A 57,671-nucleotide genomic window follows, 5' to 3' on the forward strand; every position below is an offset into this window, starting at 1 on the left:
CAAGCAGAAGACGGAAGAGTAGATCAGCCTCGGTAGCGTAGGCGGGGAGAAGTGGATAAGAGACAGGGCGAGGAGGTAGCGGGCCCAATAGACACGTGCGACTCAGCGTCCGAGTCGCACGTGTCAATGGGGCCAGCAACCTCCACGACCGGACCCCGCTGCACGGCGGCGGGTAAGGCGGCACGGCTGGCGAACTGGTGCGGCGCGACCGTCCGAGCCCTCCATTGCCGGTGGCGCGCACAGCGTTGTCTTGGACGACGTCCAGGGAAGTTTCTGCCCGGTTCCCATTGTGTCGGTTGCTGCCCACTCCATCGCTCTCATAAGCGGATTGGCCGTCGGTCCCGGAATGAGGGGCGGGCCCCGGACGCGGAGCGGACGTCAGCTCAACCGCGGTCCGGCTTCGAAAGCGGAGAGCTGACCGTGCCGATCGACCTCCCCGCGCTACAGGCCCGTCGGCGCGGTGACGATGCACGGTTTCCCGTCGTCGCTCACGCGGTCTGCCGGAGTCATCGCCGCGTATCGGCGGCACCCTCATCGCGATGGTGCATCGCGCGATAGCGACCAGGGGCGTGCCCGACGACCCGCTTGAAAGCGCGGGCAAACGCGAATTCCGAGTCGTAACCCACCTTCCGCGCGATCTGACGCAGGGGGGCTTGGCCTTCGCGCAGCAGGCGGGCGGCCACGGTCATCCGCCAGATGCCGAGGTACTCCATGGGGGTGTGACCGGTCGTCGACGTGAATCGGCGGCTGAACCGGGCACGCGGGACGCCGACGGCATGCGCGAGTGCCTCCACGGTCCAGGGTTTGCCGGGGTCGTCGTGCAAGAGCGCGAGAGCGGGGCCGACAGCCGGGTCGTGGAGCGCGTGGGCCCACCCGACCAGCTGGTCTGGCTGGCCGAGAAACCAGGACCTCAGGGTGTAGGTGAACAGCAGGTCGAGCAGCGAGGCCACCACGGCGGGTGTGCCGCGGCCGGCGTGGTCGACCTCTGTGGTGAGCAGGTCGACGGCGGCGGCAAGGCAGGTGCCGCGCATCTGGCTCGCCGTGACGTGCACGACGTCGGGCAAGGAGGCGATGAACGGGTGCCGCGGCGCCGGTTCGAACAGGTACGCGCCGCAGACCAGAACGGTCTCGGGACCATCGCCCTCGATGACGAGGTCGGTGGCCGACAGCTCCTCCAGGTCGGCACCGAACAGCTCGCGCACGGTGGGGGCCGGCCGGCCTGGGGCGTCGGAGACAACGTGCCCGGCACCGGACGGCAGCAACGCGACATCCCCCTTGGCGAGCTGCAGAGCCTCTCCGCCGTCGGGGGCGAGCACGCAGGAACCGGCGATCACGACGTAAATCGTGGCGATCGACCGCGATTCGAACGCCATGCCCCAGGGAGCGCGCAGCAGCGCCCTGCCGTAGACAACGCCACCGCGCCGCAGGGCGGCGACGATGTCGCCCACGACGTCGGCCACATGGTCGCGCTCACGACCGACCGCTTTCACCGCCACGCCCGATTCGCCCCGGCATAGCGGCGATCGGATATGAACCTGTCGAGAACTGTCATGGCGCGCGTCGATAACCCATTCATACGGTGATGTCGTTACCGATTCGACCTTACCTTGCGAGGAACGCGTGCCTGCCACAGTTCTTGTTCTCGGCGCGACCGGCCGCACCGGACGCCGGGTGGTGTCCTTGCTGGCCGAGCAGGGACACACGATCCGGGCGGCGAGCCGAACCCCGGGCAACCCGGCGGGTTCGGTGACGCCGGTCCGCCTCGACTGGGACGACCCGACGACCTACCTGCCCGCGCTGGAAGGCGTGGACGCGATCTACCAGTGGTTCCCGATAAGCCCCGACCCTACGACAGAGGTCGCGGCGCTGCTGGACGACGCCAAGACCGCTGGGGTTCGCCGGGTGGTGCACCTGTCCAACACGACGGCGCAACTGTCCGGTAGCGGCTTCCCGACGCACGGGGTCGAACGGTTCCTCGAAACAGGGCCGGTGCCCGCGACAATTCTGCGTCCCAACGTCTTCGCCGAAAACTTCTCCGAGCACCCCGCGATCCTCCAGGGCATTCGTACCGGTGTCGTCACGATTCCCGCGGGCGAGGGCCGGGTGGCACCGATCTCCGTCGAGGACATCGCCGCCGCAGCCGCGGTCGCGCTAACCCAGGACGGGCATCAGCGCAAGACCTACTCCCTGACCGGACCCGATTCACTGTCCTTTTCGGACATGACCGCGATCGTCGGCGAGGCTGCGGGAAAGCCGGTGCGGTACCAGGCGATGGACCCGGTCGAGTTCCGCGAAGCCTTGCTCGGCGGAGGCACTCCCGGTCAGGTCGCCGACTTCTACGCCACCATGTACGAAGGCATCCGCAACGACTCGGCCGCCGAGGTGACCGACGACGTCCAGCGGCTCACCGGCCGGCCGCCGATCTCCTTCGCCGACTACGCCCGTGCCGCGGCAGCCCTGTGGCGCTGATCGGCTGGACCCGTGTGCAAACGCATCGCGGATCGTGGTCGTATCGACGTGTCCTTGCAGGCTGGGCGATCAGTCCGCAGGGAGCGGCGGTGACGAACGTGAACGGTATCGAGAAACTCCGACTGGTGGTGCGGCACCGAGGGTGACGGCCTCGACACCGCATTCCAGGTACCGCTCCGGGACAGCCGCGCCTTCATAGAGCGCAGCGGTGAAGCTTTCGCAGGTTGTCTTTGACACCGGCACGACGTGGCAAGGACAACCTGCCGCCCCGCTTCCGCGCGGCTGAAAGAGCCAAATGGTCTGGCTGACTCTGCCAGCCCGATCAGCAGACGGACATCATGCATGCATCCCAGTCCGTGTCGCGGAAGACCACTGAGCCCAGCCCGACGCGGATCGCTTGGCCCATGCGGCTGGCGGTCCATTGTTCGCTGCGCGGAGGCAGGGCCGCTCGATCAAGTTTGACATCAACCAATGTCGAGGTTTGAGAATCGCGGTCATGACACTGTGGATCTGCGACCGATGCGGCATCGAGCAGCCCGGTTCCCCGGAGCCCCCGCATTGTGTGCTGGACCGGGGTGAGGTCGGCATCGAGGAGCGCGGGGATCTGGGCCCGCATTCCGGGAGTTGGCGGACTCACGAACAGCTTGCCGCCGAACCGCACTCGGTGCGGGAGCGGGACCACGGCCGCGGGGTGCACAGCCTGCGGCGGGAACCGGTGGTGGGGATCGGGCAGTGGTCGTTCGTCGTGCGGACCGCGCGGGGGAACGTCCTGTGGGATCCGCCGACCTCCATCGAACCGGACACGCTCGCCGCGGTTCGCGCGCTCGGCGAAGTCGCTCTGGTGGCGACCAGCCACCCGCACATGTTCGCCGCCCAGGTCAGCTGGAGCCACGCGTTCGGGGAGGTTCCGGTGCTGGTGAACGTCGCGGGCCGGGAATGGCTGGGGCGCACCGACCCCGTGATCGAGTTCTGGACGGAGCATGCCGAGCCGTTGCCCGGGGTCGAGCTGATCGAAGTCGGCGGCCATATGCCGGGCAGCTCAGTGCTGCGCACGCCGGACGGCACGATCCTGTCCGGCGACACGATCAGCGGCGGCCTCGCACCGAACTGGGTGTCGTTCCAACGCAGTTTCCCGAAGCACATCCCGCTGTCCGCCGCGGTGGTCCGCCGGATCGTGGACCGGCTGGACGGCTGGCCCTACGACCGGCTGTACACCCTCGGCGGAGACACCATCGACGCGGACGCCAAGGCTGTCGTGCGGCGCTCCGCCGAGACGCACATCCGTTGGGTCAGCGGCGAATTCGACCATCTGACCTGACCGGTGCGGTGGCGGTTCGCGACCGGCCTCGACGCCACGAAACCGACGAACCTTTGCCTAGCCCCAGCGCAGGTCGAACAAATCGACGCCGTTGTCACAACTCGTGCCAACTTTCACCATCAGCACGATCGGCAGGTGTGCGACGTCGGCGGCATTCAACAAATGTCCACTTAGGATCCCACGCAGGACTGCCGGCGCAGAATCAGCACAACCAAGTGTGGGCAACGGGCACGTACGGGTACCTCGAGCACGCACTCCCCTGCGCCACGGCACGCAGGACGGACAGCCGCGCAGGTCAGGAAACCTCCGAAACGAAGGGAACCCTCACGGATTTCGCCTGCGCTGCAAGCGATTCCTCGCCATAGCTGATGAGCAATCACCGCGAAAATCGACGCCCGGCCAGCGAATGGCGTCGGGGGGCTGGTCCGGACGGACCGCGCCGTTCGGAGCTATCGCGTCCGGGAGCCCGGCTGGATACTACGACACCAGGGAGTCGCTTACTAGCGACCAGGAGTGATACCTCATGAACAGGAATTGTCTCCGCACGGTGTTCGCGATCGCGGTCGTGGTCCTGGGTGCCAGTCCGCCGGCATCGGCCGCGGCGACGGCCGGTCATTTCCGGCAGCCGCTCGCCGCGGGCGATTGGCCGACCTATCACCACGACAACGCCCGCACCGGCGAAGCGGCCGATCTCGCTCCGCTGGGCACCCTCGGCACGGCCTGGCAGGCCACTTTGGACGGTGCGGTGTACGGGCAGCCGCTGGTGGTCGGCGGTCAGATCCTGGCTGCCACGGAGAATGACACCGTCTACGCACTGGACCCGGCCACCGGCGCGGTCCGCTGGTCTGCGCATGTCGGCGAACCGGCGAAAAGATCGGAGTTGCCGTGCGGGAACATCGACCCGCTCGGCATCACCGGCACCATGGCCTACGACCAGGCCACGTCCCGGGTTTTCGCGATGGCCGAACTCACCGGCGGGCAGCACGTGCTGGTCGGGGTGAACGTCAACACCGGCGCGGTGGAGGTGCGCACGGAGCTGGAACCACCCAAAGGGGACCGGCTGGCACACCAGCAGCGAGCGGCGCTGACCGTGCTCGGCGACCGGGTGTACGCGGCGTACGGCGGGCTGGCCGGGGACTGCGCGAACTACATCGGTTCGGTGGTGTCGGCGACCACCGCGGGGTCCGACCCGCTCAGTTACAGCGTGCCGACCACCAGGGAAGCCGGGATCTGGGCGCCAGGCGGCGGTGTCGTCGACGGCCAGCGACTGCTTTACGCGGTGGGCAACGGCGAGTCCACCACGGCCTACGACGACAGCGATTCCGTGCTGGCCTTGTCGCCCGCGCTGCAGCGGGTGGACCTGTTCGCCCCGGACACCTGGGCCGACGACAACGCGCAAGACCTCGATCTCGGTTCGTCCAGCCCCACCCTGCTCGGCGAGCACGTCCTCGCGGTCGGCAAACGAGGAACCGGATATGTGCTGCACCACGACAATCTCGGCGGAATCGGCGGGCAGCAGGCCAAGGCAGAGATCTGCCAGTCCTTCGGCGGCAGCTCGACCAGCGGCGACACCGCGTACCTGCCCTGCAACGACGGTCCGCGCGCGGTCCGCATCGCGGCGGACGGCACGCCTACCGTGGCGTGGCATGCCGACGGGACCGCGAACGGCTCGCCGACCATAGGCGGCGGCGCAGTGTGGGTGACGGACTGGAACAGTGGCGTGTTGTACGCGCTGTCACCGGCTGACGGGACCGTACTGGCTCAGCTGGACCTCGGCGCTCTTCCGCATTTCGCCTCTCCCACTTTGTCCGGCGACCACGCCTACGTCGGCACGATGACGGGCGTGGTGGCGGTCTCCGGCGCCTGACTGAACTGCGTGCAGGGTTGCGGAAGAATCCAGTCCAGACAACACAAATCCCCGGGTTCCGGTGGCCCGGGGATTTGTGTGCCGTCAAGGACTCGCACCGATTGATGATTCTGAACCACTGGGGCTCCCCTCCCGGACTTGGTGCAGGGCACTATGAAGGGAACCTTGATCACCGAGGTCCGACCGCTGGGGCAGCGCCCGTTTCGCCGTCGCTGCCCGCGCAGCAGGGGCGGTACGGCGCAACGGAAAGACGCTTCGGCGCACTCTCGCGACGGCGCTGACGCTCTCAGCCCGATACGGACGCGGGTGCTCGAAGCGTTAGCCCCGGGATACGGACTCGGCAGCACGCTGGCAAAAGCGCCGAAGTTCGGCGCTGTTCCGGTTCAACCATGGCCGACGCAGGGCGCGACGCGACCGTGCGGGTCGTGCCGCGCCCTGGCGTTCTCAGCGGGTGATCGGTGTCCAGCCTTGGGCGTAGACGTTGCCGGTGTGGCTGCTGGTGACCTCGCCGACCGCCTGGAAGGTGTAGCTCCCGGACATGCCGTCCAGTGTTCCGGTCCAGCACCGGGTCTCGCCCGGCTTGACGATGCCGTTGCCGCTGCCGCAGTCGATCTTGCTCACCTGGACGCCGTCGCGGTACCGGTAGAGGTAGGCGTCCCCCCACGAGCTGGCGTTGAGGGGCGAGTAGAAGCGCACGAACGCCCAGTAGTGGTACGCGGCGTCGCGGCAGAGCTGGATCTTCCCGATCGCGGTCCCGTCCGCGAGTCCCTTCACTGGCGCCGACGACACGACGACGCCGTAGCCGGTCGTGGTCTGGCAGTCCGGTGCGGCGGCGCTCGCCGACCCGCCCGCCACGACCAGTCCGGCCGTGACCGCGAGCGCGCTCATTGCTGCTGCCAGGATCTTCTTGACCACCATCTGTCCTCCCTTTCGCCTTGCACGAGAGTCCGGGTTCGCCCGGGAAGACCACGGTGCTGCGTCGATCGTGTATATCGCTTGCGCGGTTTCTGCATTCCGCTGGCGGGTTGTGCCACGCTGAGGCCGGGTTGAGCGGTTTGGGGGGATTCGGGTGGCCGTCCTCGTGCGCGTGCTGGGAGAGCTGTCCGTGGTGGCGGACGGGCGGCCAGTGGAGCTGGGACCGGCCAGGCAGCGGTGCGCGCTGGCGGCCCTCGCGGTCGACGCGGGCCAGGTGGTGCCCGCCGACCGTCTTGTCCACCGGGTGTGGGGCGCCCAGATTCCTCGGCGGGGGCGCGCCACTCTGCACAGCTACCTCTCGCGGCTGCGCCAGGCCTTGCGCGGCGTGCCCGGGGTGGCGATCGTGCGAAGACCCGGCGGCTACCTGCTCGACACGGCGGGAACGGTGGTCGACCTGCACCGTTTCCGCGACCTGCGCGGCCGGGCGCACGCCGAGCCCCGCGACGAGCCAGCGGCGCGGCTGCTGGCCGAGGCGCTGGAACTGTGGTGCGGGGAACCGCTCACGGGAATCGACGGCGAGTGGGCCCGCGCCCAGCGTGAGCTGTTCGCGCGCGAACGACTGGCTGCCGAGCACGAACTGACCGAGGCCCGGCTCAACCTCGGCCATGGCCGGGACCTGCTGGCGGACCTGGCCGCGCGTGCCGAGGAACACCCGCTGGACGAGGGCGTGGCCAGCCAGTACCTGCGGGCACTGCACCAGGCAGGACGCACTGCGGAAGCGTTGGAGCACTACGGCCGGACCCGGCTCCGGCTCGTCGAGGAGCTGGGCATCGACCCCGGCGCGGCCCTGGTCGAGGAGCATCGGCGGCTCCTCGCGACCGCACCCGTTACGGCCCCCGGCGCTGGCACGACGGCGTACCAGGTCGTCCCTCGGCAACTCCCTGCCGCACCGGGGGTGTTCGCCGGGCGCTGCGCCGAACTGGACCGGCTGGACGACGTGCTCGGCCCCGCCGGTGATGGCGGCGCGGTCGCCGTCGCGGCCATCACCGGCGCGGGCGGTATCGGCAAGACGTGGCTGGCGCTGCGGTGGGCGCATCGGCACGCCCACCGGTTCCCCGACGGTCAGCTGTTCGTCGACCTGCGCGGCTTCGGTCCGGACGGCACGCCGATGGACCCGTCGGTCGCGGTCCGCGGCTTCCTCGACGCTCTCCGCGCCGAGCCCGGCCGCGTCCCCCTCGACCCGAACGCCAGGGCCGCGCTGTTCCGCAGCACGATCGCCGGGAAGCGGATGCTGCTCGTGCTGGACAACGCGGCCGACAGCGCCCAGGTCGCGGAGCTGCTGCCCGGCGGCGGAGGTTGCGCCGTCCTGGTGACCAGCCGCAACCAGCTCTCCGGCCTGGTCACCAGGCACGGCGCGCATCCGCTGCGCCTCGACCCGCTGTCCGCGGCCGAAGCCCGCGCCGTGTTCGTCGGCCGGTTCGGTGAGGCCAGGATGATCGGGCAAGCGCCCGCTGCCGAGGAACTCGCCGCCCTGTGCGGCGGATACCCGCTGGCGCTGGGGATCGTCGCCGGTCACGCGCAGGCACGTCCCCAGCTCCCGCTGAGGGCGCTGGTCGACGAGTTGCGGGGGCAGGGGCTGCGGGCGTTCGACGACGGAGACCCGTCCGCCAGCCTCCCCGCGGTGCTGTCGTGGTCGCACCGGGCCCTCGCTGCCGAGGAGGTCACCGCGTTCGCGCTGCTCGGTGTGGCCCCGGGACCGGACACCGGTCTGCCGGCGGCCGCGAGCCTGCTCGGCCTGCCCCGCAACGAAACCGCGACGCTGCTGCGCCGGCTGGAACGGTCTTCGCTGCTCGACCGCGGCGCCGACGGGCGCTACCGGATGCACGACCTGGTCCGCCAACACGCTCGCGACACCGCCGACGCGATTCCCGAAAGGGTCCGCGCCGCCGCCCTGAGCCGCGTGACCGACTTCTACCTGCACACCGCTCACGCCGCCGACCGCCGCCTCAACCCGCACCGCGACCCGGTCCTGCTCGACGAGCCCGCGCACGGCGCCCAGCTCGACCCGCCGGCGAGCGACGAGGTCGCGATGGCGTGGTTCGACAGCGAACACCGGTGTCTGCTGGCCGTCCAAGAACAGGCAGCCGCTCGCGACCAGCACCGGGTCGTGTGGAACCTCGCGTGGGCGCTGGAGCCGTTCCACCGCCGACGCGGGCACCTGCACAGCAGGCTCGCCGTGTGGCAGGCGGCCCTGGCCTCGGCCGCGCACTTGCCCGACCCGGCCGCGCACATCCTCACCCACCGGCTGATCGGCCGCGCCCACTCCGACCTCACGCAGCACGACAAGGCGATCGACCACCTGCACCAGTCGCTCACGCTGGCCGAACACCAGCACGACCGCGTCAACCAGGCCCACGCCCACCGCACCCTCGCCGCCGCCTGGGCGCAGCTGGGCAACGACCGCAAGGCCCGCGACCACGCCGAACGAGCGCTGCGAATGTGCCGCGCACTCGACGACCCAGTGTGGGAAGCACGCGCCCACAACGCCGTGGGCTGGTACGCCGCCCAACTCGGCGAGCACGACCAAGCCCGCGCCCACTGCGAACAGGCCCTCGCCCTGTTCGACCGCAACGAAGACCCCGAAGGCAAAGCGACCACTTTGGACAGTCTCGGCTACCTCGAGCACGCGGCCGGCCACCACCCCCGCGCCATCACCCACTACCGCAACGCGCTCACGATCTTCCGCGACCTCGGCGCCACCTATCAACTGGCCGACACGCTCGACCGCCTCGGCCAGCTCCACACCACCCTCAGCCAGCACGACCTCGCCCACGCCGCCTGGCGGGAAGCCCTCACCCTCTACCGCCGCCAATCCCGCCACGACGACGCTGCCCGCACCGAACGCAACCTCAACGGCCGCCAGCGGAATCGGCCGGACTGACGCGCGAAGACGGTCACCGGTCATTGCCGCCCGACAGGGCATGACCGTCGAAGCGCCCGGCATCCGGATTTGAGGGGCTGCAGCACTTCGCCCTGCGCGACCAGGACGGGGCGCTCAACGGTCCCTTCGGCGTGACGCTGTGCGCCCCAGCCGTCGGCAGCCCGCTGCAGGCATTGGGTGAGGCGATCAGATATCGGACCCGGATGTCCGCGCGCATGCGCGAGATCGCGATCCTGGCTGTCGCTTCGGCAAGCGGGAGCGAGTTCGAAACCTATGCCCACCAACGGGCAGGCCGCGCAGCCGGGCTCTCCGACGACGAACTGTCCACTCTGGCCTCCGGTACGTTCACGGCACAAGTCGCCGCGTACCGGCTGTGCCTGCGCTTGCTTGCCGCGCCGGGGCTTGGGAAGACGCCGACATCGAGGCATTGGTCTGCGTGCTAGAGCGCGCAACCGTGGTGGAGCTGACCATCCTGGTCGCTACTGCCGCCATTGCGGCTGGCAACCCCGAGGTGTCGCAATAGGACACTCGAGGAGTGGCCTCGACAGCCGCGCCGAAGCGGGAGTCGAGGTCCGTCGCCACGCACCGGAACCGGTGCGGGTGATCCGGCAGCCGACGCGGGCGACCCCCGGCCTGCCTGACGATCGCCGAAGCTACACTAGCTGATCGAAGATGACGTAAATCGTCTACTTCACGCACAAACGATCGTCTACACTGAGGCCCGCGCTCACTTTGCTGCTCACGGACCGAAGGGCCTTCATGTCAGAGCCGTCTTCTCCCGAGTCGTCTTCTTCCGTGTCCTCCGTGTCTTCTGTTTCTTCCGGGGCCGGTGAGCCCGCCGCACCGGGGTCTGGTTCCTTTGTGGCCGCCGAATTGGCCTCTCAGCCGCAGACGTGGCGCGTCGCGGCGGGCTGTGCCGCGCGAGCCGCCGCTTCGCTGCCGCAGCCTGGCGAGCGGGTGGCCGTGGTCGGCTGCGGCACCAGCTGGTTCGTCGCGATGAGCTACGCCGCCGCGCGGGAGCAGCGGGGTCTCGGCGTCACTGACGCGTTCGCCGGGTCCGAGTTTCCGGCTGGCCGCGAGTACGACCGGGTGGTCGCGATCTCCCGGTCCGCCACCACGACCGAGATCATCGAACTGCTGTCCTCGATGGCCGGGCAGCGGACCACGCTGATCACCGCGGTGGGCGACGGGCCTGCGGCCGCGGTCGCGGGCGAGGTCGTCGAGCTGCCGTTCGCCGACGAACGCTCGGTCGTGCAGACCCGCTTCGCCACGAGCACGCTCGCGCTGCTGCGCGCGGGCCTCGGCGACGACGTCGACGAGCTGGCGCGGCAGGCGGAGCGCGCGCTGCTGGAACCGGTCGACGACCTGCTCGACGCCGAGCAGGTCACGTTCATCGGACGCGGGGCGGCGGTCGGCGTCAGTCACGAGGCCGCGCTGAAAACCCGCGAAGCGGCGCAGTTCTGGGCCGAGGCCTATCCCGCGATGGACTACCGGCACGGGCCGATCGCCATCGCGCAGCCCGGCCGTCTGGTGTGGTCGTTCGGCGAAACCCCGGACGGCCTCGCCGCCGAGATCGCCCGCACCGGGGCCCGGTTCGTGCACCACGACCTCGACCCGCTCGCCGGGCTCGTCGTCGCGCAGCGGTTCGCGATCGCGCTCGCGCACCGACGCGGGCTCGACCCCGATCGCCCGCGGTCGCTGACCCGTTCGGTCATCCTCGCCTGATGGCCGTCCTGGGCATCGATGTCGGCGGCACGTCGGTCAAGATGCGCGTGACCGACGGCCGTTCCGTTTTCGCGGAATGGCGCGAGCCGACCCCGTTCGGGAACCCCGAGGCGCTGGCCGAACTAGTGGCCCGCGCCGCCGCGCGCCATCCGGTCGACGCGGTGGGACTGGTCGTCCCGGGCATCGTCGACGAGCGCTCCGGGCGGTGCGTCAAGGCGGTCAACCTCGGCTGGGACGACGTCCCCGTCCGCGACCTCGTCTCCGCTCGCCTCGGCCTCCCGCTCGCGTTCGGGCAGGACGTCCGCGCGGGCGCGCTCGCCGAGGCCCGCACCGGCGCGGCGGCGGGAGCTTCCGGACCGGTGTTGTTCGCTCCGGTCGGCACCGGTTTCGCGACCGCGCTCGTGGTGCGCGGCGAGGTGCTCGACGCGGGCCCGTGGGCCGGCGAGGTCGGTCAGGTCCGGCTGCCCGACGGCCGCCGCGTCGAAGAAGTCGCGTCGGCGGCCGGGGTCGCTCGACGGGCCGGGGCTCCGGACGCGGCCGCTGTCGCCGCGCGGGTTCGCGACGGAGATCCCGCCGCCGTCGAGGCGTGGGACGAGTGCGTTCGGGCGCTCGCGGAGCCGATCGCGTGGGCCACCGCCGTGGCCGGGTGCACCACAGTGGTCGTCGGCGGCGGCCTCGCCGAGTCGGGCGCGCTGCTGCTCGACCCGCTCGGCGTCGAGGTCGCACACCGGCTCGGGGCGCTGCGGGCGCCCGCGATTGTCCAGGCGCACCATGGGGATCGGGCTGCTGTAGTAGGTGCGACGCTGCTGGCGCTGCGATGATCGTCGTCGCCACGCCCAACCCCGCGGTCGACATCACCTACCGCGTCGGCACCCACACGCCAGGCGGCACGAACCGGGTGCTCGACGTACAGCGACGGCCCGCGGCAAAGGCGTGAATGTCGCCCATGTCCTCGCGGCGCTGGACGTCCCGGTGCACGCCGTGCTTCCGCTCGGCGGTGACGCGGGCCGCTGGCTCGGCTTCGCGTTGACGGTTCCGTTCGACGCGACGCCCTGCGCGGGCGAGACTCGGTCGACGGTCACCGTCACCGGCGACGGCCACCCGACGGTGTACGCCGAGCCCGGCCCTCGACTGTCCACAGGGGAATGGGACGGCTTCTCGGCCGCGCTCGCCGCCCGGCTCCGGGAGGCGGATCTGCTCGTGATTTCCGGTTCCCTGCCGCAAGGAGCAGCACCGGAACTGGTCGGCGACTGGGTTCGGCTGGCGCGGGCGGCCGGGGTCCGGACGCTGGTCGACGCGTCGGGGCCGCCTGGGTGTGCACAGCGTGATGTACGACGGTTCGCGACTGTCCTATGCGGACAATGTGCGCAGCACCCGCGAGGTGGCGGAACTCTGCCACGAAGCGGGCATCGCCGTGGAAGCCGAGTTAGGCGAAATCGGCGGCAAGGACGGCGTGCACGCACCAGGCGCCCGCACTGATCCGGCCGAGGCCGCGGAGTTCGTGGCTGCTACCGGTGTCGATGCGCTGGCCGTGGCGGTCGGTACGTCACACGCGATGCTTTCGCGCACCGCTCGGGTCGACCGCGATCTGGTGACACGGCTGCGGGAAGCCGTCCCGGTTCCCTTGGTGCTGCACGGATCCTCCGGCCTTTCCGAGGACGAACTGTGCGGCGCGGTGGTCAGCGTGATGGCGAAGATCAACATCGCGACGCATCTCAACGGGCTGTTCACCGGCGCGGTGCGGCAGTTCCTCGAGGAACAGCCCGACGCGGTCGACCCGCGCAAGTACGTGCGGCTCGGGCGATCCGCAGTGGCCGCCGAGGCCGCGCGGCTGCTCCGGCTGCTCGCCGGATGAGGCGACCGGGAGCTTCCGGGCTCGGGCGAGGCGCTGCGTCCACCGGCCGGCCGACGGAAGACCACCTCTAGCGGATTTTCCCACCACTAAACAGGTCCGGCGCGACCGAATGCGCGCTGCGGGGCGAGTCGGAGAGCCCCGCGCGCCCTGTCACAGGCCGAATGGGCTCGCCTCGACAACCGCGCGCGAGTCCGGCACGCCAGCACCGGGGCTGGACACCGACGGAAGTCTGCTCCACCGGTTCAGCCGGTGACTTCGCTGCCCGAGTGCGCTATACAAGACCGCACTGTGCATTTTAATGCGCGAGGAAGGTGCATAATGGTCAGATATATGCAACCCTGGCGATGCCTGGCCGCAGTACTGGTCTTGCTGGCCGTCGCCGCTCCCGCCACCGCCCAAGCCGCCCAAGCCGCCGCAGCCCCCGCCGGGCAGCTCGGGGACCTGACCCAGATCTCCGGCGACGGTCCGGTGACCACCCTGACCGCGGGAACGGCGGCCGTCCGGGTCAGCTTTCCCACGGCGGCCGCGGTCCGCGTCTGGCTCGCACCGGACGGGACGTTCACCGATCCGGCGGGGAGCAAGATCGTGCTGCCGAACGGCTCCGCCCCCGTGGTGCCGAAGCGGACCGACCGAGGCGGCTACTGGGCGATCAGCACCGGCAAGGCCACGCTCCGCGCCTACAAGAACCCGTTGAAGTTCGCCCTCTACGACGGCGCGGACCGCAAGCAGCTCTGGGCCGAGTCCGCCCCGCTGTCCTGGACCGGGGACACCACCACGCAGACGCTCGCGCGCGGCGCGAACGAGCAGTACGTCGGCGGCGGCGAGCAGAACGGCCGCTTCAGCCATCGCGACCAGACCATCAAGATCTTCGCCGACGACAACTGGAACGACGGCGGCGCACCGAACTCCCAGCCGTTCTACGCCTCGACAGCCGGGTACGGCGTGCTGCGCAACACCTTCGCACCCGGCAGCTACTCGTTCGCCGATCCGGTCCGCACGACGCACGACGAGCGGCGCTTCGACGCCACCTACGTCGTCGGCGACGGGCTCAAGGACGTCATCTCCGGCTACACCGACCTGGTCGGCAAACCCTTCCTCCCGCCCATTTACGGCCTGGAGACCGGCGATTCCGACTGCTATCTGCACAACGCCAACCGCGGCGAACGGCACACTCTCGACGCGGTGAAGGTGGCCGAGGGCTATCCCGAACACGGCATGCCCAACGGCTGGATGCTGGTCAACGACGGGTACGGCTGCGGCTACGAAAACCTCCAGCAAACCGGCGAAGGCTTGCGGGACAACAAGATGCAGCTCGGCCTGTGGACCGAGAACGGCGTGCCCAACCAGGCCGAGGAGGTCAAGGCGGGCGTCCGCGTGCGCAAACTGGACGTCGCCTGGGTCGGGCCCGGCTACCAGTTCGCCCTCGACGCCTGCGACACCGCGCACAAGGGCATCGAGGACAACAGCGACGCGCGCGGGTTCGTCTGGCAGCCGGTGAGCTGGGCCGGCGCGCAGCGGTGCGGCGTGCTGTGGAGCGGCGACCAGTCCGGGTCCTACGACTACATCAAGTGGCAGATCCCCACCTACGCGGGCTCGACGCTGTCCGGCATCGCCTACAACACCGGCGACATCGACGGCATCTTCGGCGGCAGCCCACAGACCTACGTCCGCGACCTGCAGTGGAAGTCCTTCCTGCCGGTCGCGATGACCATGGACGGCTGGGCGGCGGCGGACAAGCAGCCGTGGCGCCAAGGCGAGCCCTTCACCTCGATCAACCGCGAGTACCTGCTGCTCAAGGAACGCCTGCTGCCCTACACCTACAGCTACTCGGTGCGGGCGCACCAGACCGGGGTCGGCCAGGTCCGGCCGCTGGCCCTGGAATACCCCGACGACCCGAACGCGTGGACGGACAAGGCGAAGTACGAATTCCTGTCCGGCACGGACTTCCTGGTCGCCCCGGTGTACGACAATTCGTCCGTGCGCGACGGCGTCTACCTGCCCAAGGGCACCTGGGTGGACTACTGGAGCGGCAAAACCTACACCGGTCCGACCACTGTGGACGGTTATGACGCGCCGCTGGACAAGCTGCCGCTGTTCGTCCGGGGCGGTGCCGTGGTGCCGATGTGGGCGAAGGGCACGACGTCGTGGCAGACCCGCGACAAGGGACAGCTCGACGTCGACGTCTACCCGCAGGGCAACGGCAGCTTCACCCTCGCCGAGGACGACGGCGTCACGCGCGGCTACCAGCGCGGCGAGCAGGCCCAGCAGACGTTCACGGTGGACGCGCCGCGGTCCGGTCCGGGCACGGTGACCGTCGGGATCGGTGCGAGCGCCGGGTCCTATGCCGGGAAACCGGCGGCGCGGAACTACCAGCTGTCCGTCCACACGGGAACGAAACCCGCGGCGGTCCAGGGCGGGCGCGGAATCCTGCGGCAGTACGCGACCGAGGCCGAACTGGACAAGGCCGCGTCCGGCTGGTGGTACGACCCGTCCGCGCGAGGTGTCGTGCGGGTGAAGACGGGCTCGATCGATTCCGGTGCCGCGCAGGACATCCGGTTGCTCGGGACGAGCGCGGTCGGCGGCTTCTTCCCCGGCGACGACAACGCCTCGGTGCGGCTTTCCGTCCCCGCCACGGCCACGCCGGGCCAAGCCGTGTCGGCCACCGTCAGCTTCACCAACAGCACCCCGGTGCCCGTGCGTGACGTGGCATTGTCGGTACAGGGCAACGGTTTCCACGCGGACGTTTCGCAGGTTCCGACGCTCGTCTGGCCGGGCCAGTCGGTGCGAATCCCGGTGCGGCTGACCCCGGATCCGGGGCTGCGCCCGGCAGACTACGAGCTGACTGCCACCGCGAAGTACCAGGCCAGGCTGGGCACCCATGAAACGGCGGGGTCAGCGATGGTGACCGTGCCGTACGCGACGGTGGCCGCGGCGTACGGGAATGTCGGCGTCACTGACGCGGCACACGTCGCGAACGGGGACCTCGACGGCGGCGGCAGCAGCTTCCGCGCGGAAGGCCTCGCCGAAGCGGGCCTGAAACCGGGAGCGTCGTTCATCGCGGACGGCGCCCAGTCGACCTGGCCGGAGGCCGGTACCGGGAAGCCGGACAACGTCGTCGCCGCCGGGCAGACGGTCGCCGTGCAGGGCAGCGGTTCCAAACTGGTCCTGACCGGCACCGGAACCGGGTCCGCCGCGAGCGGCCGGGTCGTCGTCCGGTACGCCGACGGCAGTACGAGCCAGGCTGACCTGGGCTTCCCGAACTGGTGCTGCTCCGATCCGGCGAAGTACGGCGCGACTACGGTCGCCTCGGTGTCCGGGAAGAACACGAAGGCCGGTCCGGCTTATCCGACGGTGGCTTACCGGGTGTTCGCGAATTCCGTTCCGCTCACGGCGAGCAAACGGGTCGTCGCGGTCACTCTGCCGTCCAATGCGGCCCTGCACGTGTTCACCGCGGCCATCGCCTGACGCCGGGCCACGGGTTTGCGGTCCGTGAGGGGAACCCTGAGGGACTCAGAGTCCCTCAGGGTTCCCCTCACGGACGACCGCGGTGGCCGGGGCCCGGCCTCCGGTGCTTCAGCGGCGCGGGGTGAGCCGCAGGATCTGCTCGCCCGCGGTACGACCGTCGCCGACCCGGCTGCCGCTGCGATCGGTCCAGGAGCGCACCGGCACCGTCTCACTCCGCCGACCCGGTGCCGCCGAAAGCGCCAGCACCAAACCGCTGTAGCGGTTGACCAGGCGCATCCCGCCGTCCGCGGGGACCAGGAACCATTGCTGGCCAACACCGGAATCGGCGCTCAGGCTCGGCGCGGTCCCCCAGGCGCGCCCGGACGGCGTCGCCGGGACGCCCAGTGCCAGGCCGCTCGCGGCGTTGACGATGCGGTAAGAACCGTCGCCAACCGGAGAGAACCGCCAGTTCGCTCGGTCCCCGGCCTGCCCGGGCGGCACGGAGGTGGTACCGGTACGACCGGACTGCGTAAGGACCCGACCGGACCCGATCCGGTAGACGCGGCCCGGGTCGACCGGCGACGCGGCGGGGGCGGCGGACGTGACGGTCACGTCCGCGTAGACGCCGTCGCGGCCGTCCACGCACGAGATCGAGCAGTAGGACCGGAACGTCTTGCCCACGATCGTCCCGGCAGTCCGGGTGGCCGAGTCGACGAACCAGCGGTACCACGACTGGTCCCGGTAGGAGCCGGTGTCGCCGATCAGCCGCCACTTCGGGTTCGCCAGGTCCTCGGTCGCGTAGAACCGTTGCGGGACCACCGAATCGACCGCCTCCGGCTCGCCGAGGTACAGCCCGAGATGCGCGTCGTAGGCGATGTTCATGACGAACAGGTCGGATTTGCGCGGCAGCGTCCCCGCGGCGATCTGCTGGGCCGCGGTGCCGGCGCGCGCGGGGTCGTAGTCCTGCGCCGGCGGGGTGTAGCCGCGGGGATCGACGTCCGTGGGCACCAGATTGCTTTCCTTGCCGCCGACGCCCGGCTGCGCCCATCGGCCGTCGTACCACTTCTGCCACGTTCCGGTGCCCATTTTCCCGGACATCGGCGCGCGGGCCACGTGGGCCAAGCCGCTGAACCCGCCGCCGCCCGCTCCGGCCTTCGTCACGACGCGAGAGCCGTAGTAGACGTAGAAGTAGCCCGACTTCGGGTCGGCGAACAGCCGCGGATCGCCGTCGCCGTAGTCGAACGTCTGGTTCGGGAACGCCGTCGTGTCGCCGCGTTTCGTCGAGTACGGCGACGTGATCGCGTGCCCGCCGATCCGCCAGGTGTGGCCCCGGTCGGCCGATACCGCCCAGTCGATGGCGTCGTAGTGCGAAAACGAATAGGCGCCGAACGGTTCGGGGGTGAACTCGTTGTGCACCAAGCCGTACCAGTCACCGGTATCCGGATCGACCCAGGTGCCGACGAGATCGCAGAAGTTCTTCTGGGTGTAGCTCGACCCGGCGGGCGGGTCGGTCGCCTCGCGGCCGGTCGGGCTGGTGTCGCAGCGCCACGTCGTGTCGTTGTTGCGGTCTCTCGGCTCGGCCGGGTTCACCGCGTCGCTCAACCCCGCGTCGCGCCGCGCCGAGTCGAAGTCCGTGCCGGTGTAGAAGTCCCAGACCCGCGGGCCTTCCTTGCCGTAGAGGGCGGCGGACTGCTGGAAGTGGAAGGTCCCGTCCCGGTCGAGGAACGGAGCGGCCGGGGTGTCCGTCGGGAACGGGTACTCGGCGACGGCCCCGACCGACACGGAGTACCCCGGATCGGCGTGCGCGACGGTGAGCCCGGCGAAGGACCCGGCGGAGAGGGCCAGGGCCGCGCCGGCGGCGAACGTTGTGCGGAAGCGTGGCATGGCTCGGTTCCTCGCAGGCGATCGGCATCAACAATCGACAAGAACGAACATGTTCACACAGTCTTGATGCTTGATTTTGCGCTGTCAACCCGCCATTCGACCCTCTTCGAGCAGGTCACCGCACGACTCCCCCGCGCGTCACGATGCAGGCGCGAACCTCGGCCGAAATGTTGACAAGTGATTGATCAACCCTAAAAATGCGCAGCAACACGCACTCAGTGTGTGGTCTTCGACCTCGATCAGGTGGTGGCTGATGCGGTTTCACAAGCTCGTGGGCTCGACCCTAGCGGCGACGCTGCTGCTCGCCGGGTGCGGCAGCGGCGACGCGGCGGGCGACAGTGCCGGGGAGAACGCGCTTCCCGGTGCGGCCGAGTTCCTTTCTTCGCCCTGTCCGGAACCGGCCGTGAAACCGGCGAGCGGCGGACAACTCCTCTACTGGTCCATGTGGACCGCGGACGAGCCGCAGGGCAAGGTGCTGCAAAAGGCGTTGCAGTGCTTCCAGAACAAGACCGGCGTCAAGGTCGAGGTCCAGTGGCTCGGCCGCAAGGCCTACACCCAGAACCTCGTCCCGGCGCTCAACACCGGCAATGTCCCCGACCTGTTCGACCAGGACGTCAGCAAGGTCGGCGCGGCGATCATGACGCCGGGCGGCACGCAGGGCCTCGACGACGTGTTCGGCATGAAGATCGGCGAGGGCGACAAGACCGTCAAGGACGTCCTCTCCCCCACCTCGTACGACTTCCCGCAGAACAAGGACCGCGAGGGGCACAGCTTCCTGGTGCCGTACGAGATCCAGTCCAGCGCCTGGTGGTACGACAAGGCCAAGATCGGAGCGATCGCCCAGCCGAAGACCGTGGACGACCTGGTCGGCCTGTTCGACAAGGCCAAGGCGGACGGCAAGGCCGCGGTGAGCCAGGACGGCGACATCCCGTTCTACAACATGTACTACTTCACCCAGCTCGCCGAACGCTACGTCGGCGCGGGCGGGCTGGCGAAGGCGGCGCAGGACCCGACCGGCCGCGCGTGGACCGACGTGCCGGGGTTCCGCGAGGCGGCCGCGCAGACCGCGCGGATCTCGAAGTACTTCATCGACGGCTGGGACGCGGCCAAGTTCCCGCAGATCCAGCAGCGCTGGGCGGACGGCGACGCGCGCTTCCTGTACGTCGGCACCTGGGCGCCGAGCGAAACCCGCGAGTACCTGGACAAGCAGGGCGCCGGCACGAAGATCGACTACGGCTCGTTCCAGTTCCCGATGCCGCCGGGCGCCGCGCACGACACCGTGGAACAGATGTCGATCGGCTTCGCCGTGCCCAAGAAGGCCAAGAACGCCGACGCGGCCAAGGCGTTCATCGCCTACTTCCTCAACAAGGGCAACCTGGCCGGCATCCCCGCGGTGGCCGACAACCTGGTGCCCCGCCCCGATCTCGCGGTGCCCGACGATCTCAAGCCGGTCAAGACTGTGATGGACGACCAGAAGAAGGAGCACGTGCTGCAGTACGACGGCATCGACGCGATCGCCGGCGGCAAATGGCAGACCGACGTGTTCGACCCCGCCGACACCGCGCTGCTCAAGGGACAGCTGACGCCGGAGGCGTTCGTGGCGCAGCTCGCGCAGAAGTCCGCCGCCTTCTGGAAGAACCAGCACTGATGGCGGCGGTCACCGCCCCGGCGCGGCGCCCCGCGCTGGGGCCGCACCTGCGCCGCAGGCGCAAGCTGTTCTGGCCTTTCGCCGCCCCCGCGCTCGCGCTCTACCTGGCGTTCCTGGTGCTGCCCACGATCGCGACGGTCGTGCTCAGCTTCACCAGCTGGTCCGGCGCGGGCGACACGCCGCGTCCGCAGGGGGTCGGCAACTACGTGCGGATGTGGCAGAGCGATTCGTTCCGCTACGCCTTCGGCAACACGCTGATCTACGTGTTCCTCGGCGGCATCGGCACCTTCCTGCTCGCGTTCCTGTTCACCATGGTGCTGCGGGACATGCGCGGCGGGAAGGTCGTGCGGGCGATCCTGTTCTTCCCGAACATCGTCGCCCCGGTCGCGCTCGGCATGTTCCTCGGCTTCGTGTTCAAGTACCAGCCGGGCAAGCAAGGGCTCGCCAACTACGCGCTGGAGCACCTCGGCGCGGACGCGGCGAAGTTCCTGGCCCCGGAGAACGTGACCGGGGTGGTGACCGCGTCGCTGATCTGGGCCAGCTCCGGGTTCTACATCACCATCCTGATGGCCGCGGTGGACCAGATCCCGCCGTACCTCTACGAGGACGCGGACCTGGGCGGGGCGTCGCCCTGGCAGAAGTTCCGCTCCATCACGCTGCCGCTCACCTGGGACGTGGTGGGCGTGGCGGGGGTGCTGTGGACGATCAACGCGCTCAAGATCTTCGAACTCGTCTTCGTGCTCGCCGGCCCCGGCACCTACGCGCCGCCGAACCAGGCGTGGACGCTCGGCATCTACGTGTTCGACCGGACCTTCGGCTCGAACGGCACCCCGGATTTCGGGGCGGCCTGCGCCTGCGCGGTCGCGATGATCGCGCTCGTCTCGATCCTCGTCGTGCTGCTGCGCCGGCTGATGCGCCGTGACGCCATCCAGTTCTGAAGGAGACCCTGTGACCGTCACGGAAGCGCCGCCGCGCGGCAGCGCACCGGGCCGGCCCCGGCGCACGCCGCCGCGCCGGCCCCGCCCCGCCCCCGGCAGCCGCCGGCTGAGCCCGCTGCGGCTGCTCGGCTCGGCGATCGTGTGGCTGTTCACCGCGGGCAACCTGCTGGTGCTGTACTGGCTGATCACCGCGTCGTTCAAGACGCCGGTGGAGATCTTCACCAAGCCGTTCGCCCTGCCGTACCAGTGGTTCCGCGTCGGCAAGCCGTTCCGGAACTTCGTCTACGCCTGGAACAACGCCGGGTTCGGCGACGCGGTGCTGTCCACCGTGGTCCTGGTCGGGCTGGCGACGGTGGTCACGGTCGCGATTTCCGCGCCGTGCGCCTACGCGCTCACCCGGCTCGGCGTCCGCGGTTCGGGCGTGCTGACCAACGGCGTCGCGATCGGCATGGGGGTGCCGTTCCAGACCGTGATCATCCCGCTGTTCGTCGCGTTCAGCGAAATCCATCTGGACAACCAGTACGGGCTGTTCGTGCTCTACGTGGCGCTCTCGATCCCGTTCACCGTGTTCCTGCTGACCGGGTTCTTCCGCTCGCTGCCCGACGAGATCGAAGAGGCCGCGGTGCTCGACGGCGCGTCGCCGGTGCGGGTCTTCGTCTCGGTGGTCCTGCCGCTGGCCCGCGGCGGCGTGGTCACCGCGCTGACGCTCAACGCGATCGGGCTGTGGAACGAAACCCTGCTGGCGATCGTGTTCCTCAAGGACCAGGCGCACTTCACGCTGTCGCGCGCGCTGTTCACCTTCTACGGCGCGGCCAGCTACCAGTCCGAGTACGGCGGGTTGATCGCCGGGGTGGCGATCGTCGTGCTCCCGATGCTGCTGCTCTACGTCGTGCTCGCCCGCCGGATCATCACCGGCCTGACCCTCGGCGCCGGAAAGTAGGACTCTGATGGCCACCGTGAGCTTCACCGACACCACCCGCTATTACGCCGGGGTCGAGCGCCCCGCCGTGGACGGCCTCGACCTGGAGGTCGCCGACGGCGAATTCCTCGTGCTGGTCGGCCCTTCCGGCTGCGGCAAATCGACCACGCTGCGGATGCTCGCCGGGCTGGAGGGCGTGGACGGGGGCTCGATCCACATCGGCGAGCGCGACGTCACCGAGCTTCCGCCGAAGGAGCGGGACATCGCGATGGTGTTCCAGAACTACGCGCTCTACCCGCACATGACCGTCGCGGAGAACATCGGTTTCCACCTCAGGCTGGCGCGGATGCCGAAGGCCGAACGGGAACGCCGGATCCGCGAGGCCGCGGCCACCCTGGACCTCACCGGATACCTCGACCGGCGCCCGGCGAAGCTGTCCGGCGGGCAGCGGCAGCGGGTCGCGATGGGCCGGGCGATCGTGCGCGAGCCGAGCGTGTTCCTGATGGACGAGCCGCTGTCCAATCTGGACGCCAAGCTGCGGGTGCAGACCCGCACGCAGATCGCGTCGCTGCAACGGCGGCTCGGCACCACCACGCTGTACGTCACGCACGACCAGATCGAGGCGATGACGATGGGCGACCGGGTGGCCGTGCTGCGCGACGGCGTGCTCCAGCAGTGCGATACCCCGGTCGGGCTGTTCGAACGCCCGTGCAACGTGTTCGTCGCGGGCTTCATCGGTTCCCCCGCGATGAACCTCATCGAGACCACTGTGGACGGTTCCGGCGCGGCGGCGGGCGACGGCACGCTCCCGCTGACCGCGGCGCAGCGGTCCGCGCTGACCGGGCCGGGGATCGTCGTCGGCGTGCGGCCGGAAGGCTGGGACGTCGGCGGCGCCGGATACCGCGCGGTCGTCGAGGTGGTCGAGGAACTCGGCAGCGACCAGTACCTCTACTGCCGGGCCGGGGACCGGGTGCTGACCGTGCGGACGCCCGGCATGGCGCCGTGGCGGCGCGGCGAGGAGATCTCGCTGGCGCCGAAAACCGGTGCGGCGCATCTGTTCGACGCCGCCACTGGCGAACGGCTGCCGGACGCATGAGCGCCGTCACCAGCACCGAACTCGTGCTGCCCGCGGCCGCACTCGGCCCGGAGAACCCGTTGCCGCCGCTGGTCCGCGCCGAACCGGTGGCCACAGTGTCCAATGCGGACGAACTGCCCGGCGATCTGGCGGCGAACCTTTCCTACGGCCGGCTGGACACGGTTCTGCCGTACCGGCTGCAGGACGGGTACGGCCGCGACCGGACCGAACAGCGGCTGCCCGCGCTGGTGCTGGAGAACGACCTGCTGCGCGCGACCGTCCTTCCCGGACTCGGCGGGCGGCTGCATTCCTTGCTGGACAAGAAAACCGGCCGGGATCTGGTGTATCGCAACCGGGTGTTCCAGCCGGCGAACCTGGCGCTGCGCGACGCGTGGTTCGCCGGCGGGGTCGAGTGGAACCTCGGCAGCACCGGGCACACCGCGCTGACCTGCGCGCCGATGTTCGCCGCCGAGGCGGCGGGGCCCGGCGGCGAACCGGTGCTGCGGCTGTGGGAGTGGGAACGGACCCGCGACCTGCCGTACCAGCTGGATTTCTGGCTGCCCGAAGGGTCGCGGCAGCTGTTCGTCGGGGTGCGGATCCGCAATCCGCACGACCGCGACGTGCCGGTCTACTGGTGGTCCAACACCGCGGTGGCGCAGACGGCCGGGACCCGCGTGCTGGCCCCGGCCGCGCGAGCCTGGCACTACGGCTATTCCGGGCGGCTGGAACTCGTCGACGTCGGCGGCGATCTCACCTTTCCCGCGCGAGCCAGTGCGGCGGCCGACTATTTCTTCGAGGTGGACGGGCCGCCGTGGATCGCCGCGGTGGACTCGGCCGGGCGCGGGCTCGGCCAGGCGTCCACGGCGCGGCTGCGCGGACGGAAACTGTTCGTGTGGGGCGAATCCGCGGGCGGACGGCGGTGGCAGGAATGGCTCGCGCCCGGCATGGAGGGATACCTCGAAATCCAGGCCGGGCTCGCGCGGACGCAGCTCGAACACCTGAGGCTGCCCGCGGGCGCGTCGTGGGACTGGCTCGAAAGCTACGGTCCGGTCGAGGCCGACCCGGAGATCGCGCACGGACCGGACTGGCCCGCCGCGCTCGCTTCGGTCGCCGCTGGGCTGCCCACCTCGGCCGAACTGGACCGGCGGTGGCGCGAATGGCGTGCGGTCGCCGACGCCGCTCCCGGGGAACTCCTGGCCGCGGGATCCGGCTGGGGTGCGCTGGAGACCCGCCGGATGCTGGCGGACCTGCCCGGGACACCGTTCCCGGAGGACAGTCTCGGCCCGGCCCAGCAGCCGTGGCTGGACTTGCTCGACGGCGTCGCGCCCCGGGCCGAGCCCGCCGCCGAACCCCCGGACACGCTGACCAACCGCCATTGGGCCGGGCTGCTGGAAGCGGTGCCGGACGGGGGCTGGCTCACCTGGTACCACCGCGGAATCGCGCGCTGGGCGGCAGGCGACCGCGACGGCGCGGCAGCAGCGTGGCACTGGTCGGTCGAGGCCGAACCGAACGGCTGGGCGTGGCGGAACCTCGCCGTCGCCCAGGACGATCCGGTGCGCGCCGCGGAGTATTACCGCCGTGCGGCGGACCTGCTGCCGAAACTGGCGCCGCTGGCGCAGGAGGCCGTCACCGCGCACCTCGCCGCCGGAGATCCGGGCACCGCGCGGACACTGCTCGAACCGTGGCCGGTCGAGAGCCGGTTCGCGTTGCTGCGGGCGCGGACTTTGCTCGCGCTCGGCGATCTCGACGGCGCGCGCGAGGTGTACCAGCACGGGTTCACTGTCCCGGGGATCCGCGAGGGCGAGACGTCGCTGAGCGATGTGTGGCATGCGATCTCCCCCGGCCCGTTGCCCGCCGAATACGACTTCCGGATGAAAACCGGCGGCGAGGGCGGATGAGCGCAACCGGCCCGAGGGGTGAACAATGGCGCGGCGGCGGGCACGCAGGCACGGGGACCGGCTCGAAGGGAGCACAAGCCGATGGCTCGGCATGAACGGTTGAGCACACTGTTGGACCTCCTGGCGAAGCGGGAGAAACTCGACGTCGAAGAGGTGGCCGCGGAGCTGAACGTCTCCGCCGCCACGATCCGCCGCGATCTGGACCACCTCGCCGAGCAGCAGCTGCTCACCCGCACGCACGGCGGAGCCGTCGCGAACGACCTGGCCTACGACCTGCCGCTGCGGTACAAAACCGCCCGCCACGCCCCGGAAAAACAACGGATCAGCGCGGCGGCGGCGGCACTGGTGTCCAATGGAATGGTGATCGGCCTCAACGGCGGGACGACGACCGCGGGCGTGGCCCGGGCGCTGGCCATGCGCGCGGACCTCGCCGACGCCCCGGGCCTCACCATCGTGACCAACGCGCTCAACATCGCGCACGAGCTGGCCGTGCGGCCGAACATGAAGATCGTCGTCACCGGAGGGGTCGCCCGCCCGCAGTCCTTCGAGCTGAGCGGGCCGCTGGCCACCCTGGTGCTCAGCCAGCTCAGTCTGGACCTGCTGTTCCTCGGCGTGGACGCGCTGCACCCCGCGGCCGGCGCGTTCGCCTGCCACGAGGGCGAGGCCGACATCAACCGGCTCATGGTGCACAACGCCGCCCGCGTGGTGGCCGTGGCGGACAGTTCCAAGCTCGGCCGCCGCGCCTTCGCCCGCATCTGCGACATCTCCGACGTCCACGAAGTCGTGACCGACACCGACGCCGACCCCGACGTCACCGCCGCCCTCAAGGCCGCCGGGATCCCGGTGCAGATCGCCTGACCGCCCTCGGCCGTCCCGGATCGCCGTCCGCCGCTTCTCCGGCGGACGGCCGACCGAGCGCGCCCGGGTCCATTGAGGACACTCGGGTCTGGTCGCGGCGATCCGTCCCAGCTGCCGACACGAGCCTTGACAAAGCCGGTGCGCGATGTGCTTACTACTGCATGTTCGAGCGTCAGATTGAGCACAATCACGCAGAATAGGAGGCGCACGTGCCTCGACTCCTCGCGTACGCGGCGGCCGGGCTCATCCTCGCCGGAACCGTCGCCGCTCCCGCCGCCGCGGATCCGCTCTCTGCGATCTCAGTGCCGCGCGGTCCCGATTCCCCCGGCTATCAGCTGCGCATCGACACCGCTCGCCTGGGCATCAGCCTCTCGCGCGGAGGGGAGCACTTGCTGCGCACCGCGTCCGACGCGTTCACTTTCGACGGCGGCGTGGCAACGCGGGTCCGGTCGATCTCGCGCGACGGCGAGACTGTCGTCGCCCGGGCCGACAGCACCGCGAACCGCCCGGTGACCCTGCGGATCACCCCGCACTCGGACCGGTTCGACCTGAACTGGTCCGTCGACGGCCTCGCCGCCGGACAGCGGGCGACGCACTTCGACCTGACGTCGTCCGGCCACTGGTACGGCGGCGGCGAAACCAGCGAAGGGAAAGCCCAGCCGTACCCGCTTTCCGCGGGCACGGTGAACGAGCCGGAGTTCTCCCCCGCCAGCTACATGATGCAGGAACCCTATTTCTTCACTTCGAAATCGGTCGGGCTCTTCGTGCGCACCGCACAGCCGATGAAGGTCGCGCTCGCCGACGGGCGCGCCGATCTGGCCGTCACGAACTCCGCGGAGTACGCGAGCACGGTTTTCGTGGAGTCGAGCCGCCGCGCGGTGCACGACGACTACCTCGGCGAGGTCGGCAAGCCCGCCAAGAGCGACGCGTCCGACGCCGAGTACGCGAGCCCGCTGTGGAATTCCTGGGCGCAGTACTACCGAAACATCGACCAGGACAAGGTGCTTTCGTGGGCGCGTGACCTGAAAGCGGCGGGCGTCGCCGGGCACACCGTGCAACTCGACGACAAATGGGAATCCAACTACGGCAACCTGACCTTCGACCCGAAGACGTTCCCGGACCCGAAGAAACTGGCCGCCGACATCCACGCGACGGGCCAGAAGTTCGGCCTGTGGACCACGTTCTGGATCAACCTGGACTCGGCGAACTACGCCTACGCCCGCGACCACGGCTACCTGGTGCGCGCCAAGGGAAACACCGCCCAGCCGTGCACGGTGACCTGGTGGAACGGCACCGCGGGCATCATCGACCTCGGCAATCCGCAGGCGCGCGACTGGTACACCGGCAACCTGCGGAAGCTGATGGCCGACTACGGCGTCGACGGCTTCAAGTTCGACACCCGCTTCTTCGACGACCGCTGCGCCACCACCGGGAACCTGACCCCGCAGGACTACCAGAAGCTCGGCGCGGACATGACCGACGCGTTCGACCAGCAGGGCGCGGGCATCCGCACGCACTGGGGCAACCAGCGCTACGGGTTCGTCATCCGGGCGGTCGACGCGGACACGACGTGGGACGGCCTGCGCACGTCGCTGCGCCGCGCGTCGGCGATCTCGACCGACGGCTACCCGTTCGTCGAGACGGACATGATCGGCGGATCGAACAGCATGCCGCCGCCTTCGCGCGAGGTGCTGGTGCGCTGGGCGCAGGCCGCGTCGCTGATGCCGCTGATGTACGCGTCGACGTCCCCGGTGACGACGATCGACACCACGACGGGCAAGCAGGTCGTCTACCCGGCCGACACCGCGAAACTGTACGCCGACGCGGTCCGCACCCACGCGAAGCTGGCGGGCTACCTGAAAACGCAGGTACAGCAGGCGGTCGCGGACGGCACGCCGATCATGCGGCCGGTCTATTTCGACTTCCCCGCCGACCACCGCTTCGACACGATCGACGACGAGTGGTTGCTCGGCCCCGCCCTGCTGGCGGCCCCGATGATCACGGCGGGCAATGCGCGCGACATCGCGCTGCCGTCCGGGCTGTGGTTCGACCCGCACACCAAGCGGGTGGAGATGGGCGGGCGAACGCTGCACAACTACCCGGCTCCGCTGGACACGACGCCCATGTTCGTCCGGATCGGTGCTCCGGGATGGACTGGTCTCGTCAAGTCGCTGAGCCACTGACCGCCGCGCCCGGTCCGGGCTATTGTCCGGGCCGGGCGTCTCGTCGAAATCCTCCCGCTGGCGCCGACGATGAACGCTGCGGAATCGTTAGGGCTTCGCTCGGCTCGCTGGAGAACCGAACCATCAGCCCCGGCGACTGGGACACGTCCGCGGCGGCAAGACTGCTTGTCCTGCTTGGCACTGGGCCCGGCTGGGCACGGTCATCGTCGGCCGGTTCTCGTAGGACACGCTGTCGTGCGTGGTGTCCGCGCTTCGTCCGGCTTCCTTTCCCCGGTCCGCCCGGCGGCGGTCTTCGCTACCGCTGCCGGGCAGCCGCGGAGATCAGGTGAAGATGACGTCCGAGCAGGAGTAGAAGGCTTCGCCGGAGTCGGGCCAATGGCGTTGCCAGATCGAGTAGATCAGGTGCCTGCCGGTGCGCCCGCCGGGCAGGTTCGCCTGCAGTTGGTAGGCGTTGCCGACGATCGGCGGGTTGTCCTGCTTGTAGAACGGGGTGTCCTCCAGGTCGGACCACTTGAGCGGCTTCGTCGGGTCGTAGCCCGGCTTGGTGACGTACAGCTCGAAGGTGCCCTCGTGCGCGGCGGTCAGCTGGTACTGGAACGTGTACGGGCCGCTGCCCGGCATCGTGGTCGCCGGCCAGTCGTCGCGGGCCAGGTCGAGCCCCTTGTACTTGTCCCGGCCGGCGCTGCACAGCTTGCCGTCCGGGATGATCTCGCGGCTGCGGCCGCTGGCGTCGCCGATGTTGACCTCGTCCCAGTCGTAGAGCGGCCAGCTGTCGCCCACCGCGACGGCGGCCTTGCACGCGGCGGACTGCGGATTCTCCGGACCCTCCTGGAAACATTGCATGATCCGGCTGATCGGGTTGCCCATCGAGCCGTGCGCGAGGGCGGGGACGGCGGTGAACACCGAGACCGTGCCGAGCACGGCGGTCAGCATGCCGACCTTGACGGCGGAGCGGGAAAACTTCATCGCAGGATTCCTCCCATGAGAGGTCTAGACCACCCCACGGTAGGTGCCCCGGCGCACCGGCTTGTAGGCCCGAAAGTCGGGCGCGGACGAGTTTTACGAGTACCGCATCGCCGAGCACGTGCTGCCACGATGCCCGACGGCTGCTCCGGCTCCGGCTCCGGCTCCGCGTGGGGACCGGCCCAGCCGTCCGGCGAGTCGCGACTCGGCCGATCGGTCAAGTTCAACGCCTCACCGCACGAGGCCTTCTGGACAGGGCGTCACCCGCCAAGGCACGGCGGAAACCGCGAACGGCATCCGCCGACACCCGGACCTGGCCGTACCAGCTCGCCGAACGCGGCCCGGCCTGCCTCAGCCAGCGCCTTCCTGCACCGGATAGTCGATGACGACCGCACCGCCGGTGGCATAGTTGACGACATCGGCGGCCGCCCGCTGGCCGTGCGTCGACGCCCGAGCCGCGGCCAGGGCGGCGGCGTCCGCGAAGTCCCCTTCGAAGACCGCGAAATACGGCGCTTCTCCCCCGGCCGCCGCCACGTCGAAGCTGTAGCGCCACGCGAGCAGGCCGGGCATTTTCGTGACCAGCGGAAGGTGGCGGGTCACGTAGTAGTCGCGGAAATGGTCGGGATCGACGGGCTGGGAATACAGAACCACCAGCTTGTGCATGACTGCCTCCATTACGAGAAAAGACTATGACACTCCGGGTGATCCGGAAGCTCCTGCTGAGCGCTCGGCCCCAGTCGTGCCGGGGAGAAAGTCGGCGAAGCGAGGCGCGCCGGGCTCGTACGGCACCCGCGCGGCGCGCGCGGCGAAGCTGACGGCGTGGTACCACCCGCACAGCAGAAGCAGATCGAGCAACTGGACCTCGTCGAAGAACGACGCGAGCCGTGCCCACAGCGCGTCGTCGAGGTCGGAACGCTCGTGCAGCGCGTCGACGGCGAGGATGAGCAGCCGTTCCCGCTCGGACGTCCAGCACTCGTCATCGGGACCGCCGTGCACCAGGGAGGCCGCCTGCTCGCGGGTGAGCCCGACCCGTCCGGCGAACACCTTCATGTGCACGCCCCACTCGTACTCGCAGCCGCACCGCACGCAGGTCCGGTCGATGGCGATCTCGCGCTCCCGCATGGTCAGGCTCAGCTGTCGGCCCAGCTCGTAGCGTCCCCACTCGTGCAAAGCGCCGGCCATCGGGAGGTTCCTGGCGAACATCCGGAACAGCCCGATCGGCGGTTCGTCCCCGGGCATCATGCGCGCGAGCAGCGCACCGGCCTGGTCGGCATACGGCGGTTCCACCAGGGCTATTCGCGACATCGCCGCCCCCGTCGAGGTTGTTTCGAAATCAGAAGCACGGGACGTAGGCTAGTGCTTCGAATAACGAAGCACAAGGAGGTCCGCCGCCGGTGCGCGGTCAGCTCCCGACGAGCACCCGCAAGAAGAAGAACGAGCCGACGCAGAACACCCCCATGACGACGAACATGCACCCCAGCATGGCTCGACTGGTCTTCTCCACCGGATACGACTCCGCCGGAGAGGCCGGATTGACGCACACCGGCAAAGCTTGCCGGACCGGCAGCGGCCGGGTCTTGCTCCAGACCGTCTTCCCTTGATAGGTCCGGCCGTCCGGACCGACATACTGGTAGATGCTGAGGTACGACGGCGACGAAGACGAAGTGTCGCCGGAGCCCACCCCAGGCACCGCATGGTGACCGACGACCACCGCCTCGACGTGCGGCCAGGTCCGCATCCCGTTCTCCCGGTGCCGGAGCTTGCGCATCTGGAAAACCGAGACCAGGATCACCGCCAGGACAAAGCCGCCCCAGCAGCTCCACGCCACGGTCTGCACAGTCGTCACGAACCCGGCCTTCCTTGCCTGGTGATCCGCCGGTCAGGGAAAGACCGACGCGAAGCGCACTTGCCGGCGCTTGGACTTCGTTGAAGGCTGCCCGGTTCCCGCCAGTTTCCCTTCGGAAAGCGCCCCGGAGAACGCGGACTGGAGGCTGCGGCCCGCTCGGCGCCGTGTTCGGATTGCGGCAGCACGGGGACTTCACCCGGTCGCCAATTCCGCGAAGAATATTCCTGCGATTCTTCCGCAGACCCTAAATGCTGCTCAACCGAGCCTAAGTAATCCTCAAGTTTCCCGCCGCCGGCACCGCGTCGTCCTAGTCTGGCGACACGGAGAAGAAAAGCCGACCGGCAGGGGGAATCATGCTGGAAGCATTCGTCATCCTGGGCGGGATCGTCATCGTGCTGCTCGCCGCGGGGCTGATCGTGGACTCGAAGGACCTCGGCCGCAAAGGAAAGCCGAACCCCGCGGGCCGCGGTCACCGCCAGGCCCGGCGCGACGCCGTTCGCCGCAGCCGGCAAAGCGGCGCCCAACGCGGCTACTTGTTCCTCAGCCAGCCCTGGAGCTGACGGCGTAACGCGGAGCAGGTCCGGACTCGGACACCGCGCAGCACCAGACCCGGGGCCTCTCCTGCACAACGCGCCGATCATCGTCGGCCGACAGTCGCTCGGACCGGCCACTCAGGCAAAGTCCTGCCCGCGCCGCCGACGGGGCACCCATAGCGTCGTTTCCGCGTGCCTGGTCGCATCCGGTGATCGTCTGGACCTCACGTCGGCTGCGAGCCGAGATCGCGGACATCGTCGGCAGCACCCGTCGCCGAGCCAGAAGCACTCCGGCGGCGCGGCGGCTGCCCGAGGATCCTGGTCCTCGTCCCGGTGAACCGGCTGCGGCGTCGTCGTGCGCGGACCGGTGTCGCGCGGTTACCGTCCGATCATGCAGTCAGGAGTGCGGATCACCGCTCGAGGCCTCGGGGTGCGCGGACCGAGGGGGCCGGTGTTCGAGAATGTCGATCTGGACTTGCCCGCGAGCGCGATCCTGGCCGTGCACGGAGCGGCCGGGACCGGGCGAACCTGCCTGCTGCTGGCGCTGGCGGGCCGGATGCGGCTCACCTCGGGCGCGGTGCGGGTGGGAGCGCACGTCCTGCCCGACGACCACCGGGAAGTCCGGCGCACGGTGGCGGTGGCCGCGGCGGGACCGGCGCTCGCGCTGGAGCCCCGGTTGCGGGTCGGCGAGCTGATCGCCGAACGCACCTGGCTCGCGCCCGGCGTGACGACCGCCGCGGTGCGCGCCGCGCTGGACGTGGTCGGCCTCGACGTCCCGGAGAAGCTGATGGCCGAAGAACTCGGCACGGCCGGTTCGACGCGGCTGGCGCTGGCGCTCTGCCTCGCCGAACGGCCGGGCGCGATCGTGCTCGACGACCTCGACCGCGATTGCACCCCGGACCAGCGCCGGGAGGTGTGGACGGCGGTCGGGCAGGCCGCTCGCACCGGCGTCACCATGCTCACCGGCTCCGCCCGCCCCGCGCCCGCGGACCTCGGCGCGTTCCCGCTCGCACTGCCGGCGCTGAGCGCCGACCGGCTGCCCGGCGACTCGGCACAGGAGGAAGCCCGATGAAGGCGGTACGGCTCGCGGTCCTCGAACTCCGGCGGTTCCGAGGCAGCCCGCTGCGCCGCCTCGTCCCCGTGGTGCTGTGCCTCGTTCCGCTGCTCTACGGGGCGATGTACCTGTGGGCGAACTGGGACCCGTACGGCAAGCTGAGCAGCATCCCGGTCGCGGTCGTCAACGAGGACCGGCCCGCGCAAGGACCCCAGGGCGAGCCGATCGACGCCGGTACCCAGCTCGTCCAGCAGCTCAAAGCGGCAGGCACCTTCGACTGGCACTTCGTCGACAGCAGCGAAGCCCGTGCCGGGCTGACCGACGGCCGCTACTACTTCACGATCACCGTCCCGCCGGACTTCAGCGGCAAACTCGCCACGGCGGCGAACACGCGCCCCGAGCAGGCGGGGATCGGCATCGAACTCAACGACGCCAACAACTACGTCGTCGGCATCATGACCGAGGTGGTGCAGCCGGAGCTGCAGGACCAGATCAACGCCGCCGCCCACGCGGCCTACGTCCGCAGCATCTACGGCGAGCTGTCCGAGGTGCGGGACAAGCTCACCACCGCTTCGGACGGCGCGCACCGGCTGGTCGACGCCACCGCGGTCGGACAGCAGGCGGCCAGCGCCCTCACCTCCGGCACCGGCACGCTCCGCCAGGGCACAGCGCAGATCTCCAGCGGCGCGGACCGCGTCTCCCAAGCCGTGCACACGCTCGGCGGTCAGGCCCGGAAACTCGGCCAGACCGTGTCCGATCAGCTGCCGCCCGCCGCCGCCACCCTGACCGGAGTCACGAGCGTCACCGCGCGAGGCCTCGCCGCCGCGCACACCGGGACGTCGCAGGTAAGCCAGTACACCCAGCGCGGCACCGCCGACCTCACACAGCTCGCCGACACCTTCCCGCAGCTGCGCGGCGATCCCGCGTACCAGCGCGCACTCTCGGACGCCCACCAGCTTGCCGACGCTGCCGCGCGAGTGGACGGGAACACCGCGGCGGCCGATCACACCGCACAACAAGCGTTCCAGCAGGCACAGTCCCTGCAGGCGAATGTCGGTGCCGCACAACAGAACATCACCGCGCTCAGCGGGTCCACCACGCTGCTCGACGACGGCGCACAGGACATCAGTGCCGGCACGCGCACGCTCACCGCGGGACTGACCACGCTGAACAAGGGCGCGACCACCGCACAGACCGCCGCCGACCAGGCACACAGCGGCGCGGCCGACCTCTCCCGCGTCGTCGACGACAGCCTCAAGCAGATCCCGCAAACCAACCCCGCCCAGATCGCCCACGCAGCCGAGGTACTGGGCAATCCAGTGCACGTCGACCGGCACAACCTCAACCCGGCCGGAGTCTACGGACGCGGTTTCGCGCCCTTCTTCTTCGGAATCGCGCTATGGGTCTTCGGCCTCTTCGCCTACCTGCTCCTGCGCCCGCTGAACAAACGCGCGCTCGCCTCCCGGGTATCGGCTGCGACCGTCGCCGTAGCCGGCTGGCTTCCCGGTGCCGTGCTCGGCTGCGCCGGGGCGTTGGTCCTGTACGCCGTCGTGGACTTCGGGCTCGGGCTCGATCCGGTTCACCCGCTGCTGACCGTGCTCCTGCTGCTCGTCGGTGCGGCCTCGTTCGTCGCGATCGACCACTGCCTGCGCACCGTGCTCGGCGCCCCCGGAGACGTGCTGTCCCTGGTCCTGCTCATTCTCCAGCTGACCTCCTCCGGCGGCCTGTACCCGATGCCGACGACCCCCGGGTTCTTCCAGCTCCTCAACCCCCTGCTGCCCATGACCTACCTCGTCGACGGCCTGCGCGTCACTGTGTCCGGCGGCCTGAGCACACACCTCATCCGAGACTTCGCGGTCCTGGCCTGCTTCGCGGTCGTGGCCCTCGCGGGCACCAGCCTCGCCGCCAACCGGCAACGGAGATGGACAGTCTCCCGTCTGCACCCCGAAATCGAACTCTGACTCGGCTGTTGCGTGCCGTGATCCGTGTTCGGCAGTCGGCGGATGGCCCCAGCTCCGATCGCGGCCTTGGCGAGGTGGTGTCCGCCCTCAGACAGCCCGGCTATGCCCTTCTCCTCGCCAGTTTGGCTTGGTGCCGCAGCGATTGCGCGGCGGGCAGCGCTGGGGCCGCGACGTGCCGCAACTGAGCACGGTTCCGGACGACGCGTGGCACAGCAGTCGATGAGACGGGCCCGGTCGTCGAGGGGGGTGGAGCGACCGGGCCCGCGCGAAGAACATACCCGTAATGCGGCGAAACATGCTGTGAACCCGGGAGATTGACTCAAGCGGCCTGGCACACCGGCTGCCCGGGCGATGCGCGCGCGGCCACGAACAGTTCGTGGTCGTCGGCGCTGTCCACAGCACAGTGCGGCCGTTTAAAGGCCGCGTGGGCAAATTGTCTTCAGCCGTGCGTGCTCATTCACAAACTATGTAATCCGGCTGCGGGCTCAGCGCGAGGACGTCGGCCGGAGTCATCAGTGCGGCGCCGTGGCGAGTGTCTTCGTGGAAGAACAGTTTGAATCCCGGGAGCACGTGGGCCGGTTTGGCTTTCATCAGTGTCTTCCAGGTCGCCGTTTTCGCCGCGGCGCTGCCGATCCCGTCGACGACCTTCACGACCGACACGCCGGGATGCGGGCGAAGGCTCGCCTCGTCGCGCACGACCGAGGACGCGACCTGGTGGTAGACCATGACTTTGTCCGGAAGGTGCGCGCGCCGGGCGAGACCGCCGAGGTAGGCGGCGACGCCGTCGAGTTCGGCGCCCGTGGTCCGGCCGAATTTCCGGCCGGGCACGTCCCCGGGCTCGACCGCCCATTCCGGGTCCAGCGCGACGCCGACGTCCGGCTCGGCCAGCCAGCGCTCGTAGGCTTGCACCTCGGGAAGGAAATCGGCCCGGCCGGGCTGGATGTTCAGCAGCAGCAAGCCTTTCAGCGCACGCGCCTCGTCGAGGTACTCCCGCACGGTCGGATCCGGGCAGCGGCTGCGGTACATCCCGTCCGGCCCCGGCTCCCGGTGCGCGGTGGTGGCGATCAGCTCCACCACCGGCGTCATCGGGTTCTCTCGCGGGAAGGACTGGATCTGCCGGGCCAATTTCCGGCCCGCGGCGGCGAGATCACCGGTCATCTCCCCGAGCGCGCGGCTGCCGGGGGCACCGCAGAAACCGATCAGCTTGCTCGTGGCCAGCGCGTTCGGCGGCCGGGGCGGCGGGATGCTCGCGGCCCTGGCGGCTGCCGGCGGCGCGATCGTCTCCGCGGCGGACGGCCCGCCGCAGGCGCTCGCGCCGAGACCGGCGACCGCGAAGGCGAGTAAAGCTCGGCGGGTCATCCGGGCGTCGGGCATCCAGGCTCCTTCGGGGGCGGTCCGGCTCCGCGCGGCCGGATTCGGAAACATCCCGGGAATTCCCCCGTTTCCCCGCGGCAAACGCGATTTCCGACGATCACCGCATCGTGCCCGGGCGGTCCGCGGGCGCAAGCCTTCTACCTGTGCGAACCGGAGTTTTTCCCAGTGCGCCAACGAATTCGCGTTCACCCGACCGGCGCAACCTGCTCGCGGCGGCCGCGCTCCGGCCGCAGAATCGGCCGATGCGCGCACTTCTGCGGCTCGGGGCCGTGTTCCCCGCCCTCGCCGGTCTCGCCGCCTGCGGTGCCCCGGCGCCCGATCCGGCCCCGCCACCGGCTCCGGCGGTGAAACCGGCGGCAGCGCACCCGCGCCTGACCGCCGACGACGCGCGAAAGATCGGCGCGGACGAACTCGGCCGGATCCCGGTGCTGATGTACCACCGGCTGTCCGCGAACCCGAAGTCGGTGTACGAGCGCACCCCGGCCGACTTCGCCGCGGAACTGGAGCGCTTGGCCGCCGAACACTACGTCCCGGTCACCGTAGCCGACCTGACCGCAGGCAGGCTCGACCTGCCCGCCGGTGCGCACCCCGTGGTCCTCACCTTCGACGACGGCGATCCCAGCGTGTTCACGCTGACGCCGCAAGGTCATCCGATGCCCGGGTCCGCGATCGGCATCCTGTTCGAGGTCGCGGCCAGACACCCCGGTTTCCGGCCGGTGGCGAGCTTGTACGTCAACCAGCGTCCCTTCGGCGACCCCGACGGCGCACGCACGCTGAGCTGGCTGCACCAGCACGGCTTCGAGATCGGCAACCACACGCTCGAGCACACCAATCTCCGCACGGTCTCGGCCGCGGCCGTCCAGGACGCGATCCGCGCGGAGGCCTCCTTGATCCAGAAGGCAGTGCCGGGATACACCCCCACCACTCTCGCGCTGCCGTACGGCACGCACCCCCGGCAGGACGGCCTCGCGCAGCACGGCGACGGATACTCCTACACCGGAGTGCTGCTCGTCGGCGCCGGTCCCGCGCCGTCGCCCTACTCCCGCCGGTTCGACCCCGGCTCGATCCCGCGGATCCGCTCGCAGTCGACCGGCAAGGACGCGGACTACGGTTCCGCGCACTGGCTGGACGAACTCGCCTCGCCGTCCGGGCACCGCTACACCTCCGACGGCGATCCGACGGTGGTCTCTTACCCGCGTTCAGACGCGGCACTCGCCCCCTCTTACCCGAAGATGTCCCTTGCCTACTGAACCCGCCCCGCGCCACACCGTGCGCCGGCTGCCCGAACCCCGGCAACGCTCCGCGGATCCGCCGCCTCGGACTCGGACCCAGCAGCGGTCGGCGACGACTTTCGTGTCTTTTACGCCGCCCGCCGAGCCCGCCGAGGGTCGCGTGCCGAGGCCGATAGCGTGGCGGTCATTGTGCGCGGTCGCGTCCGCCTTGGTCCTGGGCTGTTCTGCAATGCTGATCCCGACCGCGGCGCAGCAGCCGCGAGCAGCGGGCAAAGCGGCGCCGTCGGCCGCGGCCTACCAGCCGTCCTCGGCTGCCGCCCACCCCGTCGACTCAGCGGCGCTGCCGGACGGCGCGCCGTTCGCCGTCTCCGGCGCGGGAACCTGGCACGTCGTCTCCGGCGGGAGCGGTACGACAGCGGGCACCGGACCGCAGTTGCTGACCTACACCGTCGAGGTCGAGGACGGCATCCAGCCCGCCGCCGGCGACGCGTCGTTCGCCGCCGCGGTCGACGCGATCCTCGCGGACCCGCGCGGCTGGACCGGGCTCGGAAAAGTGTCGCTGCGCCGGCTCGGCGACCCCGGCGCGGAGCCGGACTTCCGGGTCAGCTTGACCAGCCCGGGCACCAGCCGCCGCCCGGACCTCTGCGGCTACACGATCCCGTACGACACCTCCTGCAACCTCACGAAGCGCGGGCGCGTGGTCGTCAACCTGGCGCGCTGGGTCCGCGGGGCGCACTCCTACGACGGCGACCTTCCGGATTACCGGCGCTACGCCGTCAACCACGAGGTCGGGCACGCTCTCGGACACGGCCACGTCGCCTGCCCCGCGGACGGCGCGCCGGCGCCGGTGATGATGCAGCAGACCTTCGGACTGTCGAACACCTATCTCGCGCAGCTCAACCGATCCGAGCCCGGTGCCGCCTCGTCTGTCCAGCCGGACGGCAAAGTCTGCCGGGCGCACGCGTGGGTGACGTCGGCATCGTAAGCGCGCCAAGGCTTTTCCCGATCTCCAGGTTCACTGGCGGCCCGACTTGCCGGCGGGATTCAGCGATGTATCCTCCGGTGCCGACCGTCACCTGCTCTGGACGAGGGCATCGGCCAGCCGGGCGAGAGCCGCGCTGAAAGCGTCGGCCGGAAGGTGGCCGAAGCCAAGCCGGAATACGCGGTCGTGCTCGCCGAACCACGAGCCCGGCGCCACCCGGACGTCGCGCTTGGCGAGGCGGCCGTAGAAAGCGGCGACTGCGTCATCGGAGAACCGGTCGGCAGGAAGGCGCAGGCAGCACAGGGCGCCACCGTCCGGCCGGACGATCTCCACTGGCTGGCCAGGCACCCAGTCCAGCAGTTCGGCGAGCGCTTGCCGCAGACGCCTGGCGCGGGGCGCCAGGATTTCGCCGCCTCGGCGGAGTGCTTGCGCGGCAAGGAACTCGTCGACCGTGGAGCACGCGATCGTCGTGTGGAACTTGGCTTGCCGGAGCGTTTCGTACAGCTCGGCGTCGGTTGTGGTCAACCAGCCGAGCCGAAGCCCAGCAGCGCCGTGCGCCTTCGACAGCGACGAGCAGGTGACGACTCGCGGCGACATGGCCGCGGCCGAACGTGGGATCGGGACGTCGCCGTACGTGGACTCTCGGTAAGTCTCGTCGATCAGCACGATCGCTTCCGGTGCCTCATCCTCCACTGCGGCAAGCAAGGCCCGCAGCTCGTCGTCGGTGAATCGGACGCCCGAGGGATTCTGCGGCGAGGCCAGCGATACCAGCCGAGTCCGCGGGGTGAGCGTCTCCGCGATCGTGTCCAGCGGCAACCGGTAACCGTGGTCGAACGACAACGGCACCGTGTCCACCTGGATGCCGAGCCCTTCCGGGACGGTCCGCGCGGGCGGAAAGCACGGCGTGGCAAGGAGAACCCGGTCGCCCGGGCGGCACGTCGCTTGGGCGACAAGGAACATCGCTTCGATCGCACCGACCGTGACCAGCACTTGTTCGGCATTCACCCCGGCACCCGCGGCGATCAGCTCTCGCAGATCGGCTTCGCCGCGCGAAGTGCCGTAGCCGAGCACCATGCCCGCGAGGTCGCCCGGGTCGGCCAAGTCGCTGAAGCTCAGCGGCGGGCAGGTGCTCTCGGCCAGGTCGTAGCGCACCGGGCTGTCGATCAGAGCGGTCAAGGCGCTGGGGGCAAAGGTCGTCATGGCATCCATGATCTGGGCGGGCCCGCTGTTCCGGCAGAGCCAATTCGGCTAAATTGGTTTGTCAATGGAGCCAATAGGGTGGGTGGAGCGTCTCGGTCGGTGGTCGTCGGGGCGGGGGCCGATGTATGTGCTGCTCGCGGCGCGGATGCGCACGCTGATCGACGACGGCGAGCTGGCGCCCGGATCCCGGCTGCCCCCGGATCGCGCGCTGGCGGCGGCACTCGCGGTCGGCCGCAGCACCGTCGTCGCGGCGTATGACCAGCTGGCTGTGGAAGGCCGTATCGTGCGCCGGCAAGGCAGCGGCACCAAGGTCGCGGGCCGAGCTGCCGCGGCGCAGAGCCGAGCCACCACCGAGGCGCCCGCGTTCCTGCACCTGCTCGAACCGCAGGACGGCGTGCTCATGCTGGCGTGTGCCGCACCGGATGCCCCGCCGCCGGAGCTGGGCGACGCCTACGCCCGGACACTGCCGCAGCTCGCGGACACCACCGGCGACATCGGCTACCACCCGATGGGGCACAAGGCATTGCGCCGCGCGATCGCCGAGCGCTACCAGCGGCGCGGCGTGCCTACCGCCCCGGATCAGGTGCTGGTCACCACGGGCGGGCAACAAGCGCTGTCGATGCTGGCACGCGCGCTGCTCCGGCCGGGCGACCGGGTACTGGCGGAGGCTCCGACCTATCCAGGTGCGCTCGAGGCGTTCCGGGAAGAGGGTGCTGTACTGCGCGGGCTGCCGGTCGGGCTCGCCGGGTTCCCGGCCGCGGTCGCCGAGCACCGACCCGCGCTCGCTTACGTCATCGCTTCCTTCCACAATCCGACCGGCGCGGTGCTGCCCGCACTGCAGCGACGGCGTCTGGCAGAGACCGCGGCCGCCGCCGGCGTCCCGCTCGTCGACGACGAGGTGCTCGCCGACCTCGGCTTCCCCGGCGAGCACCTGCCGCCGCCGCTCGCCGCGTACAACGACCAGGTGATCACGATCGGCTCGCTGAGCAAGGTCGTCTGGGGCGGCCTGCGAATCGGCTGGGTACGCGCGCCGGCACCCGTCATCGCACGGCTGGCACGGTTGCGAGCGGTGCATGATCTTGGCGGCAACATTCCCGCGCAGCTGGCCGCCGTCGACCTGCTCGCACATCTCGACGGTCTCCAGCTCCGAGGGAACGCGCAGCGGCAGGTCCGCCACGACCACCTGCGCGCCGAACTCGCCCGGCACCTCCCAAGCTGGCACGTGCCCGCTGTACCCGGTGGCCAAACCGTGTGGATCCGCCTGCCGCACGGCGACGGTGCGTCCTTTGCCCAGACAGCGATGCGCCACGGGGTTGCGGTGCTGCCGGGCGCCGGGCTCGACGCGGAAGGAGGCAGCAAGGAGTACGTGCGCCTGCACTTCCTCGCTCCGCCCGACGACCTCAGCGAAGCCGTCCGCCGCCTCGCCGCCGCGTGGCACGGCTACCGCCCTCGGCCTGACTGGGTTCCCTCGGTGCCGAGAATGGCAATCTGACCTATTGTTCGAAAAGGTGCAGAAAGCAGCGGGGCCTAGCGGCCGAACAGAGACTTGAACCCCTCGGGAACGCGCTCACCATGAATAGAAGCCGCGGCCGCCTCGATGCGTTGCAGGTCGCCGGACGTCAATTCGACGTCGAGCGCTCCCAGGTTCTCTTCCAGGCGATGCAGTTTGGTGGTGCCGGGGATCGGCACGAACCACGGCTTCTGCGCCAGCACCCAGGCGAGAGCGATCTGGGCCGGGGTGGCTCCCTTGTCGCCGGCGATCTGCTGCAGCAAGTCGATCAGGGTCTGATTGGCCTGCCGTGCTTCAGGAGTGAAGCGCGGCAGCATGCGGCGGAGGTCGTTGTCGGCCAGCGAGGTACGGGAATCGATTGTGCCGGTCAGATAGCCCTTGCCCAGCGGGCTGTACGGCACCAGACCGATGCCCAGCTTCTCCAAGGTCGGAATGATCTCGGCCTCGTGGTCTCGCATCCAGAGCGAGTATTCGCTTTGCAGCGCTGCCACCGGCTGCACGGCGTGGGCGCGGCTGATCGTCGTCGCGCCCGCCTCAGACAAACCGAAATGCTTGACCTTGCCTTCGGCGATCAGCTCCTTGACCGTGCCTGCGACTTCTTCGATGGGCACGTCGGGATCGACGCGGTGCTGGTAGAGAAGGTCGATGCAATCCGTTCGCAGCCGCCGGAGCGAGGCCTCGGCCACTCGACGGATCTGCTCCGGCCGGCTGTCGAGCCCCGTGGCCGGGGTCGGCCCGTGCTCTCCGTGCTTGAGGCCGAATTTGGTGGCGATCACCACCTGGTCGCGGACCGGCGCCAGCGCCTGACCGAGCAGTTCTTCATTGGTAAAAGGGCCGTAGACTTCGGCAGTGTCGAAGAAAGTCACGCCGCGGTCGACCGCCGCCCGCAGCAGTTTCGTCATCTCGGCCGGGTCCGGGGGCGAACCGTAGAAGAAGCTCATGCCCATGCAACCGAGTCCCAGGGCGGAAACTTCGAGGTGTTGTCCGAGTTTGCGTTTCTGCACTGAAGAGTGCTCCTTCGATAAAGGTCATCTGGCCCGCAGCTCCGCTTTTCAATCGGAACCGGTGACAGCAGGTTAAGTCGCTCTTCGGGCGGCGGGGAGACCCTCCTGATACAGGTACTGCCGGTGCTTCCCTCCTTCGGGCGCTCTTCGAGGTGCATAGCCATGGGGGTACCGGCAGGGCCTCCCTTCGCCTGCGGACAGGGCCTATGGTCGAGGGGTGGCCACGATCGATCTGCGTACCGAGATCAAGGAGTTCCTGAGTTCCCGTCGTGCGCGGATCACGCCCGAGCAGGCCGGGCTGCCCGCCTACGGCGGGAACCGCCGGGTCAAAGGTCTGCGTCGCGAAGAGGCAGCGCTGTTGGCAGGAGTGTCGGTCGACTACTACGTGCGCATGGAGCGCGGCAGCCTCACCGGCACCTCCGACGGCGTGCTCGACGCGCTGGCCTCCGCCTTGCAGCTCGACGAGGCCGAGCGCGACCACCTGTTCCACCTCGCGCGGCAGTCCAGGACGCCCAGCGGTCCACGCCGCCGCCGACCCGCCGCGACGGTGCGTCCGGCGCTGCAGCGGGTGCTCGACGCCACCGCCGATGCCCCGGCGTGGATCTGCAACGGCCGCTACGACGTCCTGGCCACGAACCACCTCGCCCGCGCACTGTTTTCCCCGGTACTGGCCGACCCGCGACGCCCGGCGAACACCGCGCGATTCGTGTATCTGGAACCCGAAGCAGCACAAACGTTCTTCGTCGACTACGACCGCATCGCCAGCGATGTGGCCGCGAAGCTGCGCATGGAAGCCGGTCGCAATCCGCACGACGAGGACCTGATAGCCCTCGTCGGCGAGTTGTCGACACGCAGCGAACTGTTCCGGCAGCGGTGGGCGTCCCAGGACGTCCGGCTCCACCGCTCCGGCCGCAAGCGGCTGCACCATCCGGTCGTAGGCCAGCTCGACCTGGACGTCGAATCGATGGAACTGCCTGCCGACCCCGGCCTGCTCCTCAACGTCTACACCGCACCCGCCGGCACCGCGACCGCGGACGGCTTGGCCCTGCTGGCGTCGTGGGCGGCCAGCCAGGAGAAGCCGGCGACCGAGACACAAGCACGGTCGGCTTCGGAGCTGTCGTAGGCCGGACTTTGGTGGTCCGCAGGCTGGCTGCTTGGCGAATGGCCGCCTGGACCGCGCCGGTCCGGAGGTCCTTCAGGAACGCGGTGATCGACCGGTTGCGGATCACGCACCTACCGCCGGGATCGTGCACAACTTTCACCGCGAGGGGAAACTCGGCGGTCTCGGCGACGGCGCCGTTCTTGACCGGGTAATCCGCCAAGACCGAGCCGGAGGCGGACGCGTGCACGATGAGACTCGTCTCGCCGTTCGGGCACAGAGATTCCGCGGCACCGGACAACTTGGCGGAAATCGTTGTCGTGCCTTTCACTGGCATGTCCGATTCGAGGAACGAGACAGTCACGACGACGCCGTTCCAGCCGACCACGGTGGCTTCCGGCACGAAATGCGCCTCGGCCGCCGACGCGGCGCCGGTGCCAGCGGCCAGGAGCGCCGCGGTGTCGCTGGCCGAAAGTCCCGAACTGGCCCGCTACGCCAAAACCAGTCCGTCGACTCGTTCGGTACTCCATGGGGGCATCCTCCGGTTCCGGTAAGTTGTCCGATATCTCGGGTCACCGGGAACGACGACCCGTGAGATTGGGTCCGGTACGAGGGGAATCAGATGCACAAGGGTTTTGTCATGTCCATCGGCCGTTCGGCCATGGCGGTCGGCGTGGTCGGCGCGCTGGCGGCGTGTTCGTCGGGAGCCGCCTCGGCCCCGGCGGAAACCGCGCCCGCCCGCGCCGAGGTTTTCGGCGTGGCCGGTTACCGCGGCATCGCGCCGGGGATGGCCAAGGAAGCGGCGCTCGCCACCGGGAAGCTCGCCAACGCCCCGGTGTCCGTGCTGGACGGCTGCACGGACCTGAGTTGGCAGGGCGGTCCCGCGCCGGACCAGGCCCGGCTGGCCGCCGAGGCCGAGGCGCAGCGGAAGGCCGACGACCTCAACGCCAAGGCGGACGAGGCGGACCGGACCGCGAAACAGCCCGCGGGCAAGTCCGCCGCGGATTCGGCCAAAGCCGCAGCCAAGGACGCGGAGGCGGCTCAGCTGGCGGCGGACGCCGCGATGGCGAGTGCCGACCTGGCGGGCAAGCGGGAAGAGCGCGACAAGGCGTTCGCCGCGGCTGGCGGCGCCTCGTTCGGCAAGAACGGCTTGCACGAGCTGGGCGCGCCGGCCGGGGCCAAGACCGCGGAGGGCATCGGCGCCGGATCCTCGGTGGCCGACCTGCACAAGGCGTACGACGCGCGCGGCCTGAAGCTCGGCCCGGCCGGGCGGTTCGAGCTGCCCGTCGCGGAAAAGCCGGGCTGGCGCTTCGAGTTCACCGCCGCCGCCGACGGCACTGTCGGCGGAGTGTCGATCGTCGACGGCGCCACGAAGTGCCGTTGACACAAAGCCACGCTCGCTGCTGAGTCCACTGTGGACGTATGAGGCCTCCTTGCCGTCGGGGACAAGGAGGCCTTCGCTTTTCTCCGGGACGACCGATCAGCGGATCCAGGCGCCTCAACGAACTCTGCTTTAGCGGAACCAGGTTATCCGCGCGTCGACTGCTGCCTGCGTTTCACCAGCCGAGTGAACCGCTTCCGCGCGGGCGCGAGTTCCTCGATCCTCAGCGCCGCGAGCACGCCGAACGACACGCCGAGCCCGACGAGGCCCTGCAGGATCAGCTTGACCCACGCGGTCGCCCGGACCCCGACGTCCGGCACGATCCAGCCGACGACGACAGCCGCGGCGACGCCGAGTCCGCTCGCTACGACCGTGAACAGGATGACCCCGAGCGCCCGCTTGCTGCGCAGGTGGCCGAGGCTTGCCCACAACCAGACTTGGCCCAGGATCGCGCCGACCACGAACGTCAGGGAGTTCACCAGCATCGTGCCCAGCACGATGCTGCGCGCGTCCAGCAACACCGGGCAGAGATACAGCAGCGGAACCTTCACCGCGGTCATCACGACCATGATCAGCGTCGGGGTGCGCGCGTCCTTCATCGCGTAGAACACCCGCAGCTGCAGCATGACCAGCGCATACGGCAGCAGCCCGAACGACGAGATCGCCAGCGCCTGACCGAGCCGGCCCGCGTCGGCCACGGAGTTCACGCCGCCGCTGAACAGGGCCACACCGATCGGCGAGCCCACCACTGTCAGCACGGCAGCGATCGGCACCAGCATCACGATGGAGATGCGCGACGCGTAGGAAAGATCGGCCACGACCTTGCGCACGTCGCCGTCCGCGGCGTTGCGGGACAGCCGCGGCATGATCGCGGTCAGCAGGGACACCCCGATCACGCCGTAGGGCAGCTGGAACAGCAGCCAGGCGTTGGCGTAGATGGTCACCCCGCCCGGGTCGCCGCTGGTCAGCACCCGGGTGTTGACCGTCAGGCCGATCAGGCTGATGCCGACGTAGCCGAGGATCCACAGAGCGAGGCCGCCGAACTCCTTCATCCGCTTGTCGATGCCCCAGCGCCATTTGAAGCGGAACCCCGTCCGCAGCAGCGGCGGAAACAGCAGCGCCGCCTGCACGACGATGCCCGTCGTGACGCCGATGCCGAGCACGAGCACCTTCGGGTCGCTCAGGTGCACCGGATCGGTCGAGATCTTGCCCGGCATGAGCATGAACAACGCCAGGGTCGCGATGACGACGACGTTGTTCATCACCGGCGCCCATGCGGTCGGGCCGAAGATGTGCTTGGCGTTGAGGATCGCCGACAGCAGCGCGAACACGCCGTAGAAGAAGATCTCGGGCAGCAGCAGCCGGGCGAACGCGTTGGTCAGTGCGGAGTTGGCTTGTCCGCCCTTCTCCAGATACAGCGAGGTCAGCGCCGGTGCCGCGGTCACGGCGAGGACGGTGCCCACGGCCAGGACCGTCAGGCCCAGCGTGAGCAATCGCTGGGTGTACGCCGCGCCGCCGTCGGGGTCGTCCTGCGACCGCACGATCAACGGCACCACGACACTGCTGAGCACGCCGCCGAGCAGCAGCTCGAAGACGCTGTTCGGCAGCGTGTTGGCGATGGTGAACGAGTCGTTCTCGACGCCGGTGCCGACCGCCCACACGAGCATGATCTTCCACAGGAAGCCGGTGATCCGGCTGACCAGCGAGGCGATGGCCATCTGCCCGCTGGACTTCGCGATCGACGGCGCCGCCGCCTTCGGCTGGACGCGCGGTAAGTAGTCGGTGGCCTCGCGCCCCGGCCCCTCGCCGAGCGGGCCGGCCGGCGCGCCGCTGAGCGGCCGCGGCAGCATCCGGGTGGCGAGCGAGTCGTACGGACGCAACGCATCCGGGTCGGCGACCGGCCACTTCGGACTCGCCGGCACCCCGCCGACGCGCGGGATGAACACCGTCGCGTCGGGATCGTCCGGCGCCAGCGGCGGCGCGCCGAACGGCATGCTGTTCTGCCCGCTCCCCTGCCCCCACGGCCGGACCGGCGACCGCCGCTGCGCGGGCGGCGGGGGCTGGCGCGTCTCCGGGAGCTGCTGGCCGCGGGGTGGCATCTGCCTGCGATGATCGTCTGCCGCCGGCGGGATACGGCTGGTCTGCTGCTCCGGCGGAGGACGCCGCGTGACACGTTCGGCGGGACGCTCGGGTGGCCACCCTGGGTCGCTGTCCAACGTGTGCCCCATCGTCAACGGTCGATTCGAACCCCAAGGGTAGTCACTACGCGCGGCCAGGCGCCCGCTCCGGCCACTGAACTAACGGCACTTGCTGACGGTCTCTTCGTCGATCCGTTGGGTGGTCGCGTCGGCGGCCGGCTGGGTTCGGGGTCCGGGCTACCAGATCCACATCCGTCGCGGGTCGGTCTGACCGTTTTCATCGACTCCGATGAGATGGGCGGCTTCGGGGCCGGTGCGCGACTCGTCGTCGAGCGGGACGGCGAAGCGGTGCTCGCCGGAGTCCACGGCGAGGTAGTGATGGGGGATCACTTCGCAGTGTTCGATCACTGTGCCGATGTAGGAACGCATGACAACCGGTGACTGTCCTTCCGGGAAGCGCCATCCGCGGCAACCGTACAGCCCGAACGGGTTCGCGAGGGCCCGCAGGATGGGTCCGTCGAAGTGCAGTTCGACGTAGTCGCGCACAAAGCAGACCGCACTGACCTCTCGGCCGACGAGGAGCTGCAACGGGGCGAAGGGGTCGTCAGCGATGGCCACGCGACCATGCTGTCAGAAGCACGGGCGGCGGGGTGTCGATCCTGCGGCTAGTCACGTCGCCGGGGACGCTGGTGTCGTCCTCCTGACGCAGGTCTGGGTGATCTTGCCCTTCACCTCGGCCAGGCTGAGCTGCGGCTCTTTGATTTCCCCGGGTCATCTGTCGCGTTTGGTTCATCCCGCTGTTCGCGTCGGGTCACGGTCCCAGCCACAGCAGCCGTTCCAGCTCCGCCACACCGGCCACCAGCGAAGCACCTTCGCAACGGAATCGATAGCGATTCCTCGGAAATCGGCCGCGCCCACGACCCGAACTACCTAAATCAACAACGGAAACCGATATAGCCTCCCTGCTGCAGGCCGAGAAACCTGCCCACGCCCGCAAGCGCAGCGACAGAACCGAGCAGCGGAGATTCGGGCGCGGTCATCGCGAAAACGCAGACTCCGCGACGACCGGCCACGGAGCGGCGAGCATCTGCCCTGACGGTTACGCCTGCATTTGGAAGAAGGCCAGCCTCCAAGGCCAAGTCTACGTATTCACCCCGACGAGCAGCTGTTACTGGCGTGGCTGGGGAAGGTCGGCATCCAACCAATCAGGCCACGCGGTCGCCTTCTGCAAGAACCACAACTGCACGGGGCCGGTCTTCGTGCTCCTCAGCGGCTACTACGCCCATAGCGTCGGATGGAATATCGCGAGCAGCCGGATCGGCTGAGCACGTCAGAACTGGGGAAGATCTTTAGTGCGTGTCGTTGTTCTTCGTCACAGCAGTGTTTTCGCGACGCCCAGCGGGTTCAGACGAAGCCTCTGGCCACCGCGGTCACGACCCCGGAACCCAGCACTCCCCCGCCTTAATCAGTGGCGGCACGGTCCCGCGACCGCATAAGCTTTCCGGCGCGGGGAGCGGCATGGAGTAGATCAGCGGCAGATCGCCCGGCTCTTAACCGGGAGGGCGCGGGTTCGAGTCCTGCCTCCATGTCCACCCCTCCGCTTCTTGGAGTAGTTCAGCAGGCAGAACGCCCGGCTCAGGCCCGGGAGGGCGCAGGTTCGAATCCTGCCTCCAAGTCTTCGAGAGCAGGGGGAATCCACATGGGACACACCGCGTCGCCGGGGTACGCCTACGGGCAGTTGCAGCGGGCTGTGCGCACCGCTATGTCCGCGAAGGACAGTGCGACGCGCCAGCGTGCACGGGCGAAGGCAAGCCGGTGGCAGGACGTCCTGACGGGCATGGCCGCCGGTTCCCTGCGGATCGGCTCGCGGGTTCCGGTCGCGGGCACTCCGGCGTGGGTGACCCTCGAAGTCGCGCACGGCGGGTTCGCCACCGGACGCTTCCTCGCCGAAGTCCCGCTCTCCCCCGCCGAGGCCGCGCTGTGTGCCGACGGGCCGGGCACGACCGATCGCGAACGGCTCAACCTCTGGTACCTCACCGACGCCGGGCTCGCCACGCTGCGCGCCATGCTGGCCACCGAGTCCTACCGGATCGAGGTTCCGGAGGACGCCGCGCTGCTGGTCGTCGCGTGGCTGCTCGATCACGGGCACGCCGAAGCCGCACTCGACCTCGTCGCCGAGCTTCGTCCACTGCTGCATCGCTTGCGCCTGGCCCCATTGCCCGGCGCGGCGCCGCGACCGGCGGGCGCCTTGGTGCGGCTGAGCACGGTCGGCGAGGTCCGCGATTCGCTGCGGTCGGCGAGCATCCGGCCCGCGATCGCGGCGATGCTGGAAACGTTGAAGGTGTGGCACCCGCTGTTCGACCGGCTGGTCGCGCTGTGGTGCGACACCGTGGAGGGCGAGCTGCCGCGGCTGGCCGAAACCGGCGTCACCGGCGGCTGGCCTTGCCGTGCCTGGCCGCAGGACTGGGAGGAGCGCCGCGCCCACTGGCTCGCCGACTACGCGAGCGCGAGCGTCCGGCACACCGCGTCGAAAGCCCACCTCGACCCGAAGAGCAACTTCGCTCGGCTGCATCGCGCGTTGCTGGCGTGCGAGCACGACAGCGCGGAACTGACCGGCCGGGACGTGGGCTGGATCCGCCGTGCCCTGGCGAACACGATCACCAAGCACGGCGAACCGGGATCGGAACCGCGGGCGGCGTTGCGGGCGCTGCAGTCCGCGGTCGCCGCGCGGCCCACCCACGCAGAACTCGCGGCCGCACTGGTCGATCGGCTGGACCGCTTCCCGGCTGACGGCGGGCTGCCGTCGATCGAACCGGTCGCCGAGGACGCGCCAGCACATTTGGTCGCCAAGGTCGCCCGCGCGCTGGAGGCGCCGATCGAGGAACTGGTCGCGCGGAACGTGATCACCTCGGCCGACGTCCTCGCGACGGTCCTCCCGCAGATCACCGCGCAACTGCTGGCGGCGAACTTCGAAGACGAGCGGCTCTCGACGCTGTACGCGCAGACCTACGCGGCCTTCCACCGCCGGCGAAGCTTGCTGCTGCTCGACTTGGAACAGCAGGTCCGGCTTGAGGAACTGCCCTGGGTCCACGCGATCGATCCGGTGCGGGCGCGCCGTCCGGACGCTGCCCGGGCGGCGCGCCAGACGCTGGCCCAGACGGTGCTGCTGGCGCTCGGCGCGTTCCCGCATGCGATCCTGCCGAACACGCTGGTGCGCGAACTCGGCGCGCTCGCCAAGCAGGCCGGGCAGCCGATGCCGCTGGTGGAGGAGGTCGCCGCCGACATCTTCATGGGAACGTTCACCGCGAAATGGCGGACGGCGGCGGAAATCGCGAGCCGCACGATGGCGGGCACGCTCTACGCCCGCTACTACGACCTGCCGCAGTCCTGGCCGTCGACACCGCGCCCGCGCCCGTTCCGCATGCGCGCCAAGCGCACCGCCGACGACTTCGCCGACGTGTGCGCGGCCCGCGCCGCCGAAGCCCAGCCGACGCGGCGGCCCCGTTCAGTAGCCGCGAACGGCACGGTGCTGGAGCAGAGCCAGATCCTCACGACGCAGAACCTGGCAGTTCTGGTGGACACGCTGGATCTGCGGAAGCGGGTCCAGGCATCGGCGCCCGAACTGGCCGCCGAGACGTTGACGTGGATCGTGCGTCGGCTGTCGACCCGCACCGACGATCACCACGCGGCCCTGCAGGCGATCAAGAACGCGGCCTACGCTTGGCGGCAGGCGCTGTTCTTCCTGAGCCTCTGCGACGTCGACGTTCAGCGGGCGACCGTGCGTCAGCTCGCCGAGCAGGTGACCCGTGCGGGCCTGGCCGAGCGGTTCGCCCCGGCGGTGGCAGGCTTGGCGCACGTGGTGGAAGGCGGCCGGTTCACCCCGGAGGGCCGGGCGGACGACGGCACAGGACGGCGGTTCCTTGGCTGGACCACTGGCAAGCACTGGTGTCTGCCGGAACCCGCGCGCCAAGTGTCTCGCGGGGCATGACCGCGGTGTTCCTGCGGGACTTTTGCTGCACCATCGTCGGCCACACACCTTCCGGCCATGGTGCAGCAAGCCCGGGGGTTTCAGCTCGACCTCCGACGGGTTAACGCGCCTTCCTTCCCGTGCGCTCATCCGGCAAAAATCCCGCGTCGCGTGTGCGATTCCGCCTAGGCTGTCCGCATGCGACGCTTCGACGACGAGGACCTCACCGGCGCGGAGTTCCGCGAGTGCGACCTCAGCAGGGCCCGGCTGGTCGGCGTGGTCATGCAGGACGCCGAGATCGACGGGCTGGTCACCAATCTCGTCGTCAACGGGGTCGAGGTCATGCCGTACGTCGAGGCGGAACTCGACCGCCGCCACCCGGTGCGGTTGCTGATTCGCTCCGACGAACCGACTGACCTACGAGAGGCGTGGCGGCAACTGCGGGACGGCTGGGCGGCGACGGCCGAGCGCGTCCGGTCCATGCCTACAAACAGCGAGCATCAGGGCGTCGACGGCGAGTGGTCGATGGTCGAAACCTTGCGTCATCTGGTTTTCGTGCACGACTCCTGGTTCCGGCGCTGCGTGCTCGGGCGCACCGAGCCGTTCACCGCCTTCGGGTTAGGTCCCCAGTTCGTCATGGACCAGGAGAAGGGGCTCGATCCGTCCGCCCGGCCGAGCCTCGACGAGGTGCTCGCCGTGCGCGACCGGCAGGCTTCGGGGATCGAGGCGTGGTTGGCCGAGGTCACGCTTGATCAGCTCGCGCAGACCGCGCCGGTCCCCGACGACGGCAGGTGGCCGCCATACGCCAAGGGGCGGACGGTTCGGCAATGTCTCGGCACCGTCCTCAACGAGGAATGGGCGCACCACCGGTTCTGCACACGCGACCTGGACAAACTGTCGCCCCGCCTCTGACCGCCCTATCAGCGACGACAACAGCACGTCGGTCAATTCAGCCGACTAGCTCCTCGAATCGCTGCACCACCTCAGAAGGCGCGGGCATCCCGGACAGTTCTGCGCTGACCTCCTGCGCGGCGGTGCGCAGATTTCGGTCCGCGACGATCCGCTGCAGCAAAGAAGCGTCCAGCACGTCGGGCGCGCACGCGAGACCGGCACCGCGCGCCGCGATGGCGTCGGCGTTGACCTGCCGGTCACTCGTTCCGCCGGGCACTATCAATTGCGGCACGCCGGCATCCAGCGCCGCGAACATCGTTCCCGAGCCTCCGTGATGCACCACAGCGGTGCAGGCAGCGAGCAACGGTCCCATCGGCAACCATCCACCGTCGCGCACGTTCTCTGGTAGTGCTCCGAGTTTCTGCCGGTCACGCGGTTCCAGCGTGAGAACGAAGTCCGCGTCCACTTCCGGTGCGAGTGCCAAGATCTGTTGCGCCACACCAATACCCTGCATCCGCGGCACGATGGTGCCCAGGGTCACCGCGATGAGCGCCCGCCGTGACTCCAGGCGCAGCCAGCTCGGGAGTTTTCCGCTCCCCGCAGGAAACACCGGACGCATCAGCCAGCCGCCGCGCCGCCCGCCAGTCATGCTCGGCGGGGCGATGTCGAGCCACGGACCGTCGTCGATCAGCTCCTGCACCCCGTGGCGTTGCAATGCCGCGGCCAGGTGTCGCAGCTGCCCCGCTCGTTCCCCTGGCGAGATCCCGAGGTCGTGCCGAACTGCCGGTACGCCCAGCACCTTCGCGGCCAGCAATCCGAACGGTGCCATCCGCTCGTAGACCACCAGATCAGGCCGCCACTTCTCGGCGACGGAGATCGCTCCGTCGGCCAGCCAATCGGAGAAAGTTCCAAAATGGACACCCTCCAGATCCTCGGACCTGGCACCAGCGATGATGCGTTCGTTGACTTCCCGGTAGCGACGGTGAAAGTCGGTGAAGAGGCTTTTCAACGTGACCCCGGGCGCGACGTCGGCCATCGGCAGCGCCGCCGCTTCGGCCAGCGCAGCCGCTTCCCCGCACGACCCCATCAGCACCTCGTGCCCGGTGGCCCGCGCTGCTTGAGCCAGCGGCACCAGCGGGAAGAAGTGCCCGACCGCGGGCATCGAGAAAAACAGGATCCTCACGCCGGACTCCGATACCAGCGGCGATGGACGACCGGCTCGACGGCCAGCACGCTGACCGCGGCGGCGAGCGCGGCCGCCCAGACCAGCCAGTCGCTCGACGCCGCGACCGACCACCCGACGGCGGCGATCACGACCACCGGCCGGGCCAGCGTGAACGGTCCGAGACCGATCAGGATCACGAACGTGCTCCCCCGCATCGGCAGCAACCAGTACGCCAGCAGCGACACCACCACGACCGCGGCGAACGGTGCCAGTACCTGCAGCATTCGCGTGCCCGCACCGACCAGTCCGGCGTAGCGAGCGCCGGGATCCGCCGAGCCCGCGAAAGCCGTCACGATCAGCAATGCGACCAAGCCGAGGCCTGCGGCACCGCTGGCCAAACCTCGGCGGGAGGCCGCCAGATAGTAGGAACGCTTGCGGATCCGGGCATTGCGGCCGGTCGCGGCGCGGAAACCCGCGAGGGCGGCGTCGACGAGCGCGAGCGTGCCCAGCACGAGCGGAACCAGCACGGTCATCTCGCTGGCACCCGCGCGACCAGTCCGCGGGCCCGGCGTCCCAGTGCACGGAGAACATCGCCAGTCAATTCCGGACGCAGACCGACGACCGGCCGCATCGCCGCACACAGCGGATTGGTGTATCTCGTCGCCTCGAAGAGAAACGTCTCCATCCCCGGGGCCTGCGCGGCGGCCGACAGCAGCGCGGTGTCGCTATGGGCGCGCCGCGCGGACGCGACGCCGTCGTGCCGGCCCAGCGGCTCCCGCATCCGTGCCCGGTGAAACAGCCACGCACCGAACGGCGCCAGCCGGGTCGCGGCGAGGTCGTAGTGGATGAACGCTTGCGTGCCGGGGCGGTCCTGGGCGCGAAAGAACTCCGGCAGGGCGTCGGCCGGAAAGTGGTGCAGTACCCCGTTGGACAGGTAGACGGTGGCGTCCTCCGTCAGCGCGAAGGCGTCCCCGCACCCAAACGTGCACGAGAGCCGTTCATCCTCGGCCAGCCTGCTCGCTTCCGCCACCAGAGCGCGATTGAAATCCACGCCCACCAATTCGACATCGGGGCCGAGCACGCCGGAACTGGCCAGGCTGCGCACCATGAATCCCAATCCGCAGCCGATGTCCACCACCCGCGGGCGGATCCCCTTCGCCCGGACCGCGGCCAGGATCGGCGCCAGCAGCTCGGCGAAGCGCTGCGCCATGCGCACTTCCTCGTTGAGCCGTTGCAATTCGGTGTGGACCCGGATCAGAAGCCGGTCCACCGCGAGCGGATCCAATGCCTCGCCGAGAACCGGAATCCGCTGCACGATTCTCGCCGCCCGTTCGTTCCCGGCCGCGCGCAGCGTGGCGACGACCTCGGTCCGGAGAACCGGAAGGCGCTCGCCGGTCGCCGGATCCCACGCCGCCACCAGATCGGAGATCTCCAGCACCGCCATGCGCGAACCTTAGCGAGCGTCGCGTGCTCGAGCCGTCGGTTCGGCAGAAACGCTTCCCGGACAGACCAACTGCCGAAGGTATCGAACTTCCGGTGCCGCTGGCTCCGCTACCGGATCGAGCGCGTGACCAGTTCGTCGAACTCGCGGTCGGACAAGGTCCGGTTGAGCTTCAACAGTTCCTCGGCGTGCAGACCGACGGCGTAGCGGGTCTCCGGCGGGTCAGCTTCCACCGCCCGCCGGATGGTCTCGGCGACGACGGCGGGATCGGCGCCGTCCGCGAGGCCGGTTTCGGATTGGCTCGCCATCGCCTCGGCCATTCGCCCGTACGGGCCGTTTCCGGAGTATTCCCGCAGTTGCGAGGCGGTCTGGTCCTCGAATTCGGTCTTGATGATGCCCGGCTGAACGACCACGACCACGACCACGACCTCGATGCCGAAGGGCCGGACCTCCATGCGCAGCGTGTCGGAGTACGCCTCAAGCGCATGTTTGGAGGCGTAATACCAGGCACCGAGCGGAAGGCTGATTTCACCGCCGATCGAGGAGACGTTGACGATGCGGCCCGATCCTTGCGCGCGCATGGCGGGCAGGACTAGCTGAACGAGCCGGGCCGGTGCGAACACGTTGACCTGGAACTGGTCGCGGGCGGCGTCCAGCGGGACGTCCTCGGCGGCTCCGTGCAGCACCGTCCCGGCGTTGTTGATCAGGACGTCGATCCGTCCCTGTTCGTCCAGGACAGTGCGGACGGCGCGGTCGAGGTCGGCCTCGCTGCGGGCGTCCATGGCGAGCGGGTGCCCGCCGGCGTCGCGAAGTTCCTCCATTTTGGACACTCGCCGCGCCGCTCCGTACACGACGTGGCCTGCCTTCAGCAGTTCCAGCGCGGTGGCGCGGCCGATTCCCGCGGACGCTCCGGTGATCAAGCAAACGTTCGGCACGGTTCAGGCCTCCCAGGCGACAGGCAGGTGGTGGACGCCGTAGATGAGCATGTCGCTGCGCAGGTCGATGTCCTCCGCGGGAGCGGCAAGGCGCAGCGACGGGAACCGGGTCAGCAAAGCAGGCAGGGCGACCTGCATTTGGACGCGGGCCAGTTGCTGGCCGAGGCATTGGTGGATGCCGTGGCCGAAGGCGACGTGTCCGCTTGCTTTGCGGCGCAGGTCGAGTTTCTCCGGCTCGGGAAAGTGCGCGGGGTCGTGGTTGGCCGCGGGCACCGAGATGGTGACCGACTCTCCCGCGGTCACCTGTTCGCCGCCCAGTTCGAGGTCTTCCAAGGCGGTGCGCACGGTGAACGGGATGATGCTCAGGTAGCGCAGCAGTTCTTCGACCGCGGTCCCGGCCAGCTGCGGTTCGGTGCGCAGCAGGGCGAGCTGGTCGGGGTGTTCGAGCAGCGCGAAGAGGCCCAGCGCGAGCATGTTCGTGGTGGTGTCCAGGCCCGCGCCCAGCAAGGTGAAGCCGATGTTGACCAGCTCGGTGTCGGTGAGATCGGTGCCGGCCAGGTCGCTGAGCAGGTCGTCGGACGGGGCTTTTCGCTTGGCCGCCACCAATTCGCCGATGACGCCGTGGACCGCGGCGTAGGCTTCGCCCGTTTCTTCGGGGGTGTTGTCCAGCCGGAACAGGGTGAGCGCGTGCTGCTGGAACCGGTCCCGCTCGGCGTAGGGGACTCCGAGCAGTTCGCAGATCGTCTGCGCGGGCAGCGGTCGCGCCAGGGCCGGGACCACGTCGGCCGGGCTGCCGCGCTCGGCCATGGCGTTCAGGCACTCGTCCGCGACGGCCTGGATCCGCTCGGTCAGCCGGCGCATCCGGCGGACGGTGAACTGGCCGGCGAGCAGCCGCCGGTAGCGGGTGTGCTCGGGGGCGTCCATGCTGCCGAACATTCCCGGCGGCGCCGGCTGATCGCCGGCGGGAGCGCCCGGAACCGGCAGGTGCCGCAGCTCGGCTCGCGCGCTGAACCGGCGGTCGGCCAGCACTTCGCGGGCCAGGGCGTGTCCGGTCACCAGCCAGCCGGCGTGCCCGTCCGGGTAGTCCAGCCGGCTCAGCGGACTCTTCTCGCGCAGTTCGGCCAGCCCCCGCGGCGGGTCGAACGGCCGCTCGGTCGGCAGTGTCCTGGTCATCGCCAGCTCCCTTCCGGTGAACCTCTTGCGGGAAACGGTAGAGCGATGTTTTATTGACTCGCAAACGAACCTTATGCATATCAGCAGGCTGAGGGCATTATTTCGATGCACTGGCCTGCAGCTGAATGCATCGGCAGCGGACTGGGACGAATCCGAAGGCGGAGACGAGCAGATGCCATCCGGCAGGTTGAGCTACCCGGAACGACAGCGCGTCGCGACCGGATTGGCGGACGGACTGAGCTACGCCGAGATCGGCCGGCGCCTCGGCAGGCCGAAGTCGACGGTGATCCGCGAAGTCGCCCGCAACGGCGGGGCGCACGACTACCGGGCCGACCGCGCCGAGCAGGCCGCGCGGCGACGGGCCCGCCGCCGCGCCCCCGCTTCGCCGCCGGCCGCCCTGCCGCGCCGGGCAGCGGCCGATCCGCGGACCCAGAGCGACTTCGAGACGCGGTTCGCGCGGATGGCCGCCCAGACCGGAATGCCGTCGATGATGGCGCGGGTCCTGATCTGCCTGTTCACCGCCGAATCGGGCAGCCGCACCGCGACCGAGCTTGCCGCCCGGCTGCGCGTCAGCCCGGCATCGATCTCGAAGGCGGTGGCCTGGCTGGAAGAACGCGGGATGCTGCGGCGCGAACGCGACGGCCGACGCGAGCGCTATCTGATCGACGATGACGTGTGGCAACGGGCCTGGCTGGCCAGCATGGACGGCATGGCGCAGTGGGCCGACTTCACCCGCCAGGGCGCCGAACTGTTCGGCGGAGACACGCTGGTCGGAACCAGGCTGCTCGAGACCAGCCAATGGCTTCAGCACATCCGGCAGGACATGATCGACGCCGCCGAGCACTGGCGGCGAACCCGCCCGCCGCGTTGTGACGACGCCCCCAGCTGGTTGTCCATTGTGGACCTCGATCCGCGGCTGAACCTCGCGCGGCCTTGACCTCGAGGAAAGTCGGTGGCCGCATGACCATCTGGATTTGCGGCACGTGCGGAGTCGAGCGAGCCCGAGCCGGGAATCCACCGCCTGCATCGCGAGCCGGAGTTCGGCATCGGCCAGAGGACCTGCCTGGTGCGGACCGACGCGGGCAACCTGCTGTGGGATCCGCCGAACGCTCTAGACCGGCCTCTGCTCGACAAGATCGCCGAACTCGGCGGAGCCGCGGCGATCGTGGCCAGTCATCGGCACATGGACGGCTCGCAGATGAGCCTGAGCCACCGTCTCGGGAACGTCCCGGTGCTGGTGCATTCCGCGGACCGGCATGGGTTCAGCGGGAAGACCCGGTGATCCGCGAATGGCACGGCGTCGAACGGATTTTGCCCGGGATCACCCGGATCGAAGCGGGCGGACACTTCCCGGGCGCCGCGGTCGCGCACCTCGCGACGGAGACGGGCGCGCTGCTGGTCGGCGACACCATCGTGCCGGTCGCCGCGCGGGGCTGGGTGACGTTCATGCGCAGCTGCCCCAACCAGATCCCGCTCTCCGCCGGACTCGTCCAGCAGCTCGTGGACCGGCTCGAGCCTTACGCCTTCGACCGGCTCTACGCCTTGACCGGGGCTACTTTGCAGGCTGACGCGAAGGCTGCGGTTCGTCGTTCCGCGCAGCGCTACATCGCGTGGGTCGACGGCACGAACGACCATCTCGGGTGACTCGCGGATACGGCGGCGTTCCTTCCGCGGGGATCTCTTGTATCAGGGGACGGTAGGCCGGGTTCGCAAACACTCGGCAAACGTTGCGCCGCAGCGGATCATCACCGGCGGCGCCCCTCCGGCGAACCACGTACCGTGAAGGCCGCGCTGAGGCCCTTGGTCAGATGGAGTGACGCCCCGCGGGAATCGACTGAGGTCTCTTGCGTAGGCGGCCCGGACCGGCGTTAAGCTCATTGGAGGG

At 69.7% G+C, this 57,671-nt stretch carries 47 protein-coding genes, 2 tRNA genes and 2 pseudogenes; 34 read left to right on the forward strand and 17 right to left on the reverse strand.

Annotated features, from left to right (window positions below; all coding sequences use genetic code 11):
* Window positions 1–506: 506 nt before the first annotated feature.
* The gene (locus D0D37_RS09605) at window positions 507–1,496 is read right to left on the reverse strand and encodes an AraC family transcriptional regulator (RefSeq protein ID WP_116200157.1); all 990 of its coding nucleotides are present in this window, start codon (window positions 1,494–1,496) and stop codon (window positions 507–509) included.
* 124 nt (window positions 1,497–1,620) lie between these two features.
* On the opposite strand from D0D37_RS09605, the gene D0D37_RS09610 reads away from it, so the two are divergent.
* From D0D37_RS09610 to D0D37_RS09620, 3 genes are all read left to right on the forward strand, one after another.
* Entirely contained in the window at window positions 1,621–2,469 is an 849-nt protein-coding gene (locus tag D0D37_RS09610) for an NmrA family NAD(P)-binding protein (RefSeq protein ID WP_116200158.1), read from the forward strand.
* Between the two features lie 496 nt (window positions 2,470–2,965).
* Window positions 2,966–3,787, forward strand: a complete 822-nt coding sequence (locus D0D37_RS09615; RefSeq protein WP_244223450.1) for an MBL fold metallo-hydrolase — start codon at window positions 2,966–2,968, stop codon at window positions 3,785–3,787.
* A 523-nt stretch (window positions 3,788–4,310) separates the two neighbouring features.
* Window positions 4,311–5,654: an outer membrane protein assembly factor BamB family protein gene (locus D0D37_RS09620; protein WP_116200159.1), complete on the forward strand. Its 1,344-nt coding sequence runs from the start codon at window positions 4,311–4,313 to the stop codon at window positions 5,652–5,654.
* A 444-nt stretch (window positions 5,655–6,098) separates the two neighbouring features.
* Here D0D37_RS09620 and D0D37_RS09625 read toward each other — a convergent pair whose 3' ends face one another.
* Window positions 6,099–6,572 carry a hypothetical protein gene (locus D0D37_RS09625; protein ID WP_116200160.1) on the reverse strand — a complete coding sequence of 158 codons (474 nt, stop codon included), beginning with the start codon at window positions 6,570–6,572 and terminating at the stop codon, window positions 6,099–6,101.
* Between the two features lie 151 nt (window positions 6,573–6,723).
* Between D0D37_RS09625 and D0D37_RS09630 the strand changes: the two genes are divergently transcribed.
* From D0D37_RS09630 to D0D37_RS09660, 7 genes and pseudogenes are all read left to right on the forward strand, one after another.
* Complete coding sequence (locus D0D37_RS09630; RefSeq protein ID WP_116200161.1) at window positions 6,724–9,510, forward strand: AfsR/SARP family transcriptional regulator; 2,787 nt, start codon at window positions 6,724–6,726, stop codon at window positions 9,508–9,510.
* Between the two features lie 131 nt (window positions 9,511–9,641).
* Window positions 9,642–9,953, forward strand: coding sequence for a carboxymuconolactone decarboxylase family protein (locus tag D0D37_RS09635; RefSeq protein ID WP_208719877.1), 312 nt, complete (start codon window positions 9,642–9,644; stop codon window positions 9,951–9,953).
* A gap of 361 nt (window positions 9,954–10,314) precedes the next feature.
* Window positions 10,315–11,235: an SIS domain-containing protein gene (locus D0D37_RS09640; RefSeq protein ID WP_116200220.1), complete on the forward strand. Its 921-nt coding sequence runs from the start codon at window positions 10,315–10,317 to the stop codon at window positions 11,233–11,235.
* Entirely contained in the window at window positions 11,235–12,056 is an 822-nt protein-coding gene (locus D0D37_RS09645) for an ROK family protein (protein ID WP_116200163.1), read from the forward strand. The genes D0D37_RS09640 and D0D37_RS09645 overlap by 1 nt, the downstream gene beginning before the upstream one ends.
* A gap of 112 nt (window positions 12,057–12,168) precedes the next feature.
* Window positions 12,169–12,513 (forward strand): annotated as a pseudogene (locus D0D37_RS48745) (1-phosphofructokinase family hexose kinase); the annotation flags it as partial.
* A gap of 31 nt (window positions 12,514–12,544) precedes the next feature.
* Window positions 12,545–13,090: pseudogene (locus D0D37_RS09655) on the forward strand (class II fructose-bisphosphate aldolase); the annotation flags it as partial.
* Window positions 13,091–13,420: 330 nt separating this feature from the next.
* Complete coding sequence (locus tag D0D37_RS09660) at window positions 13,421–16,555, forward strand: TIM-barrel domain-containing protein (RefSeq protein ID WP_244223452.1); 3,135 nt, start codon at window positions 13,421–13,423, stop codon at window positions 16,553–16,555.
* A 108-nt stretch (window positions 16,556–16,663) separates the two neighbouring features.
* On the opposite strand, the gene D0D37_RS09665 is transcribed toward D0D37_RS09660, so the two are convergent.
* Window positions 16,664–18,418: an RICIN domain-containing protein gene (locus tag D0D37_RS09665; RefSeq protein WP_116200164.1), complete on the reverse strand. Its 1,755-nt coding sequence runs from the start codon at window positions 18,416–18,418 to the stop codon at window positions 16,664–16,666.
* A 253-nt stretch (window positions 18,419–18,671) separates the two neighbouring features.
* Between D0D37_RS09665 and D0D37_RS09670 the strand changes: the two genes are divergently transcribed.
* From D0D37_RS09670 to D0D37_RS09700, 7 genes are all read left to right on the forward strand, one after another.
* Window positions 18,672–20,066 carry an ABC transporter substrate-binding protein gene (locus D0D37_RS09670; RefSeq protein WP_116200165.1) on the forward strand — a complete coding sequence of 465 codons (1,395 nt, stop codon included), beginning with the start codon at window positions 18,672–18,674 and terminating at the stop codon, window positions 20,064–20,066.
* Window positions 20,066–21,004 carry a carbohydrate ABC transporter permease gene (locus D0D37_RS09675; RefSeq protein ID WP_116200166.1) on the forward strand — a complete coding sequence of 313 codons (939 nt, stop codon included), beginning with the start codon at window positions 20,066–20,068 and terminating at the stop codon, window positions 21,002–21,004. The genes D0D37_RS09670 and D0D37_RS09675 overlap by 1 nt, the downstream gene beginning before the upstream one ends.
* Before the next feature lie 10 nt (window positions 21,005–21,014).
* Window positions 21,015–21,944, forward strand: coding sequence for a carbohydrate ABC transporter permease (locus D0D37_RS09680; RefSeq protein WP_116200167.1), 930 nt, complete (start codon window positions 21,015–21,017; stop codon window positions 21,942–21,944).
* A 7-nt stretch (window positions 21,945–21,951) separates the two neighbouring features.
* Window positions 21,952–23,019: an ABC transporter ATP-binding protein gene (locus D0D37_RS09685; protein ID WP_116200168.1), complete on the forward strand. Its 1,068-nt coding sequence runs from the start codon at window positions 21,952–21,954 to the stop codon at window positions 23,017–23,019.
* Window positions 23,016–24,896: a DUF5107 domain-containing protein gene (locus D0D37_RS09690; protein WP_116200169.1), complete on the forward strand. Its 1,881-nt coding sequence runs from the start codon at window positions 23,016–23,018 to the stop codon at window positions 24,894–24,896. Before D0D37_RS09685 ends, D0D37_RS09690 begins: the two co-directional genes overlap by 4 nt.
* A gap of 81 nt (window positions 24,897–24,977) precedes the next feature.
* Window positions 24,978–25,754, forward strand: a complete 777-nt coding sequence (locus D0D37_RS09695; RefSeq protein WP_116200170.1) for a DeoR/GlpR family DNA-binding transcription regulator — start codon at window positions 24,978–24,980, stop codon at window positions 25,752–25,754.
* Between the two features lie 209 nt (window positions 25,755–25,963).
* Window positions 25,964–27,937, forward strand: coding sequence for a glycoside hydrolase family 31 protein (locus tag D0D37_RS09700; protein ID WP_244223453.1), 1,974 nt, complete (start codon window positions 25,964–25,966; stop codon window positions 27,935–27,937).
* Window positions 27,938–28,258: 321 nt separating this feature from the next.
* Here D0D37_RS09700 and D0D37_RS09705 read toward each other — a convergent pair whose 3' ends face one another.
* The 4 genes from D0D37_RS09705 to D0D37_RS09720 all read right to left on the reverse strand — a co-directional run bounded on the left by D0D37_RS09705 (window position 28,259) and on the right by D0D37_RS09720 (window position 30,746).
* Complete coding sequence (locus D0D37_RS09705; protein ID WP_116200171.1) at window positions 28,259–28,903, reverse strand: lytic polysaccharide monooxygenase auxiliary activity family 9 protein; 645 nt, start codon at window positions 28,901–28,903, stop codon at window positions 28,259–28,261.
* Window positions 28,904–29,251: 348 nt separating this feature from the next.
* Complete coding sequence (locus D0D37_RS09710) at window positions 29,252–29,563, reverse strand: EthD family reductase (protein ID WP_116200223.1); 312 nt, start codon at window positions 29,561–29,563, stop codon at window positions 29,252–29,254.
* Between the two features lie 24 nt (window positions 29,564–29,587).
* Entirely contained in the window at window positions 29,588–30,205 is a 618-nt protein-coding gene (locus D0D37_RS09715; RefSeq protein WP_167493514.1) for a carboxymuconolactone decarboxylase family protein, read from the reverse strand.
* Between the two features lie 97 nt (window positions 30,206–30,302).
* On the reverse strand, window positions 30,303–30,746 hold the full coding sequence (locus tag D0D37_RS09720) for a DUF3592 domain-containing protein (RefSeq protein WP_116200172.1): 444 nt from the start codon (window positions 30,744–30,746) through the stop codon (window positions 30,303–30,305).
* A 353-nt stretch (window positions 30,747–31,099) separates the two neighbouring features.
* On the opposite strand from D0D37_RS09720, the gene D0D37_RS09725 reads away from it, so the two are divergent.
* The 3 genes from D0D37_RS09725 (at window position 31,100) to D0D37_RS09735 (ending at window position 34,294) form a co-directional block, all read left to right on the forward strand.
* Window positions 31,100–31,306, forward strand: a complete 207-nt coding sequence (locus tag D0D37_RS09725; RefSeq protein WP_116200173.1) for a hypothetical protein — start codon at window positions 31,100–31,102, stop codon at window positions 31,304–31,306.
* A gap of 364 nt (window positions 31,307–31,670) precedes the next feature.
* Window positions 31,671–32,351 carry an ATP-binding cassette domain-containing protein gene (locus D0D37_RS09730; protein WP_208719878.1) on the forward strand — a complete coding sequence of 227 codons (681 nt, stop codon included), beginning with the start codon at window positions 31,671–31,673 and terminating at the stop codon, window positions 32,349–32,351.
* Window positions 32,348–34,294: a YhgE/Pip family protein gene (locus D0D37_RS09735; protein ID WP_116200175.1), complete on the forward strand. Its 1,947-nt coding sequence runs from the start codon at window positions 32,348–32,350 to the stop codon at window positions 34,292–34,294. The genes D0D37_RS09730 and D0D37_RS09735 overlap by 4 nt, the downstream gene beginning before the upstream one ends.
* A 453-nt stretch (window positions 34,295–34,747) precedes the next feature.
* Here D0D37_RS09735 and D0D37_RS09740 read toward each other — a convergent pair whose 3' ends face one another.
* Window positions 34,748–35,668: a hypothetical protein gene (locus tag D0D37_RS09740; protein WP_116200225.1), complete on the reverse strand. Its 921-nt coding sequence runs from the start codon at window positions 35,666–35,668 to the stop codon at window positions 34,748–34,750.
* A gap of 242 nt (window positions 35,669–35,910) precedes the next feature.
* Between D0D37_RS09740 and D0D37_RS09745 the strand changes: the two genes are divergently transcribed.
* Together D0D37_RS09745 and D0D37_RS09750 are read left to right on the forward strand one after the other, a co-directional pair.
* A complete protein-coding gene (locus tag D0D37_RS09745) occupies window positions 35,911–36,918 on the forward strand; it encodes a polysaccharide deacetylase family protein (RefSeq protein WP_116200176.1) in 1,008 nt (335 codons plus the stop codon).
* A gap of 211 nt (window positions 36,919–37,129) precedes the next feature.
* Entirely contained in the window at window positions 37,130–37,885 is a 756-nt protein-coding gene (locus D0D37_RS09750; protein ID WP_116200177.1) for a DUF3152 domain-containing protein, read from the forward strand.
* Between the two features lie 87 nt (window positions 37,886–37,972).
* Here D0D37_RS09750 and D0D37_RS09755 read toward each other — a convergent pair whose 3' ends face one another.
* Complete coding sequence (locus tag D0D37_RS09755; protein WP_244223454.1) at window positions 37,973–39,082, reverse strand: pyridoxal phosphate-dependent aminotransferase; 1,110 nt, start codon at window positions 39,080–39,082, stop codon at window positions 37,973–37,975.
* Window positions 39,083–39,203: 121 nt separating this feature from the next.
* On the opposite strand from D0D37_RS09755, the gene D0D37_RS09760 reads away from it, so the two are divergent.
* Window positions 39,204–40,574, forward strand: a complete 1,371-nt coding sequence (locus tag D0D37_RS09760; protein WP_244223455.1) for an aminotransferase-like domain-containing protein — start codon at window positions 39,204–39,206, stop codon at window positions 40,572–40,574.
* A gap of 35 nt (window positions 40,575–40,609) precedes the next feature.
* On the opposite strand, the gene D0D37_RS09765 is transcribed toward D0D37_RS09760, so the two are convergent.
* The gene (locus D0D37_RS09765; protein WP_116200179.1) at window positions 40,610–41,596 is read right to left on the reverse strand and encodes an aldo/keto reductase; all 987 of its coding nucleotides are present in this window, start codon (window positions 41,594–41,596) and stop codon (window positions 40,610–40,612) included.
* A 217-nt stretch (window positions 41,597–41,813) separates the two neighbouring features.
* Here D0D37_RS09765 and D0D37_RS09770 point away from each other — a divergent pair, with 217 nt between their 5' ends.
* The 3 genes from D0D37_RS09770 (at window position 41,814) to D0D37_RS09780 (ending at window position 44,079) form a co-directional block, all read left to right on the forward strand.
* Window positions 41,814–42,719 carry a helix-turn-helix transcriptional regulator gene (locus D0D37_RS09770; protein ID WP_116200180.1) on the forward strand — a complete coding sequence of 302 codons (906 nt, stop codon included), beginning with the start codon at window positions 41,814–41,816 and terminating at the stop codon, window positions 42,717–42,719.
* A gap of 311 nt (window positions 42,720–43,030) precedes the next feature.
* Window positions 43,031–43,249, forward strand: coding sequence for a hypothetical protein (locus tag D0D37_RS09775; RefSeq protein ID WP_162834138.1), 219 nt, complete (start codon window positions 43,031–43,033; stop codon window positions 43,247–43,249).
* A gap of 86 nt (window positions 43,250–43,335) precedes the next feature.
* Window positions 43,336–44,079, forward strand: a complete 744-nt coding sequence (locus D0D37_RS09780; protein ID WP_244223456.1) for a hypothetical protein — start codon at window positions 43,336–43,338, stop codon at window positions 44,077–44,079.
* A gap of 143 nt (window positions 44,080–44,222) precedes the next feature.
* On the opposite strand, the gene murJ is transcribed toward D0D37_RS09780, so the two are convergent.
* The gene (gene murJ / locus D0D37_RS09785) at window positions 44,223–46,175 is read right to left on the reverse strand and encodes a murein biosynthesis integral membrane protein MurJ (protein ID WP_116200182.1); all 1,953 of its coding nucleotides are present in this window, start codon (window positions 46,173–46,175) and stop codon (window positions 44,223–44,225) included.
* A 276-nt stretch (window positions 46,176–46,451) separates the two neighbouring features.
* Window positions 46,452–46,832, reverse strand: coding sequence for a hypothetical protein (locus D0D37_RS09790; protein ID WP_116200183.1), 381 nt, complete (start codon window positions 46,830–46,832; stop codon window positions 46,452–46,454).
* A gap of 467 nt (window positions 46,833–47,299) precedes the next feature.
* Between D0D37_RS09790 and D0D37_RS48750 the strand changes: the two genes are divergently transcribed.
* The 5 genes from D0D37_RS48750 (at window position 47,300) to D0D37_RS09815 (ending at window position 51,093) form a co-directional block, all read left to right on the forward strand.
* On the forward strand, window positions 47,300–47,539 hold the full coding sequence (locus tag D0D37_RS48750; RefSeq protein ID WP_425266916.1) for a peptidase inhibitor family I36 protein: 240 nt from the start codon (window positions 47,300–47,302) through the stop codon (window positions 47,537–47,539).
* A 192-nt stretch (window positions 47,540–47,731) separates the two neighbouring features.
* Window positions 47,732–47,806: transfer RNA gene (locus D0D37_RS09800), tRNA-Lys, on the forward strand.
* Window positions 47,807–47,817: 11 nt separating this feature from the next.
* Window positions 47,818–47,890, forward strand: a tRNA-Leu gene (locus D0D37_RS09805).
* Between the two features lie 23 nt (window positions 47,891–47,913).
* Window positions 47,914–50,202 (forward strand): hypothetical protein, encoded by a 2,289-nt coding sequence (locus D0D37_RS09810; protein WP_116200184.1) that lies wholly within the window; start codon window positions 47,914–47,916, stop codon window positions 50,200–50,202.
* Between the two features lie 177 nt (window positions 50,203–50,379).
* Entirely contained in the window at window positions 50,380–51,093 is a 714-nt protein-coding gene (locus D0D37_RS09815; RefSeq protein WP_116200185.1) for a DinB family protein, read from the forward strand.
* 37 nt (window positions 51,094–51,130) lie between these two features.
* Here the strand turns inward: D0D37_RS09815 and D0D37_RS09820 are convergent, their stop codons facing one another.
* From D0D37_RS09820 to D0D37_RS09840, 5 genes are all read right to left on the reverse strand, one after another.
* Complete coding sequence (locus D0D37_RS09820) at window positions 51,131–52,255, reverse strand: glycosyltransferase (protein WP_116200186.1); 1,125 nt, start codon at window positions 52,253–52,255, stop codon at window positions 51,131–51,133.
* Entirely contained in the window at window positions 52,252–52,770 is a 519-nt protein-coding gene (locus D0D37_RS09825) for an oxidoreductase (RefSeq protein WP_116200187.1), read from the reverse strand. The genes D0D37_RS09820 and D0D37_RS09825 overlap by 4 nt, the downstream gene beginning before the upstream one ends.
* Entirely contained in the window at window positions 52,767–53,681 is a 915-nt protein-coding gene (locus tag D0D37_RS09830; protein ID WP_116200188.1) for a class I SAM-dependent methyltransferase, read from the reverse strand. The genes D0D37_RS09825 and D0D37_RS09830 overlap by 4 nt, the downstream gene beginning before the upstream one ends.
* A gap of 107 nt (window positions 53,682–53,788) precedes the next feature.
* Window positions 53,789–54,613 carry an oxidoreductase gene (locus tag D0D37_RS09835; protein WP_116200189.1) on the reverse strand — a complete coding sequence of 275 codons (825 nt, stop codon included), beginning with the start codon at window positions 54,611–54,613 and terminating at the stop codon, window positions 53,789–53,791.
* 3 nt (window positions 54,614–54,616) lie between these two features.
* Complete coding sequence (locus D0D37_RS09840; RefSeq protein WP_116200190.1) at window positions 54,617–55,786, reverse strand: cytochrome P450; 1,170 nt, start codon at window positions 55,784–55,786, stop codon at window positions 54,617–54,619.
* A gap of 172 nt (window positions 55,787–55,958) precedes the next feature.
* On the opposite strand from D0D37_RS09840, the gene D0D37_RS09845 reads away from it, so the two are divergent.
* The 3 genes from D0D37_RS09845 to D0D37_RS47845 all read left to right on the forward strand — a co-directional run bounded on the left by D0D37_RS09845 (window position 55,959) and on the right by D0D37_RS47845 (window position 57,430).
* A complete protein-coding gene (locus D0D37_RS09845) occupies window positions 55,959–56,723 on the forward strand; it encodes a helix-turn-helix domain-containing protein (protein WP_244223457.1) in 765 nt (254 codons plus the stop codon).
* Between the two features lie 129 nt (window positions 56,724–56,852).
* On the forward strand, window positions 56,853–57,068 hold the full coding sequence (locus tag D0D37_RS47840; protein WP_244223458.1) for an MBL fold metallo-hydrolase: 216 nt from the start codon (window positions 56,853–56,855) through the stop codon (window positions 57,066–57,068).
* Window positions 57,065–57,430, forward strand: coding sequence for an MBL fold metallo-hydrolase (locus tag D0D37_RS47845; RefSeq protein WP_244223459.1), 366 nt, complete (start codon window positions 57,065–57,067; stop codon window positions 57,428–57,430). Before D0D37_RS47840 ends, D0D37_RS47845 begins: the two co-directional genes overlap by 4 nt.
* Window positions 57,431–57,671: the final 241 nt, after the last annotated feature.

This window comes from Amycolatopsis circi (genome assembly GCF_003385235.1).
Lineage (GTDB): Bacteria > Actinomycetota > Actinomycetes > Mycobacteriales > Pseudonocardiaceae > Amycolatopsis > Amycolatopsis circi.

Bases quoted from the DNA above. Each gene is read 5' to 3' on its own strand.
- D0D37_RS09615 (WP_244223450.1), top strand. From the start codon at position 2,966: ATGACACTGTGGATCTGCGACCGATGCGGCATCGAGCAGCCCGGTTCC.
- D0D37_RS09620 (WP_116200159.1), top strand. From the start codon at position 4,311: ATGAACAGGAATTGTCTCCGCACGGTGTTCGCGATCGCGGTCGTGGTC.
- D0D37_RS09625 (WP_116200160.1), bottom strand. From the start codon at position 6,572: ATGGTGGTCAAGAAGATCCTGGCAGCAGCAATGAGCGCGCTCGCGGTC.
- D0D37_RS09645 (WP_116200163.1), top strand. From the start codon at position 11,235: ATGGCCGTCCTGGGCATCGATGTCGGCGGCACGTCGGTCAAGATGCGC.
- D0D37_RS09660 (WP_244223452.1), top strand. From the start codon at position 13,421: ATGCAACCCTGGCGATGCCTGGCCGCAGTACTGGTCTTGCTGGCCGTC.
- D0D37_RS09665 (WP_116200164.1), bottom strand. From the start codon at position 18,418: ATGCCACGCTTCCGCACAACGTTCGCCGCCGGCGCGGCCCTGGCCCTC.
- D0D37_RS09670 (WP_116200165.1), top strand. From the start codon at position 18,672: ATGCGGTTTCACAAGCTCGTGGGCTCGACCCTAGCGGCGACGCTGCTG.
- D0D37_RS09675 (WP_116200166.1), top strand. From the start codon at position 20,066: ATGGCGGCGGTCACCGCCCCGGCGCGGCGCCCCGCGCTGGGGCCGCAC.
- D0D37_RS09685 (WP_116200168.1), top strand. From the start codon at position 21,952: ATGGCCACCGTGAGCTTCACCGACACCACCCGCTATTACGCCGGGGTC.
- D0D37_RS09690 (WP_116200169.1), top strand. From the start codon at position 23,016: ATGAGCGCCGTCACCAGCACCGAACTCGTGCTGCCCGCGGCCGCACTC.
- D0D37_RS09695 (WP_116200170.1), top strand. From the start codon at position 24,978: ATGGCTCGGCATGAACGGTTGAGCACACTGTTGGACCTCCTGGCGAAG.
- D0D37_RS09705 (WP_116200171.1), bottom strand. From the start codon at position 28,903: ATGAAGTTTTCCCGCTCCGCCGTCAAGGTCGGCATGCTGACCGCCGTG.
- D0D37_RS09710 (WP_116200223.1), bottom strand. From the start codon at position 29,563: ATGCACAAGCTGGTGGTTCTGTATTCCCAGCCCGTCGATCCCGACCAT.
- D0D37_RS09715 (WP_167493514.1), bottom strand. From the start codon at position 30,205: ATGTCGCGAATAGCCCTGGTGGAACCGCCGTATGCCGACCAGGCCGGT.
- D0D37_RS09725 (WP_116200173.1), top strand. From the start codon at position 31,100: ATGCTGGAAGCATTCGTCATCCTGGGCGGGATCGTCATCGTGCTGCTC.
- D0D37_RS09730 (WP_208719878.1), top strand. From the start codon at position 31,671: ATGCAGTCAGGAGTGCGGATCACCGCTCGAGGCCTCGGGGTGCGCGGA.
- D0D37_RS09735 (WP_116200175.1), top strand. From the start codon at position 32,348: ATGAAGGCGGTACGGCTCGCGGTCCTCGAACTCCGGCGGTTCCGAGGC.
- D0D37_RS09740 (WP_116200225.1), bottom strand. From the start codon at position 35,668: ATGCCCGACGCCCGGATGACCCGCCGAGCTTTACTCGCCTTCGCGGTC.
- D0D37_RS09745 (WP_116200176.1), top strand. From the start codon at position 35,911: ATGCGCGCACTTCTGCGGCTCGGGGCCGTGTTCCCCGCCCTCGCCGGT.
- D0D37_RS09750 (WP_116200177.1), top strand. From the start codon at position 37,130: ATGCTGATCCCGACCGCGGCGCAGCAGCCGCGAGCAGCGGGCAAAGCG.
- D0D37_RS09755 (WP_244223454.1), bottom strand. From the start codon at position 39,082: ATGACGACCTTTGCCCCCAGCGCCTTGACCGCTCTGATCGACAGCCCG.
- D0D37_RS09760 (WP_244223455.1), top strand. From the start codon at position 39,204: ATGTATGTGCTGCTCGCGGCGCGGATGCGCACGCTGATCGACGACGGC.
- D0D37_RS09775 (WP_162834138.1), top strand. From the start codon at position 43,031: ATGTCCGATTCGAGGAACGAGACAGTCACGACGACGCCGTTCCAGCCG.
- D0D37_RS09780 (WP_244223456.1), top strand. From the start codon at position 43,336: ATGTCCATCGGCCGTTCGGCCATGGCGGTCGGCGTGGTCGGCGCGCTG.
- murJ (WP_116200182.1), bottom strand. From the start codon at position 46,175: ATGCCACCCCGCGGCCAGCAGCTCCCGGAGACGCGCCAGCCCCCGCCG.
- D0D37_RS09810 (WP_116200184.1), top strand. From the start codon at position 47,914: ATGGGACACACCGCGTCGCCGGGGTACGCCTACGGGCAGTTGCAGCGG.
- D0D37_RS09815 (WP_116200185.1), top strand. From the start codon at position 50,380: ATGCGACGCTTCGACGACGAGGACCTCACCGGCGCGGAGTTCCGCGAG.
- D0D37_RS09825 (WP_116200187.1), bottom strand. From the start codon at position 52,770: ATGACCGTGCTGGTTCCGCTCGTGCTGGGCACGCTCGCGCTCGTCGAC.
- D0D37_RS09830 (WP_116200188.1), bottom strand. From the start codon at position 53,681: ATGGCGGTGCTGGAGATCTCCGATCTGGTGGCGGCGTGGGATCCGGCG.
- D0D37_RS09840 (WP_116200190.1), bottom strand. From the start codon at position 55,786: ATGACCAGGACACTGCCGACCGAGCGGCCGTTCGACCCGCCGCGGGGG.
- D0D37_RS09845 (WP_244223457.1), top strand. From the start codon at position 55,959: ATGCCATCCGGCAGGTTGAGCTACCCGGAACGACAGCGCGTCGCGACC.